At 68.4% G+C, this 57261-nt stretch carries 49 protein-coding genes; 22 read left to right on the forward strand and 27 right to left on the reverse strand.

Annotation, left to right across the window (positions count from 1 at the left end; genetic code table 11):
* From AC2YHA_RS16805 to AC2YHA_RS16840, 8 genes are all read right to left on the reverse strand, one after another.
* On the reverse strand, positions 1-219 hold a 219-nt coding region (locus AC2YHA_RS16805), incomplete at its 3' end, for a hypothetical protein (protein ID WP_487402539.1).
* Between the two features lie 165 nt (positions 220-384).
* Entirely contained in the window at positions 385-1827 is a 1443-nt protein-coding gene (locus AC2YHA_RS16810; RefSeq protein ID WP_487402540.1) for a caspase family protein, read from the reverse strand.
* A 76-nt stretch (positions 1828-1903) separates the two neighbouring features.
* A complete protein-coding gene (locus AC2YHA_RS16815) occupies positions 1904-2512 on the reverse strand; it encodes a DUF6988 family protein (RefSeq protein WP_487402541.1) in 609 nt (202 codons plus the stop codon).
* A 48-nt stretch (positions 2513-2560) separates the two neighbouring features.
* A complete protein-coding gene (locus AC2YHA_RS16820; RefSeq protein WP_487402542.1) occupies positions 2561-3175 on the reverse strand; it encodes a hypothetical protein in 615 nt (204 codons plus the stop codon).
* Complete coding sequence (locus AC2YHA_RS16825; protein ID WP_487402543.1) at positions 3172-5526, reverse strand: S8 family peptidase; 2355 nt, start codon at positions 5524-5526, stop codon at positions 3172-3174. The genes AC2YHA_RS16820 and AC2YHA_RS16825 overlap by 4 nt, the downstream gene beginning before the upstream one ends.
* 64 nt (positions 5527-5590) lie before the next feature.
* Positions 5591-6661 (reverse strand): AAA family ATPase, encoded by a 1071-nt coding sequence (locus AC2YHA_RS16830; RefSeq protein WP_487402544.1) that lies wholly within the window; start codon positions 6659-6661, stop codon positions 5591-5593.
* A 113-nt stretch (positions 6662-6774) separates the two neighbouring features.
* A complete protein-coding gene (locus tag AC2YHA_RS16835; RefSeq protein ID WP_487402545.1) occupies positions 6775-7014 on the reverse strand; it encodes a hypothetical protein in 240 nt (79 codons plus the stop codon).
* A gap of 137 nt (positions 7015-7151) precedes the next feature.
* On the reverse strand, positions 7152-8687 hold the full coding sequence (locus tag AC2YHA_RS16840; RefSeq protein ID WP_487402546.1) for a tyrosine-type recombinase/integrase: 1536 nt from the start codon (positions 8685-8687) through the stop codon (positions 7152-7154).
* A gap of 476 nt (positions 8688-9163) precedes the next feature.
* On the opposite strand from AC2YHA_RS16840, the gene AC2YHA_RS16845 reads away from it, so the two are divergent.
* Together AC2YHA_RS16845 and AC2YHA_RS16850 are read left to right on the forward strand one after the other, a co-directional pair.
* Positions 9164-9619: a DUF2147 domain-containing protein gene (locus AC2YHA_RS16845; protein ID WP_487402547.1), complete on the forward strand. Its 456-nt coding sequence runs from the start codon at positions 9164-9166 to the stop codon at positions 9617-9619.
* Positions 9616-10410, forward strand: a complete 795-nt coding sequence (locus AC2YHA_RS16850; protein WP_487402548.1) for a DUF72 domain-containing protein — start codon at positions 9616-9618, stop codon at positions 10408-10410. The genes AC2YHA_RS16845 and AC2YHA_RS16850 overlap by 4 nt, the downstream gene beginning before the upstream one ends.
* Here the strand turns inward: AC2YHA_RS16850 and AC2YHA_RS16855 are convergent, their stop codons facing one another.
* Genes AC2YHA_RS16855 through hemC form a run of 8 tightly spaced genes read right to left on the reverse strand, consistent with a single transcriptional unit; the run spans position 10411 to position 17283 of the window.
* Positions 10411-11571, reverse strand: coding sequence for an FAD-dependent oxidoreductase (locus AC2YHA_RS16855; RefSeq protein WP_487402549.1), 1161 nt, complete (start codon positions 11569-11571; stop codon positions 10411-10413).
* A 2-nt stretch (positions 11572-11573) separates the two neighbouring features.
* A complete protein-coding gene (locus AC2YHA_RS16860; protein WP_487402550.1) occupies positions 11574-12686 on the reverse strand; it encodes a CaiB/BaiF CoA transferase family protein in 1113 nt (370 codons plus the stop codon).
* Positions 12683-13141 carry a GreA/GreB family elongation factor gene (locus AC2YHA_RS16865; RefSeq protein WP_487402551.1) on the reverse strand — a complete coding sequence of 153 codons (459 nt, stop codon included), beginning with the start codon at positions 13139-13141 and terminating at the stop codon, positions 12683-12685. Before AC2YHA_RS16865 ends, AC2YHA_RS16860 begins: the two co-directional genes overlap by 4 nt.
* A complete protein-coding gene (locus tag AC2YHA_RS16870; RefSeq protein ID WP_487402552.1) occupies positions 13141-13662 on the reverse strand; it encodes a GNAT family N-acetyltransferase in 522 nt (173 codons plus the stop codon). Before AC2YHA_RS16870 ends, AC2YHA_RS16865 begins: the two co-directional genes overlap by 1 nt.
* Entirely contained in the window at positions 13659-14843 is a 1185-nt protein-coding gene (locus AC2YHA_RS16875; protein ID WP_487402553.1) for an acyl-CoA dehydrogenase, read from the reverse strand. Before AC2YHA_RS16875 ends, AC2YHA_RS16870 begins: the two co-directional genes overlap by 4 nt.
* A 13-nt stretch (positions 14844-14856) precedes the next feature.
* On the reverse strand, positions 14857-15738 hold the full coding sequence (locus AC2YHA_RS16880; protein ID WP_487402554.1) for a hypothetical protein: 882 nt from the start codon (positions 15736-15738) through the stop codon (positions 14857-14859).
* A gap of 31 nt (positions 15739-15769) precedes the next feature.
* Positions 15770-16402 carry a uroporphyrinogen-III synthase gene (locus AC2YHA_RS16885; protein ID WP_487402555.1) on the reverse strand — a complete coding sequence of 211 codons (633 nt, stop codon included), beginning with the start codon at positions 16400-16402 and terminating at the stop codon, positions 15770-15772.
* A complete protein-coding gene (gene hemC / locus AC2YHA_RS16890) occupies positions 16399-17283 on the reverse strand; it encodes a hydroxymethylbilane synthase (RefSeq protein ID WP_487402556.1) in 885 nt (294 codons plus the stop codon). Before hemC ends, AC2YHA_RS16885 begins: the two co-directional genes overlap by 4 nt.
* Positions 17284-17346: 63 nt before the next feature.
* On the opposite strand from hemC, the gene tsaD reads away from it, so the two are divergent.
* The 3 genes from tsaD to AC2YHA_RS16905 are packed head-to-tail and all read left to right on the forward strand — an operon-like array spanning position 17347 to position 19876.
* Positions 17347-18372, forward strand: coding sequence for a tRNA (adenosine(37)-N6)-threonylcarbamoyltransferase complex transferase subunit TsaD (gene tsaD, locus AC2YHA_RS16895; RefSeq protein ID WP_487402662.1), 1026 nt, complete (start codon positions 17347-17349; stop codon positions 18370-18372).
* Positions 18369-19343 carry an NAD(P)H-dependent glycerol-3-phosphate dehydrogenase gene (locus tag AC2YHA_RS16900; RefSeq protein WP_487402557.1) on the forward strand — a complete coding sequence of 325 codons (975 nt, stop codon included), beginning with the start codon at positions 18369-18371 and terminating at the stop codon, positions 19341-19343. The genes tsaD and AC2YHA_RS16900 overlap by 4 nt, the downstream gene beginning before the upstream one ends.
* Complete coding sequence (locus AC2YHA_RS16905; protein WP_487402663.1) at positions 19343-19876, forward strand: DUF1697 domain-containing protein; 534 nt, start codon at positions 19343-19345, stop codon at positions 19874-19876. Before AC2YHA_RS16900 ends, AC2YHA_RS16905 begins: the two co-directional genes overlap by 1 nt.
* Positions 19877-19910: 34 nt before the next feature.
* Here the strand turns inward: AC2YHA_RS16905 and AC2YHA_RS16910 are convergent, their stop codons facing one another.
* Both AC2YHA_RS16910 and AC2YHA_RS16915 read right to left on the reverse strand, forming a co-directional pair.
* Positions 19911-20321: a VOC family protein gene (locus AC2YHA_RS16910; RefSeq protein WP_233784843.1), complete on the reverse strand. Its 411-nt coding sequence runs from the start codon at positions 20319-20321 to the stop codon at positions 19911-19913.
* Positions 20322-20361: 40 nt separating this feature from the next.
* Complete coding sequence (locus tag AC2YHA_RS16915) at positions 20362-22512, reverse strand: AsmA family protein (RefSeq protein WP_487402558.1); 2151 nt, start codon at positions 22510-22512, stop codon at positions 20362-20364.
* 155 nt (positions 22513-22667) lie between these two features.
* On the opposite strand from AC2YHA_RS16915, the gene rpmI reads away from it, so the two are divergent.
* The 8 genes from rpmI (at position 22668) to AC2YHA_RS16955 (ending at position 30949) form a co-directional block, all read left to right on the forward strand.
* Positions 22668-22871: a 50S ribosomal protein L35 gene (rpmI, locus tag AC2YHA_RS16920; protein ID WP_097062249.1), complete on the forward strand. Its 204-nt coding sequence runs from the start codon at positions 22668-22670 to the stop codon at positions 22869-22871.
* 14 nt (positions 22872-22885) lie between these two features.
* Entirely contained in the window at positions 22886-23251 is a 366-nt protein-coding gene (gene rplT / locus AC2YHA_RS16925; protein ID WP_233784845.1) for a 50S ribosomal protein L20, read from the forward strand.
* A gap of 84 nt (positions 23252-23335) precedes the next feature.
* Positions 23336-23833, forward strand: a complete 498-nt coding sequence (locus AC2YHA_RS16930; RefSeq protein ID WP_487402559.1) for a GNAT family N-acetyltransferase — start codon at positions 23336-23338, stop codon at positions 23831-23833.
* Positions 23830-24906 (forward strand): phenylalanine--tRNA ligase subunit alpha, encoded by a 1077-nt coding sequence (pheS, locus tag AC2YHA_RS16935; RefSeq protein ID WP_233784847.1) that lies wholly within the window; start codon positions 23830-23832, stop codon positions 24904-24906. Before AC2YHA_RS16930 ends, pheS begins: the two co-directional genes overlap by 4 nt.
* Complete coding sequence (gene pheT / locus AC2YHA_RS16940; protein ID WP_487402560.1) at positions 24903-27254, forward strand: phenylalanine--tRNA ligase subunit beta; 2352 nt, start codon at positions 24903-24905, stop codon at positions 27252-27254. The genes pheS and pheT overlap by 4 nt, the downstream gene beginning before the upstream one ends.
* Complete coding sequence (locus tag AC2YHA_RS16945; protein ID WP_487402561.1) at positions 27247-28122, forward strand: aldose 1-epimerase family protein; 876 nt, start codon at positions 27247-27249, stop codon at positions 28120-28122. The genes pheT and AC2YHA_RS16945 overlap by 8 nt, the downstream gene beginning before the upstream one ends.
* A gap of 54 nt (positions 28123-28176) precedes the next feature.
* The gene (locus AC2YHA_RS16950; protein ID WP_487402562.1) at positions 28177-29379 is read left to right on the forward strand and encodes an MFS transporter; all 1203 of its coding nucleotides are present in this window, start codon (positions 28177-28179) and stop codon (positions 29377-29379) included.
* Between the two features lie 43 nt (positions 29380-29422).
* Positions 29423-30949, forward strand: coding sequence for a peptide chain release factor 3 (locus AC2YHA_RS16955; protein WP_487402563.1), 1527 nt, complete (start codon positions 29423-29425; stop codon positions 30947-30949).
* On the opposite strand, the gene AC2YHA_RS16960 is transcribed toward AC2YHA_RS16955, so the two are convergent.
* Positions 30946-32208 (reverse strand): spinster family MFS transporter, encoded by a 1263-nt coding sequence (locus AC2YHA_RS16960; RefSeq protein ID WP_233784852.1) that lies wholly within the window; start codon positions 32206-32208, stop codon positions 30946-30948. The two genes, AC2YHA_RS16955 and AC2YHA_RS16960, sit on opposite strands and share 4 nt — an antisense overlap.
* 92 nt (positions 32209-32300) lie before the next feature.
* Positions 32301-34658 carry a TonB-dependent receptor gene (locus tag AC2YHA_RS16965; RefSeq protein ID WP_487402564.1) on the reverse strand — a complete coding sequence of 786 codons (2358 nt, stop codon included), beginning with the start codon at positions 34656-34658 and terminating at the stop codon, positions 32301-32303.
* A gap of 123 nt (positions 34659-34781) precedes the next feature.
* Between AC2YHA_RS16965 and AC2YHA_RS16970 the strand changes: the two genes are divergently transcribed.
* Positions 34782-35417 (forward strand): TetR/AcrR family transcriptional regulator, encoded by a 636-nt coding sequence (locus tag AC2YHA_RS16970; RefSeq protein WP_406693761.1) that lies wholly within the window; start codon positions 34782-34784, stop codon positions 35415-35417.
* Positions 35418-35547: 130 nt separating this feature from the next.
* On the opposite strand, the gene AC2YHA_RS16975 is transcribed toward AC2YHA_RS16970, so the two are convergent.
* Both AC2YHA_RS16975 and AC2YHA_RS16980 read right to left on the reverse strand, forming a co-directional pair.
* Complete coding sequence (locus AC2YHA_RS16975; RefSeq protein ID WP_487402565.1) at positions 35548-36327, reverse strand: SDR family NAD(P)-dependent oxidoreductase; 780 nt, start codon at positions 36325-36327, stop codon at positions 35548-35550.
* 17 nt (positions 36328-36344) lie between these two features.
* Positions 36345-37541, reverse strand: a complete 1197-nt coding sequence (locus AC2YHA_RS16980; protein WP_487402566.1) for an MFS transporter — start codon at positions 37539-37541, stop codon at positions 36345-36347.
* Positions 37542-37717: 176 nt separating this feature from the next.
* Here AC2YHA_RS16980 and AC2YHA_RS16985 point away from each other — a divergent pair, with 176 nt between their 5' ends.
* On the forward strand, positions 37718-38614 hold the full coding sequence (locus tag AC2YHA_RS16985) for a LysR family transcriptional regulator (RefSeq protein ID WP_487402567.1): 897 nt from the start codon (positions 37718-37720) through the stop codon (positions 38612-38614).
* A gap of 108 nt (positions 38615-38722) precedes the next feature.
* Here AC2YHA_RS16985 and AC2YHA_RS16990 read toward each other — a convergent pair whose 3' ends face one another.
* Positions 38723-39247, reverse strand: a complete 525-nt coding sequence (locus tag AC2YHA_RS16990; RefSeq protein WP_487402568.1) for a YceD family protein — start codon at positions 39245-39247, stop codon at positions 38723-38725.
* Complete coding sequence (locus AC2YHA_RS16995; protein WP_487402569.1) at positions 39244-39750, reverse strand: ubiquinol-cytochrome C chaperone family protein; 507 nt, start codon at positions 39748-39750, stop codon at positions 39244-39246. The genes AC2YHA_RS16990 and AC2YHA_RS16995 overlap by 4 nt, the downstream gene beginning before the upstream one ends.
* Positions 39751-39858: 108 nt before the next feature.
* Between AC2YHA_RS16995 and AC2YHA_RS17000 the strand changes: the two genes are divergently transcribed.
* Complete coding sequence (locus AC2YHA_RS17000) at positions 39859-40326, forward strand: outer membrane protein assembly factor BamE (protein ID WP_233784859.1); 468 nt, start codon at positions 39859-39861, stop codon at positions 40324-40326.
* Positions 40327-40434: 108 nt separating this feature from the next.
* On the forward strand, positions 40435-40953 hold the full coding sequence (locus AC2YHA_RS17005; protein WP_487402570.1) for an RcnB family protein: 519 nt from the start codon (positions 40435-40437) through the stop codon (positions 40951-40953).
* A 279-nt stretch (positions 40954-41232) separates the two neighbouring features.
* Here the strand turns inward: AC2YHA_RS17005 and pbpC are convergent, their stop codons facing one another.
* Together pbpC and AC2YHA_RS17015 are read right to left on the reverse strand one after the other, a co-directional pair.
* Positions 41233-43323, reverse strand: coding sequence for a penicillin-binding protein 1C (gene pbpC, locus AC2YHA_RS17010; protein WP_487402664.1), 2091 nt, complete (start codon positions 43321-43323; stop codon positions 41233-41235).
* 118 nt (positions 43324-43441) lie between these two features.
* The gene (locus AC2YHA_RS17015) at positions 43442-49177 is read right to left on the reverse strand and encodes an alpha-2-macroglobulin family protein (RefSeq protein WP_487402571.1); all 5736 of its coding nucleotides are present in this window, start codon (positions 49175-49177) and stop codon (positions 43442-43444) included.
* Between the two features lie 83 nt (positions 49178-49260).
* On the opposite strand from AC2YHA_RS17015, the gene AC2YHA_RS17020 reads away from it, so the two are divergent.
* From AC2YHA_RS17020 to AC2YHA_RS17040, 5 genes are all read left to right on the forward strand, one after another.
* Positions 49261-50706, forward strand: coding sequence for a glycosyl transferase family protein (locus AC2YHA_RS17020; protein WP_487402572.1), 1446 nt, complete (start codon positions 49261-49263; stop codon positions 50704-50706).
* The gene (locus tag AC2YHA_RS17025; RefSeq protein ID WP_487402573.1) at positions 50703-51725 is read left to right on the forward strand and encodes a hypothetical protein; all 1023 of its coding nucleotides are present in this window, start codon (positions 50703-50705) and stop codon (positions 51723-51725) included. Before AC2YHA_RS17020 ends, AC2YHA_RS17025 begins: the two co-directional genes overlap by 4 nt.
* A gap of 308 nt (positions 51726-52033) precedes the next feature.
* Positions 52034-52948, forward strand: coding sequence for a sulfite exporter TauE/SafE family protein (locus AC2YHA_RS17030; protein WP_487402574.1), 915 nt, complete (start codon positions 52034-52036; stop codon positions 52946-52948).
* Positions 52945-53706 carry a TIGR02186 family protein gene (locus AC2YHA_RS17035; RefSeq protein ID WP_487402575.1) on the forward strand — a complete coding sequence of 254 codons (762 nt, stop codon included), beginning with the start codon at positions 52945-52947 and terminating at the stop codon, positions 53704-53706. The genes AC2YHA_RS17030 and AC2YHA_RS17035 overlap by 4 nt, the downstream gene beginning before the upstream one ends.
* Before the next feature lie 79 nt (positions 53707-53785).
* Positions 53786-55468, forward strand: a complete 1683-nt coding sequence (locus AC2YHA_RS17040; protein ID WP_233784867.1) for an ATP-binding protein — start codon at positions 53786-53788, stop codon at positions 55466-55468.
* A 108-nt stretch (positions 55469-55576) separates the two neighbouring features.
* Here the strand turns inward: AC2YHA_RS17040 and AC2YHA_RS17045 are convergent, their stop codons facing one another.
* Complete coding sequence (locus tag AC2YHA_RS17045; RefSeq protein ID WP_487402576.1) at positions 55577-57055, reverse strand: peptidoglycan DD-metalloendopeptidase family protein; 1479 nt, start codon at positions 57053-57055, stop codon at positions 55577-55579.
* Positions 57056-57261: the final 206 nt, after the last annotated feature.

Below are 57261 nucleotides of genomic sequence, written 5' to 3' on the forward strand. Positions count from 1 at the left end.
AAAGCGCGGCGGAATTCGCTGGGGGTCATGCTCGTGCGCTGCCGGAAGCGCGCCCTGCTTTGCCAGCTTACGCAACGCACTTTCCAGCGCCTGCTTACACTGCGCCGATCGATAGTGGCCGAAATGATGTTCCTTGAGGGCGCCTTTTCGGGCGACGAGCCGTGCCCTGCGGCCCGGACAGACGCAGTCACACGCCAGACCTGAAACGACTTCGCTCATATGGACAATCGTTCCGTCCGCCCATTCCCCGAATGCCAGTTGGATGTCCTCGCCGCGCGAAACACGGCGGGGCTGCAAGTCGGTAGAGTTGTAGTCATCATGTCGGCCAAAATGCCGGAACCGGGACCGGACCGGGATGGAAGGCCGTAGGCGCTCTGCCCGGGATCATTTTGCCACTGTCCAGTTGATCGGAATGTACAGATCGCCGGCTTCCGCCTCCCCGGGTGCATAACTGATCTTCAACAGGCGCTCCGGTACGACGAGTTGCGTCGTCAGCTTCTCTTTGAGGCGATCGGGGCCGATCTTTGTATACGCGATTTCACCATCGTCGCTGTCCCAGCTGTCTTCCTCGACTGTCAGGACATTCGTGCCGTCGATGTAGATTGCATCGACCGTGAAGCCCTTGCCCTTTTTCTTGGCGGAAACGCTGACCGCGAGATCATGCCCTTTCCCGGGCATGACGTAGAAATCCGCGCGTGCCGCGTTGAGAGCTTCTGCGATGAAGTCAAAACTATCCTTCAGCGCCGCATGACGCTGGAGTTCGAACAGCTCGTTGAACAGCCCCTTCTTGATGCTCGATCGCAGTTCGCCTTTGGAATCGAAGAATATCTCGAAGAGCATCCCGTCCAGCAGGGCCTTCCGTTTCTCCTTCTCAAAACCCGCCGTGGATTTCATGAAATCGTTTATGAATGTGCAGGCCGTACCGGCACTGCCGCATGCCGCCTGATATATGTTGCGGCCGATGACGAAGAGACTGTTCTTCGCCATACGATTGGCCGAAGCGGCATTCAGCTGTTCAAGAGCAGGATTCTGCCGATACCAATTATGGGTCTTCAGGCCGGCAATGATCTCATGGGACTTCTTGCTTTCGTCAAGGTCGAACAGGCGGTCTGCGAGTGCTGTATCATCATAGTCGTCGATCAGCCGGCCCAGGCTGAGGTTGAAGTAAAATTCGCCCGAAAGCGAGGTGTGTTCCCATGACGTCTGCTTGCCGGCGCTTGCTGCGGCGACCGTGTTGCGTACCCGCTTGAACATCGTCTCGATCGAGCAGTCGGGCGTGTCGATATGCTGCAGCAGGGCATCGGTGTAGGTTCCGTTGCGACCGGTGCCATCATAGGCAACTTCTCCGGGCGAGGTCGCAAAACCGATGATCGTGCCTTTGGGGGCATAGACGGAGGCAAGGCCGCGAGCGCCCATGCTGCGATGCCATCGCCGCTCCCACGGGTTGGTTCTACACGCGTCCAGAATGATGATCTTTGTCGAGGCGTTCGATTTTTCCATCACATCGACCACCTTGTCGAGCGACAGCGAGCTGTGCTTGGCGTCCGTCTCGCTGTCCATGTCGGTGTCGATGGCTAGCAGGTAATTGGACCCGTCGATCTGGATGCCGTGGCCGGCAAAAAAGAACAGGCCTATTTCATGGGTTTTCAGCAATTCGCGAAAAGCCTTGAGCTGCTTTTCCATCGCACTGACCTTGCAGTCAGTGGCGATAATCACTTCAAATCCATAGCCTTTGAGTTTTGCGCCGAGATCCGTGGCGTCATTGACTGGATTGGCCAGATCGTCAGGTTTGGGATAGGCGCTGTTTCCAAAGACCAGCGCTGCCATCGACCGCTTCACTATGATTTCCCCCACTTAGTCATGGCGATGGTCTTTCGCCGCCAGCAAACATATGGGGCGTCGATCAGTTTTTCATCCTGTCTGTTGCTTGATCGACCAGATCGGAACGCCCAGCCAATCCGGCAATCTGTCCAAAGGCGATTAACGCCATGGTGCGGCAGAACCGGATAACCTCCAGGAGTGACGCATCCTCAAAGGCGGGTTCGATATAGTCGCCCTGCATCCTGCGGGACACCTGATGGACTCCGCCGTGCGTATAGCCATTCATGGCGTTCCATGCGCTGTCCTTCACCGTCGAGAGGAATTCGCCGGCAAGCTCCGGTCGCTCCTCGATCGCCTTGATCAGGGCACCGAATCTCGGTGCGATAATGTCCTTTTCAACGAAGACTTCGATCTCCTCGTCCGAGGCGCAGTAATGGATCCAGGCGCCCCGCACGAAACACTCGAAGGCGCAGCGGACGAGGGCGAATGCACTTGCATAAATGCGCATAGAGATCAGCGAGATGATGCCTGAATGGTGCTCGATTGACAGATCGAAGAGCTGGCCAGGAATTCGATGCCTGTGATCGCCCTTTATCTCCAGGCCTTCGATGCTGGTGTGTATCCACGCCAGATCGTCCTGACCCATTGAAATGGCGGTCCGCACTTCTTCCGAAATCGTGCTTGCTTCCATGGTTGCATTCTCAGGTCGGCTGCGATTGGAGCTATTGCCGGGTGAATTTCACCGCATCCCCTCACGTGGGAGCGTCGGATCACCAGCATCAGACCGGCGCCAATAGTCCTTGCCTACGGCAATGCCGGCCGGCGTGAGAACGTAACGGTCGACATGGTCGGGGTGTATCGCAAGCAGACCAAGACGAATCAACGGCGCGACACTCCCGTCAGCTACCGATCGCTCGCTGCGCTTGGCACCGTGAACGATCGCCCACCGCTTGCGACCATCCCCAATGAATGTTTCAATCTCGTCCGGACTTCTGTCCCGGGCCGCCGCTTCTCCTCGTGCAGCCGACCAGCGCTGCGAAAAACAGATCGTCATGAAGCTCAGCATCTCGCGAGCCCGAGGAGGAATCTCCAACCAGTCGACCGGTCCATCTGGCGAACGGCGCAACGACATACGATCGTCCAGCAGTGCTTCCTGTCCGCAGACATAGGCCTTCACCATGGCACGCTCGATCTCGCCGATCGTATTCTGTGTGATGCCGCGTTTGCGTGCCTCGCGATCCCGGGCGATAATGTCTCGCGCGACCTCGCGAAACAGCGCACGCATTTTCGGTGTTGGTCGCTCGGCTTTGGCGGGTTTCCCTTTTTTGCTCATGGTGGGAATGACAAGCCTCACACCGGCTGACGCGGCGCGATACCGAGCCGCTGCGCGACTTGCGTATAGAGCCCCACGACCCCTGGCATGGCGATCGTGACCGCCAGGCCAAATGGCACGGCTTCATCTATCGGGGTGCCGGGATCCGGATCGCGCTGCACCACAAGGTCAATCGTCATATCCGGGCCGACAACCGGCGCTTTGTCGCCTTCCCAGCAGCGCATGAATATGGTGCCGCGATTGGTCTGGTTCCCATCAGGTTGAAGGCTGCGCGGAGAAACGCTCAACGTGCCGACCTCTGCAGGGTCGAGCAGCTTGAGACGAACTGATCGGTAGCTCTTGCGCCCCGGCTGCACAGGCGTGAACCAGGCCAGCGTTGCCGACAGACTATGCGGCCGAGCCTGACCGCTCATGACCGCCGGTACAGGCACGCGGACAGTGGCAACGCGGTCGCGGGACAGCACTCCTACCGCCCAGAAGGTTGCGCGGTCCTCAGCGCACGCCACCGCGTCCTCGGCGTCGACATAGCCAAATCCCAGGAAGCGCCGGATATTGTCCTTGATATGGCTGTGATGCCCCCCGACCGGCCCGATGATTGCCTTGATCCGTGCGGCAATATCATCGGGCCAGCGGGCGGGATGGACAAGCAGCGCCTTGAGCAGGACCGCCCGCTGAACGTGGGGCAGGCGGACAAAATCCGGATATGCCGCCTCCAGAGCGTCATGGATCCGATGACATGTACGCGATGCGAGCGCGGTCGCGCCGCTGGTCCCGCCCGAATAGGCTTCGGCGATCCCGATACCTCCGGTACGGGGTGCCGCCACCCTGAGACCGGCCGGGCGCGTCGAGGCGGCCGGTCTGACAAAGACATGGCCGTCGGTCCGCATCTGGCGGAGATGCTCGCGCCCTCCCGGCATCAAAATGTCGGGCTTGACCGATCGGGCAAATCCGGGGCCGAGCGCGCTCGACGGATTGGCGGCCCGAATGCCCGGAAAGGGGTCGATGATGGTGCGGGCAGCGCGACGGTCGGCGGCGGACACCCAATCGTCATTGGATGCCCCTACCGTCACCGCGTTGATCGCCTCCGACGGCGAAAACATGCGTCGGTCCGCCATGACATTGCCGATCGCGGTCAGCGTACCGTCGCAGCGAGCGGCGGCATCCGCGTCTTCGAAAGCCGTTCCGGTCGCAAAGGCTGGAACACCGAAGGTCTCCCTCACATTGCCGGCACTCACCAAGAACAGAATGCCATATCGGTACGCCAGTCGATCCAGCAGCCGCGCCCATGCCGATAGCGACGACTGAAAGGGGCGTCGCTCGTTGCCAAGCGAGAGATTGACGATCAGCACGCCAGGCGCCGTCGCATCCGCGCCTTCCCGCATCGCGCGAATGGCCAGATAGATGATGTCGATGACAAGCCGGCGTGCCGGGAAGCGGTCGCCCGCACCCATCACCGGAACAACGTGGATCCGGCGCGGCAGTGCCGGTGCCGGATTGTTCCGGTCGCCATGCACGAGGAGCGAGGCCATGGCAGTGCCATGGATGCGTTGGTCCACCGGCGCATGGGGTTCGAGATCGAATTGATCGTCCATGACCAGATGCGCGGCGAGCAGCGGATGTGCCGCCACCGGAACCCCGTCGAGCAGGGCCAGGATCGGTTCGCGCAGCTCTCCGACCGCCGCAGCGGCGCCGGCGTCGGTGACGTCCTCGATCTCGATCGTCGTTGCCAGACTTTGCGGGCGGATGTGCATGACCGGATCGAGACTGGCGATGCCGCCCTCCGCCCGATCGATGATCTCCCGGATCGCGCGTACCGGCAAATCCACGAGCAGGGCGTGATAGGCAATGTCCGGCAACCGGGCACGCGAGATGATCTGTCCGCCGCGTGCAATCACGGCCACGCGCACTTCATCTTCCCGTGCCTGGGCCTGAGCTTCGGAGACCCGATAGATCAGTTCGATCTCGAGCGGCACAAGCTCGTCCTCGCCGCGTCCCTCGATCTCCTCGGCGAGAAAGCTGGCGTCCAGTCTCTGGACCCTGTCCTGGGGTCCCCATGGCCGCAGATCACGAAGCAGTTCGAACACGCCACGCCACGGCGTCTCCCCGAATTGCAACTGATCGGCGTTCCAGCGCTTCCAAAGGGAGAGCAGTTCAGCGAGCGCGCGGGCGTCCGGGACAAGGAGATAGGCAATAGGCTCCTTATCGTCGTCACTGCCCAACTCCTCCTCGTCGATCAGTTCGAGGCCGGGCACGCGCTGAACGGCAGCGGCAAAATTGTTCACCGAGCCACGGACTTCGAAAACGAGCAGCCTTTCCGGCGCCAGCGCGGCCGGATCGGCGCGTAGCTCAAGGCCGCCCGGATCTCGCGCCAAAGCCCGCGCCAGGCGGTCGAATTTTGGCGCGAATGTAGCTTGCTGACGGTCCCGGGGGAAAGATTCAGGCGGCCGGGGGAATTTTTGCGGGCCGGCGGGCCGTTGTCTTGGCTGGTCTGGCTGCAGCCTCAGCAGGGGCTTGGTCGGATCGCTCGGCATCTACATTCCCGGGCCGAACACGCGACTTCCACAGCTCAAGCTCTCTCGCGAGCGCATCATCGATACTGATCTCCCCCAAACCCAATATCTGCCTGCGCCTCACATTCTGGCAAAGGTCGAGCGCTTCGGCATAGCTGACCGCGCCGAGGCGGGCCGCGAGCTTCTGTACCGTCATGCGTGGCGCGTCCGGCCAACCGCAAATGACGCGGTCCAGAAACACCTCGAGAAGTTTGCGATCGGGCTCCGGGAAGGCCAGCCGCATCTGGAAACGGCGCCATACTGCACGGTCCAGCAACTCGGCATGGTTCGTGGCCGCAATAACGATCACATAAGGCGGCAACTGATCGAGCTGCATGAGCAGGAACGAGACCACACGCTTGATCTCTCCGGTTTCATGCGTATCGCCGCGCTCCTTGCCGATAGCATCGAACTCGTCGAAGAACAGGACGCTCGGCTGGGTACGCACATAGTCGAACAGCTTGCGAAGCCGCGCGTTGGTCTCGCCGAGATAGCTGCCAATCAGGGCATCATAGCGTACGACGAAGAAGGGGAGGCCGAGCGCCTCCGCGATTGCTTCGGCGAAGGAAGTCTTGCCGTTTCCAGGTGGGCCGGAAAGCAGAATACGATGGCGCGGCTCATAAGCGTGGGCGCGAAGCACATCCGCACGCACATGCTCTTCGATGAGCTGGCGGCCATTCTCGCGCGCGGGCAAGGAAAGGAGCAGATCGTCGAAGCGGACCCGGGGTTCGACCTCGATGATCGTGTCCCGGCCTGGTCCTACCTGGGGCTGCGACGTGGTCAGTGGCGGCGGCGTGACCGGTACGGTGCCAAGGGCGCGCTCGATGCGATCTGCAACGATGTGGTGATTCTTTGCCCGTTCGTCCGCGACAATGGCCTCGGCTGCGGCGCGCAGCGTCTCACGGTCGCCAGCAACGCTGGCGCGAACAAGAGAGACGAGATGATCGGCGCGGGCCATTTTTCCTGCTTCAGTCCAGCAATCGGCAGCCCCAAATCGGCTACCGCAAGAATCTAGTCAAAATTTCCTGTGGTGTGAATCAATATAATCGCGATCTGAGGTCAGCACCCATCTCAACGCTCTTCGAGCGTCAGGATCAGAAGGTCGACGAGTCCCACGCCATGATCGGATGAAACATGATCCTTCCGGATCGTGTAGCCATCGCCTTCATGATCCCGCACGCGGCGGACCAGGGACTGGAACGCTTCAAGATCGGCAGCGCTACCGCTCGCCGGGCGCAGTGTCGCCACACTGGCGTCGCGCTCCGCGAGGTAGTGACCGCCATCCTCCAGCAATCCCGTGACGAAACTCATCAACCCGCCTCCTTGAGTCTCTCCGACCGAAAGTGACTTTGCCTCTTGGCTGACCCCATGTCATCATCGTCTGGCAAAGTTCCGCCCGGCCCACGCTCCAAGTCAGTGAAGCGCCCGTCAAAGAGCGGATATCAATCTCACGCGGCTTCTGACGGGCGAGCCGCCTGCTGAAGAACCGCCTGCCCAAGGGCTGTAATCCTCCACCAGGCCAGTTCATCTCCCATGTCCAGAGCCTTCTGGGCAAACCCATGGCGCGAAAGGCGCACAAGAATGCCGTTGTCCTTCGCGCTGAGACGCCCCGGCGTCTCCGGCCAGGCTCCGGCCAGATCCACCAGCATTTCCCACTCGTCGTCAGGTAGTAAGCCGTTCGCCGATCGTTCGGACTGAGCGCTCGGCGGCGCTTGCTGTGTTTCCTTACCCGTCAACGCCGAGGAAATCCTGTCGGACACGCGGTTGGCGGCCTTCACGGACGGGTCGCGGTCGACATGGGCGTAGATCATCGTCGAGCGAAGATTGGCGTGACCCAGGATCGCGCCTGTCAGGGCAAGTGCCTCGCCGTTTGAGGTCGCGATCGCGCCGACCGTATGGCGCAGCGTGTGCGGCGTGACGCCCGGCAGGTCGGCACGCCTGACGATCTTCTGCCAGATGGACTTGGTGCCCTGGAAGAAGCTGCCCCCCGTATCGGCCGGGAAGACATATTCGATGCCATCGGTACGTTCGATGCCTCGCAGCAGCGCGATAGCGGCAAGCGGCATGGGCCGCGTCGATCGACCGGTCTTGGTGTCGTCAAGCGTGATCAGGCCATTGTCGAAATCGACTTCGGCCCATTTGAGTTCGACGATCTCCTGTCGGCGACAGCCGGTGAGCGCCCACAGGCGGGCAATGTTGAGCGCCTTGGGATTGGCGCCTTCGGCCTCAAGCGCGTCGCAGGCAGCACCGAACCGGCGCAGTTCGTCCAGGCTCAGGAACCGGGTCCGGGCATTATCGGTCTTCTTGACCACCGCCTTTTCGCACGGATTGGTATCAATTATGCTGAAGCGCTTGGCAAAGCTCAGCACTGCCGAGAAATCCCGGAACACCTTGCGGGCGGCTCCACTCCCACCCTTCACGATGATGCGGGTGCGCGGACCGGTCTTCTCATTCTTCACGGTCTTGCCGTTCTCGACGTCCCGGAAGAAGCGCTCGATCTCGGCCGCGCCTATTTCCGTAACCCGTTTCCTGCCGAGCAGGGGGACGACATGATGGCGCAGGCGCGCCATCGTATACTTCTTGGTCAGCGGCTTCATGGGCTCGCCCTGGCGCTTCCCGCGCTGGATGTAGCAGCCTTCCTTCTCGTAGAGGTTGATCAGTTCCGCGACGGTTTGCTCCTGGCGTTTCCCATTGCGGTCGAGAGCCGGATCCCGCCCATTCGCCGCCGCGCCGAGAATTTCCTTTGCGCGCCGGCGGGCCTGTTCAACGGTCAGTGTGCCGACGCGCCCAATCGAATAGAAGCGCTGCGGCGCCCGCCGGCCACCACCCTCCGCCAGATACTTGGCTACGAACGTCTTTACGCCCCCGACGCCGATACGGACGCCGAAGCCTTTCAGTTCGCTATCCCATAAGGAGTAGCGCCGGTCCCGGGGTTGGGAGGCATCGATGACAGTCTTGGTAAGCTTGACCTCGGAAGCCTTCATCGCCTGCCTCTATCCGACCGTTCCGGGCTACAACCGGGCTACAACATTCAACGACAAAAGTGTCGCTTTCCTAGGAGTGTATAGCGTAATAGTCCGAGACAAACAATCATAAAATCAATACGTTAGTAGTAGATTGGCGTAGGTTGGAGAAGTCCAGAAAAGCGTATATGCAACTTTGCCAAGGTTGGGGTCGAGGGTTCGAATCCCTTCGCCCGCTCCAGTTTTCGCGTTTTGTGCGCGATTCCACCTCCGGAACGCGCTCGCCCGAACCCTCGAGTCCTTTGTTGGCGCTCCGCCCTGCCGGGTTGCGCGCGTGGTTCGAATCCTCCAGCAGCTGCCGCAATCTGCCCAACTCTGCGCCATCATACCGTCGCCAAGTCGCGTCACCGTTCAGGCGATGGCAAGCGCGCTTTTGCTTTACGTCCGCGCGAGTCGCGAGAGGCGCCGGTGACGGCGCGCCGCAGGAGTTTGGAACGATGACGAACATCAATCGCGCCCCTGGCGGGCTGCGGTCGGGGATGATCGCCGCCGTCGTATCGGCGGTGCTGCTGACCGCGGCACCCATCCCGGCTACCGCTCGCGTGGAGGAGGGCATCGGCACCCTCGCCGGCGAATGGCGCAACAAGAAGGACACCGTCCATATCCGCACCCATGCGTGCGGCGCGCTGGTGTGCGGCACGGTGAGCTGGGCGAGCGCCGAGGCCGAGGCGGACGCCCGCCGCGGCGGCACGCCGGAGCTCGTCGGCACGAAGATCTTCCGCGAATTTCGTCCTGAGGGCGATGGCAGCTATAAGGGGAAGGTGTTCGTGCCCGATATGAATCGCACCTTCGCCGGCCGCCTGACCGTGACGAGCGACGACAAGCTGCTTGGCAAGGGCTGCGTGCTGGGCGGCCTCATCTGCAAGACGTCGACCTGGGTGCGCGTCCGGTGACGGGCGCCGGCGCCATCCGCGTCGGCATCGGCGGCTGGACGTTCGAGCCGTGGCGCGGGACCTTCTATCCCGACAAATGGCCGCAGAAGCGCGAGCTGGAATATGCCAGCCGCCACGTCACCGCGATAGAGATCAACGGCACCTATTATTCGACCTTCAAGCCGGCGAGCTTCGCCGAATGGGCGAAAGTCGCGCCAGACGACTTCATGTTCGCGGTCAAGGCTTCGCGCTTCTGCACCAACCGCAAGGTGCTGGCGGAGGCGGGCGAATCGATCGCGCGCTTCTGCGGGCAGGGCATCGTCGAGCTCGGACCCAAGCTGGGGCCGATCCTATGGCAGTTCATGGCCACCAAGAAATTCGATCCGGACGATTTCGGCGCCTTCCTGAAGCTGCTGCCGGAGAAGCAGGACGGCGTGCCGCTCCGCCATGCCGTGCAGGTACGACACGAGAGCTTCGCGGTGCCGGCGTTCGTCGAGCTGTGCCGCAAGGCGGGCGTGGCGATCGTCTATGCCAAGTCGGACGATTATCCGGCGATCGCCGACGTGAGCGGCGACTTCGTCTATGTCCGGCTCGAGACGGCGGTGGAAGAGGAGCCGGCTGGCTATGCGCCCGCCGAGCTCGACCGCTGGGCGGAGGCGGCGAAGACCTGGGCGGCGGGCGGGCAGCCGGACGAGCTGTCCTATGTCGCCGATCCGCCGGCGAAGACGCCGCGCGACACCTTCATCTTCATGATCGCCGGTGCCAAGGTCCGCAATCCAGCGGCGGCAGAGGCGCTGATCGCGCGGCTTTGATCAGAGCCCGAGCGTCTTCAGCGGATCGCCGACCAGCCCGCTGACCATCGCTGCCTGCAGCCGCGTCGCCGGCCATCGCTTCGACAGCGGCCCCACCAGCCAGTCGCGCAGGAACGGGAGCAGCCGGCCGTCGGACTGATAGACCGGCGTGAACAGCGCGCTCATCGCCTGATAGAGCCGCACATGGCCGCGCCGCAGCCGGATCGCCTGCGCCGGATCGCCCGCGCGCAGGGCCAGCACCAGCGCATAGGCGTCGAGCAGCGCCATGTTGGCACCCTGGCCGAGCTGCGGGCTGGTCGAATGCCAGGCGTCGCCGATGTGGATCAGCCCGGGAGCCCAGGGCCGCGCCAGCGTGCGATGGGCATAGTGGGCGAAGGTGAGCTGTTCGGGCGTCCCGATCGCGTCGAGCAGCGGCTGCGTCGCCGGCCACAGCCTGGCGACCTCCGCCTTCCACAGCTCCAGCCCGTCGGCGCGCCACGCGCTCAGCCGGTCGCCCCGCAGCGACCAGAAGAAGGCGCATTGCGGCCCCGCGGCGCCGGGCGGCTTGCCGATCGGCAGCACCCCGGCCATCACGCTGGCCGCGCGATAGCGCTGCTGCAGGGCATTCGGGTCGAAATCGCCGCGCCACGGCACGCTCGCCCATAGCGCGCCATAGGGAAGCGTACGCGCCGACTCCCCCGCCAGCACGCTGCGCGCGCCAAGCGCATCGACGATCAGATCGAACGGCCCTGCATCGGACCCGTCGGCGAAACGCAGCCGGCCCTCACCGGCGGACTGGACCGTGCGGCCGGCCTCGAGCGTGATGCCCTCGGCGAGCACCAGCCGATAGAGGATGTGGAACAAAGTGGCGCGGTGGATGCCGATGCCATAGGCGGCCCGCCCCAGTGCGGCATAACGGACGTCGAGCACGGTGCGGCCGCTGCCGCCGGCCTCTCCTGCCAGCCGGTCGATCCGCGCGCCATGGGCGATCACCGCGGCTTCGGCCCCCATCGCGCGCAGCACGGCCTGGCCGGTGGGCTGGATCATCAGCCCCGATCCGAGCGGCCCCGGCTCCGCGAACCGCTCAAACAGGGTGACGCGATGGCCGTCGCGGCGGAGCAGCAGCGCCGCGGCGAGCCCGGCAACCCCACAGCCGGCGACCGCGACCTCCAGCCGCCGCATTGTCAGCGGTCGGCGCGCGGCGGGCTGGGGCGATCGGCGACCATGCGCTCGCCGTCGATCACGATCGGGCTGGCAACGCCGGGAAGCCCGCCCAGCACCACCTGCATCCCGCGCGCGACGACCTGCGGGTCGGCGAACACCTCGGCGACATTGTTGATCGGGCCGGCCGGGACCCCCTTCGCCTCCAGCGCGTCGGCGAGATCGCGCTTCCTCCAGTCGAGGATCGCGCGGGCGAGCGGCGGGATCAGCGCGTCGCGGTTGGCGACGCGGCCGGGATTGGTGGCGAAGCGATCGTCGCGGTGGAGGTCGAGTCCCAGCACCTCATTGAGCTTGGCGAACTGAGAATCATTGCCGACCGCGACGATCAGCTCGCCGTCGGCGCAGGCGAAGGCCTGGTAAGGGGCGAGATTGGCGTGGCCGTTGCCCATCCGGTGCGGCACCTTGCCCGACGCCATCCAGTTCAATGCCTGGTTGGCGAGCACCGCCACCTGCGTGTCGAGCAGCGCCATGTCGATTTGCGCGCCCTCGCCGGTGACGTCACGACGCCTGAGCGCCGCCAGGATCGCCACCGCCGCATAGACGCCGGTGAAGATGTCGGCATAGGCGATGCCGGCCTTCTGCGGCGCGCCGTCGGGCTCGCCGGTCAGCGACATGATTCCGCCCATGCCCTGGATGATGAAGTCGTAGCCGGCGCGATGGGCATAGGGACCGGTCTGGCCGAATCCGGTGATCGAGCAGGTGACGAGCCGCGGATTGATCGCCGCCAGGCTGGCGTGGTCGAGGCCGTATTTGACGAGGCCGCCGACCTTGTAGTTCTCGATCACCACGTCGGCATCGGCGACCAGCTCGCGCACGCGGGCCTGACCCTCGGGCGTGGCGATGTCGACGGCGATGCTGGCCTTGCCGCGGTTGGTCGAATGATAATAGGCGGCGTCGAGGTTGCGGCCCTCGGCGTCGTGCAGGAAGGGCGGGCCCCAGTGGCGGGTATCGTCGCCCGCGCCGGGGCGCTCGACCTTGATCACCTCGGCGCCGAGATCGGCGAGGAGCTGGCCACACCACGGGCCGGCGAGGATGCGCGCGAGCTCGACGAGCCTGATCCCGGCGAGCGGCTTCACGGCGCGACGCTCACCACTTCGATCGCTTCGGCGCGACCGCCGAAATCGACGCGGTCGCCGGCTTCGGCATCCATCACTGCGCGGGCGAGCGGGGCGGTGAAGGCGAGCAGCCCGGCGGCGGGATCGGCCTCGTCATGGCCGACGATGCAGAAGCGCTGCTCGGCGCCGTCGCGACGGATCACCACCTCGGAACCGATCCCGGCGACGCCCGGCTCGGGCGGCGGGGCGAGCTCGGCGGTGGCATGGCGCGTCGCCCAATAGCGCTGCTCGCGCTTCAGCCGCTTCAGCTCATCCGCGTCGGTCGCCGCGGCGACGGCGGCCGCCATCTCGGCATCCCTGGCCGCGAGCAGCTCCAGCCCGCGCGGGGTGACCAGATTGGGCCCGACCGGGATCGGCAGCTCGAACTCGGGTTCCTTATGCTCGTCGTCGCTCTCGCGACGGAAGGCGACACTCATTAGGCGGGCTTTCGAATCTCGTAGATGACATGCGGCTTCATCTCGCCGGCCATCGGCCGGTCGACGGTGCCGGGGCGGAGCACGCCGCCGATCTTCTCCATCGCCTTGCGCGATCGAATGTTGCCCTCGCCGACGGTGAATATCACCGTTCCGACGTAGCGGTGGATGTGATCGAGCATCAGCCGCTTGATCTCGCGGTTCCAGGTGCCGCCCCAAAACTCACGCGCGAGATAGGTCCAGCCGATCTCGATCTCGTCGGCTTGCCGGTTCCAGTTGTCGAAGCGGCTCGATCCGATCACCCGGCCGGTCGCCTTGTCGATGATCGTCAGCGCGCCGCCCGACGCGATGCCGCCGTCGAAATAGGCGCGGAACACCGGCTCCTGCCAGCGATCGTGCGCGGGATGTACTTCCCAGAGCAGCGGGTCGGAGGCGACGGCGTAGAGCGCGTCCCAGTCCTCCGGCACGCTCGGCCGCAGGCGGACGAGCTCGCCTTCGAGCACCGGCTGACGGTCCGGCGTCAAAACGCCGCGATCCCGGTGATCGCCCGGCCGAGGATCAGGCCATGGACGTCGTGCGTGCCCTCGTAGGTGTTGACTGTCTCGAGGTTGATCGCGTGACGGATGACGTGGAACTCGGCCGAGATGCCGTTGCCGCCGTGCATGTCGCGCGCAACCCGGGCGATGTCGAGCGCCTTGCCGCAGTTGTTGCGCTTGATCAGCGAGATCGCCTCAGGCGCGAGCGTGCCCTCGTCGAACATGCGGCCGGCACGCAGCGCCGCCTGCAGGCCGAGCGCGATCTCGGTCTCCATGTTGGCGAGCTTGAGCTGCACCAGCTGCGTCGCGGCGAGCGGGCGGCCGAATTGCTGGCGGTCGAGCGTATATTGCCGCGCCGCCTCCAGACAGAATTCCGCCGCGCCCATCGTGCCCCAGGCGATGCCGTAGCGCGCGCGGTTGAGGCAACCGAACGGGCCCTTCAATCCCTGCACCTCGGGCAGCAGCGCGTCCTCTCCGACCTCGACGCCGTCCATCACGATCTCGCCGGTGATCGAGGCGCGCAGCGACAGCTTGCCCTCGATCTTGGGCGTCGAGAGGCCGGGCAGACCGCGTTCGAGGACGAAGCCCTTGATCCCGCCGCCATGCGCGTCGCTCTTCGCCCAGACCACCATCACGTCGGCGATCGGAGAGTTGGTGATCCACATCTTGGTGCCGGTCAGGCGATAGCCGTTCGCGGTCTTCTCCGCGCGCGTCTTCATGCTGCCGGGGTCGGAGCCGGCGTCGGGCTCGGTCAGGCCGAAGCAGCCAACCAGCTCGCCGGTGGCGAGGCCGGGGAGGTATTTCCGCTTCTGCTCCTCGGTGCCGTAGGTGTTGATCGGGTGCATGACGAGGCTCGACTGCACGCTCATCGCCGAGCGATAGCCCGAATCGACCGCCTCCACCTCGCGCGCGACCAGGCCGTAGGCGACATAGCCGAGCCCGGCACCGCCATATTCGGGCGAGATGGTGGGGCCGAGGAGGCCCAATGAGCCCATCTCGCGCATGATCTCGCGGTCGAAGCTCTCGTCGAGGAAGGCCCTGGTCACGCGCGGCAGCAGCTGCTCGCGGGCATAGGCGCGGGCGGCATCGCGTACCATCCGCTCCTCGTCGGTGAGCTGCGCATCGAGCGCGAACGGATCCTGCCAGTCGAACCGGCCCATCTCGGCCATGGAACTCTCCTAATCAGATCGCCGGCGTCGTCGCGCCGGTTTCGGGCTCCGCCGCTGCCGGCGGAGGCGGGGGCGGCGGTGCCGCCTTGGCCGGGCCGAGCGCGACCAGCTCCAATGCGTTCAACGCCTCGCGCGCGCCGACGTAGCGGCGCGCCGCATCGGTCCAGCTCTTCGCCGCGGGGGCGCCGGGCATCCGCGAGACCTCGGCCAGCGCACCCTCGACCTGGCCCGCGTCGAGCATCCGGCGCGCGCGGGCGAGCCGGTCGGTCGCGCGCGGGCTCGGCGTCGTCTCGTGCCGCAGCACGACCAGGCTGGTGAGCTCGCGCCACAGCGCCCGGCCGACGCCGTCGTCGAGGCTGCCGCGGGTGAGCCGCGGCGCGATCGCGTCGAGCGCCTCGCGCAGGTCCTCCAGCGTCACCGGCGAGCGTCCGGCGGCGATCACCGTCGCCACCGACGATCCCGCGTCGGCGCCGAAGCGGGTGAGGAGCAGCGGCTCATAGCCCTCGAGCTTCTGCCCGCGATCGAGCCGGCGGCGCACGGCGTACAGGATCAGCAGCCGCTCGGCCCGGCTGGCGTTGCCGGCGGAGGTGCGCGATGCCGCGTCGGCGGCGGCCATGCGCGCCTCGATCGCGCGCAGCTGCATGTCGAGCGCCGCCTCGCGCGCGGCCAGCCCCTCGATCGTGATCGGCGCGACCGCGGCCGGGACGGAAGGCGCGGCGGCGGAAGGGTCGACGATGATCGGCTGCTGCGCGGGCCGGCGCCAGCGCTCGATCGCCGGACCGGCCCACATCACTGCGATCACGCCGAGCACGAAGGCGGCGATCAGCGCGATCGCGAGCGGCCAGCCGCTGCGGCGCCGCGGCAGAGCCGCGAGGGACGGGGTCTCGCCGGTCATGCCGGGCTTATCGGCACCGGCGGCACGCGCGTCAATCGGCCAGCGCGCGCGCCGCAGCGATCAGCGCCGCATCGGTGGGCGCGGCGGCAACGGCCACGGCGGCCCAGCCGGTCCCCGCGGCCGCCGCGGCCGTCCCGCTGATCGCGGCAAGCGCGATGCGAGCGCGATCGGGCGCGATCTCGGCCAGCCGGGCCGCGGCACGGGCCGAATGCGCCAGCGCGACGCTCCCGAGCAGCGGTGTCGGATCGACGGGAAGCGGATCGCTGGCATAGACGGTGACCGCCGCGAAGCCCGCATCCACGCGATCGCGCCCCGCCAGGTGCAGCAGACGCGCGCCTCCTGACCGTGCGACGATCGCCTCGACGCCCGCCGCGCCAACCTCCCGCACCTCGAAACCGGCCGATCGCGCAGCCGCCGCTGTCGCCTCCCCGACCGCATAGACAGGAAGCCCCCGCAGGCGGTCGAGCTCGCGCCCGCCGTGACGGATCGCGTTGGCGCTGGTGACGAGCAGCGCGTCATAGCCGGCCGGGTCGGGCGCCCGCCAGGCGACCGGCACGACGGCGAACAGCGGCAGGCGGATCGCGCGCAGCCCCTCCGCTTCGATCCTGGCTGCGGTGGCGGCATTCCCCGGTTCCGGCCGCAGCACCGCGAGCGGGCGCGTCATGCCCCGAACAACCGCGCGATCGCGGCCGGCGCGGCGGCAAGCAGCGCCGCCGCCAGCGCGTCGGGATCTTGCCCCGACAGCCGCACCGATTCGCTCCCGTCCTCGGCAAGCAGCTCGGCGTCGATCGCCACCCCGTCCGCTCCGATCCGCGCCAGCACCGCGACCGGCGAATGGCAATCGGCATGGAGCGCGGCGAGCACCGCGCGTTCGGCATGGACGCACTTCTCGGTGTCGCGATGCCCGATCGCCGCCAGCATCTCCAGCATCGCGCCGTCGCCCGCGCGTGCCTCGATCCCGACCGCGCCCTGGGCCGGCGCGGGCAGCATCGTCTCGAGCGGGATCGGCACACCAATGTCGTCGCGCCCCAACCGCGCGAGCCCGGCGGCGGCGAGCAGGGTCGCCTCCGCCTCGCCGGCCGCCAGCTTGGCGAGGCGCGTGTCGACATTGCCGCGGAACAGCACCGGCCGCAGGTCGCCGCGGATGCGCCGCACCTGCGCCGCGCGGCGCGGCGAGCTGGTGCCGATCCGCGCGCCCTCGGGCAGCGCTTCGAAGGACGCCGCCCCCACCAGCCGGTCGCGCACGTCGGCGCGCTCCAGCATCGCGGCGATGGCGATCTCATCCGGACGGATCGTCTCGACGTCCTTCATCGAATGCACCGCGCAGTCGATCTCGCCGGCCAGCAGCGCGCGGTCGAGCTCTTTGGTCCACAGCGCCTTGCCGCCGATCTCGGCGAGCGCGCGGTCCTGCACCTTGTCGCCGGTGGTGCGCACCGGCACGATGTCGACCGTGCAACCGTGCGCCGCGACCAGCGCGTCACGCACCTGTCCCGCCTGGACGAGCGCGAGCGGCGATCCGCGGGTGCCGAGGCGAATCCTGTTCATCGTTCCCGCTTGGACGAACCGCCGCCCTTCGACAAGCGCGGGCACGATCGCTACATGGCGGCGATGCTGATCCTGGGCCTCGAATCGAGCTGCGACGAGACTGCCGCGGCGCTCGTCACCGGCGACCGCCGCGTCCTGGCGCACAAGCTGGCGGGACAGGAGGCGGCGCATCGCCCCTATGGCGGCGTGGTGCCGGAGATCGCTGCACGCGCGCATGTCGAGGCGCTGGGACCGCTGGTCGAAGCCGCGCTGGCCGAGGGGGAGGTCACGCTCGCCGACGTCGACGCGATCGCCGCCACCGCCGGACCCGGCCTGATCGGCGGGGTGATGGTGGGGCTGGTCACCGGCAAGGCGCTGGCGCTGGCGAGCGGCAAGCCGCTGATCGCGGTCAACCATCTCGAAGGCCACGCGCTGTCGCCCCGGCTCGCGGATCCGAGCCTCGTCTTTCCCTATCTGCTGCTGCTGGTCTCCGGCGGGCATTGCCAGCTGCTGCTGGTGGAAGGCGCGGGCACCTACCGCCGGCTCGCGACGACGATCGACGACGCCGCCGGCGAGGCGTTCGACAAGACGGCGAAGCTGCTCGGGCTCGGCTTTCCCGGCGGGCCGGCGGTCGAGAAGGCCGCGCTGACCGGCGATCCGCGCGCGGTGCCGCTGCCGCGGCCGCTGGCCGGCTCGCGCGAGCCGCACTTCTCCTTCGCCGGGCTCAAGAGCGCGGTGGCACGCGTGGTCGGCCAGTATCGCGTCGAGGATATCGCCGCCTCCTTCCAGGCCGCGGTGGTCGACTGCCTGATCGACCGCACCCGCCGGGCGCTGGACGCGGTGCCCGAGATCACGGCGCTGGTCGTGGCAGGGGGCGTCGCCGCCAACACGAGCGTGCGCGTCGCGCTGGAAGCGCTGGCCGCCGACTACGGCGTCCGCTTCGTCGCGCCGCCGTTGTGGCTCTGTACCGACAATGCCGCGATGATCGCCTGGGCGGGCGCGGAGCGCTTCGCCGCCGGCATGGTCGATCCGCTCGACACACCGGCCCGCGCGCGCTGGCCGCTCGATCCGGACGCGGAGAAGGTACGGGGTGCGGGGGTGAAGGCATGAGGATCGGAGTCATCGGCGGCGGCGCCTGGGGGACCGCGCTCGCCCAGGTCGCGGCGCGCGGGGGCAGGCCCGTCACCTTGTGGGCGCGCGAGACGGAGGTGGTCGAGGCGATCAACGCCGAGCACCGCAACTCCCTCTTCCTGCCCGGCATCGATCTCGATCCCGCGATCGCCGCGACGGGCGATCTCACCGAGCTGGCTGGCCAGGACGCGCTGCTGGTGGTGGCGCCGGCGCAGCATATCCGCGCGGTGCTCGCCGAGGCGCATGTCGGCGCGACCCCGCTCGTGCTCTGCGCCAAGGGCATCGAGGCGGGCACCCGCCTGCTGGTCGGCGAGATCGCGCGCGAGATGCATCCCCATGCGCCGGTCGCGGTCCTTTCCGGCCCCACCTTCGCGCACGAGGTGGCGCGCGGACAGCCGACCGCCGTCACGCTAGCCTGCGAGGACGGCGAGCTGCTCGGCCGGCTCGCCGACCGCCTCGGCGGCCCGGCCTTCCGCCCCTATGCCTCGAACGACGTGATCGGCGCCGAGATCGGCGGCGCGGTCAAGAACGTCCTCGCGATCGCCTGCGGCGTGGTCGAAGGCGCGGACCTCGGCCTCAACGCGCGCGCGGCGCTGATCGCGCGCGGCTTTGCCGAGATGACGCGCTTCGGCGTGGCGCGCGGCGGCCGGGCGGAGACGCTCGCCGGTCTGTCCGGGCTCGGCGACCTGGTGCTGACCTGCACCTCGACCAATTCGCGCAATTTCACCCTCGGCGTCGGGCTCGGCCAGGGCAAGGCAGCCGCGGAGCTGCTCGCCGACCGCAGGACGGTGGCGGAAGGCGCCTTCACCGCGCCGGTGCTGCGCGAGGCGGCGGCCGAGGTCGGCGTCGACATGCCGATCGCGGCCGCGGTGTGCGCACTGCTCGAAGGCGCGCCGGTCGCGGAGGTGGCGGGGGCGCTGCTGTCGCGGCCGCTCAGGGAGGAAGCGTGATGCGCTGGGCGGCGCTGCTCAAGGGCATCAACGCCGGGCGCAAGCTGGCGATGGCCGATCTCAGGGCCTTCCTTGCCGATCAGGGCATGGATGACGTCAAGACGCTGCTCGCCTCCGGCAATGCCGTCTTCGATTCGGCGGAACGGGATGCCGCGAGGCTGGAGACGAAGCTCGCAGCTGCGGCGAAGGAAGCACTGGGCCTCGACACCGACTGGTTCCTGCGCAGCCATGCCGAGCTGATCGCGATCGCGGCCGCCAATCCCTTCCCCGATGCGGCCGCGACGCATCCCAATCATCTCCAGGTGTTTTTCCACCGCGATCCCGTCGATCCGGCGCTGATCGACGCGGTGGCCGCCATCTACGACGGGCCCGAGCGACTGCACGCGATCGGGCGCGAGCTCTACGTCGACTATCCCGACGACATCGGCCATTCCAAGCTGCCGCAGGCGATGGCCAGGGCGAAGTTCCCCAAGGCGACGACCGCGCGCAACTGGAACACGATTTTGAAGCTGATCGCGATGCTGGAGCAGTAGAGACGGCGAAACCGTTCCGCCTCCTCCACAGGAGCTATGTCAGCGGACCACCGATCGACCAGACGTGGCCGAACGGATCGGTGACCTGGCCGTAGCGCTGACCCCAGAACTGGTTGTCGAGCGGGAAGCGCACGCTGGCGCCAGCCGCGAGCGCCTTTTCCCAGGCGGCGTCGGCATCGGGCACGTCCAGGTGCAGCGTGACGCCGCTTGGCGGCGGTGCGGCGTTGCCGCCCATCATCTCGGGGAAATCGTCGTTCAGCAGCAGCGCGCCGCCGTTGATCCTGAGGTGCGCGTGCATCAGCCGCTCGCCCTTCTCCTCGGGATGGCGGCCGAGCTCCTCGGCGCCGAACGCGCGGACGTAGAAGTCGATAGCTTCCTTGGCGCGGCCATCGCGGATGGTGAGATGCGGCGTGACGCCGGTCAGCGGCGCTTGTGCTTCGGCCATGGAACCTCTCCCCGAGTCGGGCAGACGTAATTCTAGCCGATCAGAAGATGCCGAGAAACTTCTTGCGCTGCTTGCGGCGCTCTTGTGTCGTGCTCTTGCCGCTTTCCGACTTGGCGGTGGTGCCCTGGCCGACGTCGTCGCGCGGCTTGCCCTTGGTGGTGCGTTGCGCCTGCGCGCTGGCGCCGGCGAGCACCGGGCCGCAGTCGGCGGCCTTGGCGTCGCCGATGTCGACGAAGGCGATCACCGCCGCGAGTGGACTCGCGGCCAGACCCAGCCCGAGACCGGCTCCCGAGCGGGCGAGCAGCTCGGGCGTGATCGGATCGATCGACGGCCGGGCGAAATAGCCGCCGACCGCGACCGGCGACTGACCGGAGAACAGGCTGAATTTCTTGGCATCGGCGCGGACGGCCAGGTCGATACTCTCGTTCCTGAAGCTGAAGCCGCCGCGGCCGAGCACGACGTTCTTGCGCGTGTCGATCAGGATCGGATCGGCGGCGGCGACGCCGTTGCGGACGGTGAAGCCGATCAGGCCGCAGTTGATCTGCACGGGTTCCTTAAGCTTCTTCTCGAACATCTTCTGGACGAAGGTTCCGATGTCGAGCTCGCTGAGCTGGACGTTGCGCGTCCACAGCGTGCCCTTCGGCATGATGACGGCGATGCGGCCGTTGGCGGTGGCGAGGCTGTCGCGCACCGAATTGCCGGTGCCGGTCATCTTGATCCGCGCCTTGAGCGTGCCGGTAGTGCCCGATTCCTCGACGCCGAAGCCGGCGAGCAATGTGCCCATCGGCGTCGGCGACAGGCGGATGTCATAGTCGGTGAACACCGGCTGGCGCCGCGCGTCGATGATGATGTCGGAGCTGACGGTGCCGCGCGCCATCGCGAAGTTGAGCGGGCTGAGCTTCAGCAGCGAATTGTCGAGATCGAGCCCGAGCGTGATGTCGGAGACCGGGAAGCTCTTCGCGCGGACCGTCTTCACCCGATAGTCGACCTTGGCGTCGAAGTTGCGGAGCGCCTCGATCCTGAGCGGCGCGTCGGGCAGCAGGCGAGGGCGGCCCTGCACCGTCGTGACGGTGGCGGCGGCGCCGCGGGCGGCGACGGCGTTGGGGTTGTAGCCGATGAAGGGCGCGATATCGACGATGTCGAGCACGCGCGTCGCGAGGTCCGCGGTAAGCAGCAGCCGCGGCTCGCCGAGCCGGATCGTCATGCGGCCGGCGAGATCGCTGTCGCCGAACCGGCCCTTGAGCCCGGTGAAGCGCCACTCGTCATCGCGCTTGGTCACGGCCGAGGTCAGGCGATAGGTGCGCGTGTCGGGCACGGCGATGCCGGCGAGCGCGAAGATGTCGGCGAGATTCTGCCCGCGCACGTTCATGTGGAGGTTGGCGCCCTCGATCTCGGTCGCGCCGGGCAGGGTGCCGGTGACGTCAGCCTCGGTCCGCACGCCCGAGGCGTGGAGCTCCAGCCGGTTCTGCCCGCCGGTGATGGTGGCGTTGGGGGAGAGCAGCGCACCCGACAGCGTGAAGGGCGTGCCGCGCGCGGTGCCGTCGCCCGCGAAGCGGATCGCGCTGGCGAAGCGGGTATCGCGCGCCTCGACCGTGCGGAAGCCGATGTCGGCGGCGAGCCGCATCCGGGGATTGCGGTAGCGAAGCCGCGTGCCGGACAGCACCGCACGGCGGATCAGCGGCAGCTCGAGCGGCTCGCCCTTCTGCTCGCTGAAGGTCCAGGTGTTGCGACGGCCCGCCGCATCCCATTCGAGGTCGACATGGCCCTCGTCCAGCGCGAGGACGTTGATCCTTCGCTTGCCGAAGATCAGCGAGGGCGTGCTGATCCGCGCCTCGATCCGCCGGGCGTTGAAGAAATGCGGCGTACCGGCCCAGCCGGGATTGGCGATCGTCATCCGTTCGGCGACGAACTTGAGCGCGAAGGGATCGAAATAGAGCTGGAAATCGCCGCCGACCTTCACCTCGCGGTGGATCGCGCCGCCGACGATGCGCTCGAAGGGCGCGCGTAGGAAGCGGCCCTTGGTGGCGTAGAGGACAGCCCAGGCGAGCAGGGCGAGGCCGAGCAGCGTCGTGGCGACCGCGATCGCGCTGGCAAGCGGGGTGCCGAGCGTACGGACCGGCCGGGCCTGCGCTGAGGGCTCGGGAGGAGTTGCGGCATCGGCCACCGCGATCGGCGCATCCCGGTCTGCCATGGCGGTGGAAATCCTCAGGCGCCGGCAAGGGTTCCCTTGCCTTTCCCGGCGCTTGCCGTTATGCGCCCGCGCTTCCGCGATTTTATGGACGAATCGCCCGGCCGGTGTGGGCTGCCGAGGCGGTTCTTGAAGTCGCCGATACGAAGGAGACGAAAATGCCCAAGCTCAAGACCAAGAGCGGTGTGAAGAAGCGCTTCAAGTTCACCGCCACCGGCAAGGTCAAGCATGGTGTCGCCGGCAAGCGCCACCGCCTGATCAGCCACAACGCCAAGTACATCCGCCAGAACCGCGGCACCAGCGTGCTCGCCGACGCCGACGTGGCTCACGTCAAGGCGTGGGCGCCGTACGGTCTCAAGTAAGGGAGGTCTGAACCATGGCTCGAGTGAAGCGTGGCACGACCACCAAGGCCAAGCACAAGCGCATTCTGGATCAGGCGAAGGGCTATTACGGCCGTCGCAAGAACACGATCCGCATCGCCCGCCAGGCGGTGGAGAAGGCCGGCCAGTACGCCTATCGCGATCGCAAGGTGAAGAAGCGCTCGTTCCGCGCGCTGTGGATCCAGCGCATCAACGCGGGCGTGCGCGCCGAGGGGCTCAGCTATTCGCAGTTCATGCACGGGCTGAAGCTCGCCGGCATCGAGCTCGACCGCAAGGTGCTGGCCGACATCGCGATGCACGAGGGCGAGGCCTTTACCGCCATCGTCGCGCAGGCGAAGGCGGCGCTGCCCCAGGCCGCCTGAGCCGGGCACGCGCGCAAGGGACATGGGGCGTCGGTGGCAACACCGGCGCCCTTTGTTTTGCTCACCACCAACCGACGGACATACATGCTCACGCTGATCCCCGCCGATGAAGCCGTCTTCGCCTGGCTGCTGGGCGATGCACCCGCTCCAGCCGATGCGCCTCCCATCTGTGAAGGCGGGCTGGCCCCGCCCGAGGTCGTGGCGGTCGTGGCCAGGATGGCGGCCCGGGTCCGCCCGTCCTATGACACGCCCTCGGCGTGGATGATGGTCGCGGACGGCGAGGCGGTGGGCCTCATCAGCTACAAGGCGGCGCCGGACGCCGCCGGCTGTGTCGACATCGGCTACGGCACCGCGCCGGCGCGGGAGGGGCGCGGCCATGCCAGCGCGGCGGTGGCGGCGCTCGTCGACTTGTCGCGGGCAAATGGCATCGCCGGCTTGACCGCGGAGACGAGCATCGACAACCAGGCATCGCAGCGCGTGCTCGAGCGCAACGGATTCGTACGCACCGGCGAGCGCGACGATCCCGAGGACGGCGCGATGATCTGTTGGTCGCTGACGGTGGCGCAAGGGGAGACGAAATGAGTACCGACCTGGACCGGCTCCGCGCGGACCTGCTGGCGTCGATCGACGCCGCGAGCGGCCTCGACGCCCTCGATGCGGTGCGCGTGCATGCGCTCGGCAAGTCCGGCGCGGTGACCGGGCTGCTCAAGACGCTGGGCGGCATGACCCCCGAGCAGCGTCAGGTCGAAGGTCCGCGCATCCACGCCCTGCGCGAGGCGGTGACGGACGCGATTGCCGCGCGCAAGGACGTGCTGGAGCGCGCGGCGCTCGACGCGCGGCTGGCGAGCGAGACGCTCGACATGACGCTGCCGGTCGACCTGCCGGCGCCGGGCAGTGTCCATCCGGTGAGCCAGGTGATGGACGAGCTCGCCGAGATCTTCGCCGACTTGGGCTTCGCGGTCGCCACCGGCCCGGAGATCGAGGACGACTGGCATAATTTCACCGCGCTCAACATCCCGGAGACGCATCCGGCGCGGGCGATGCACGACACCTTCTACATCGCCGGCGAGCACGAGCGGCCGATGGTGCTGCGCACGCACACCTCGCCCGTGCAGATCCGCGCGATGACCAGCCAGAAGCCGCCGATCCGCATCATCGCGCCGGGGCGCACCTACCGCTCGGATTCGGACGCGACGCACACGCCGATGTTCCACCAGGTCGAGGGACTGGTGATCGACAAGGGCATCACGCTCGGCCACCTCAAATGGACGCTGGAGACCTTTCTCAAGGCCTATTTCGAGCGCGACGACATCGTGCTGCGCCTGAGGCCCAGCTACTTCCCCTTCACCGAGCCCTCGGCGGAGGTCGACGTCGGCTACACCGTCCAGAACGGCAAGCGCGTGATCGGCGGATCGGATGGCTGGATGGAGGTGCTGGGCAGCGGCATGGTCCATCCCAGGGTGATCGCCGCCTGCGGGCTCGATCCCGCCGAATGGCAGGGCTTCGCCTTCGGCTGCGGCATCGACCGGCTGGCGATGCTGAAATACGGCATGGATGACCTCCGCGCCTTCTTCGACGGCGATATCCGCTGGCTCAGGCATTACGGATTCTCGGCGCTGGACGTGCCCACGCTGTCGGCAGGAGTGGGGGCATGAAGTTCACGCTTGGCTGGCTCAAGGAGCATCTGGAGACGCCCGCCTCCGCCGATGAGGTGGCGGAGACGCTGACGCGCATCGGCCTGGAGGTCGAGGGCGTCGAGAACCCCGGCGCCAGGCTCGCGGCGTTCCGCGTAGCGCGCGTGCTGACGGCGGAGAAGCATCCGCAGGCGGACAAGCTGCAGGTGCTGACGGTCGATGCGGGAGAGGGCCCGCTGCAGGTCGTCTGCGGCGCCCCCAATGCACGCGCGGGGCTGGTCGGCGTGTTCGGGATGCCGGGCGCGGTGGTGCCGGCGAACGGCATGGTGCTGAAGGTCGCCGAGATCCGCGGCGTCACCTCCAACGGCATGATGTGCTCGACGCGCGAGCTGGAGCTCGGCGACGATCACGACGGCATTATCGAGCTGCCGGCGGACGCACCCGTCGGCACGCCCTTCCCCGACTATGCCGGCCTCACCGATCCGGTGTTCGACATCAGCGTCACCCCCAACCGCCAGGACTGCATGGGCGTGCGCGGCATCGCGCGCGATCTCGCGGCGGCGGGGCTGGGAGTGCTGAAGCCGCTCAAGGTGGAGCCGGTCGCGGGCGAAGGCCCGGGCCCGAACATCACCATCGAGGACCCCGCCGGCTGCCCCGCCTTCTACGGCCAGGACGTCTCCGGCGTCACCAACGGCGAGGCGCCCGAGTGGATGCGCCGCCGCCTGACCGCGATCGGGCAGCGGCCGATCTCGGCGCTGGTCGACATCACCAACTATGTGACGATCGATCTCGGCCGCCCCCTGCACGTCTACGACAAGGCGAAGCTCAGCGGCGACCTCCGCGCCCGCAAGGCCAAGCCGGGCGAGGAGGTGCTGGCGCTCAACGGCAGGACCTATGCGCTCGACGAGACGATGACGGTGATCGCGGATGCGGAGACGGTCCACGATATCGGCGGCATCATGGGCGGCGAGCATTCGGGCGTGTCCGAGACCACCACCGACGTCACCATCGAATGCGCCTATTTCGATCCGGAGGGCATCGCCCGCACCGGGCAGAAGCTCGCCCTCACCAGCGATGCGCGGCAGCGTTTCGAACGCGGGGTCGATCCGGCGTTCCTCGACGATGGCCTCGCCATCGCGACGCGCCTCGTGCTCGACATCTGCGGCGGCAAGGCGAGCGGCGTCACCCGCGCCGGCCGGCCGCCGGTCGAGCCGCGCACCGTCGCCTACGACCCGGCGCTCGCCGAAAGCCTCGGCGGTCTCGCGGTGGCGCCGGAGCGGCAGCGGGCGATCCTCGAAAGCCTCGGCTTCATCGTCGGCGACGGCTGGCAGGTGACGGTGCCGACCTGGCGCCGCGACATCGACGGCGCCGCCGACCTGGTCGAGGAGGTGATCCGCATCGAAGGCATCGACAAGGTCCCCTCGATCCCGCTGCCGCGCGTCCCCGGCGTCGCCCGCCCGACCGCCACGCCGGCGCAGAAGCTGGAACGCAAGCTGCGCCGCAGCGCCGCCGCGCGCGGACTCGCCGAGGCGGTGACGTGGAGCTTCATCTCGGAAGCCGAGGCCGCGCCGTTCGGCGAGGCGCCATGGATCGTCGCCAATCCGATCAGCGAGGACATGAAGGTGATGCGTCCGTCGCTGCTGCCGGGCCTGCTCGCCGCCGCCGAGCGCAACCTCAAGCGCGGCGCGACGTCGGTACGCCTGTTCGAGATCGGGCGGCGCTATCTCGCCGATGCCGAGCGGCCGACGCTGGGCGTGGTGCTGGCCGGCGAGCGCCGCCCGCGCGGCTGGGCAAGCGGTAAAGCACAGGGCTTCGACGCGTTCGACGCCAAGGCCGAGGCGCTGGCGCTGCTCGACGCTGCCGGCGCGCCGGTCGCCAACCTCCAGGTGATGGGCGAAGCAGGCGCGACCTGGCACCCCGGCCAGTCGGGCACGCTGCGGCTCGGGCCGAAGACGGTGCTCGCCGCGTTCGGGATGCTGCATCCGTCGACGCCCAAGGCGTTCGACCTCGACGGCGACGTCGCCGCGGTCGAGCTCTATCTCGACGCATTGCCGGCGAAGCGCGGGTCGGGGTTCATGCGCCCGGCCTATACGCCGCCGGCGCTCCAGGCGGTGACGCGCGACTTCGCCTTCCTGGTGCCCGAGAGCCTCGCGGCGGGCGATCTCGTCCGTGCCATCCGCGGCGCCGACAAGGAGCGGATCGTCGAAGCGCGGCTGTTCGACCGCTTCGTCAAGGACGGGCAGGTGAGCCTCGCCGTCGAGGTGACGCTGCAGCCGGTCGAGAAGAGCTTCACCGACGCCGATCTCAAGGCGACCGCCGACAAGGTGATCGCCGCGGCGGCCAAGCTGGGAGCAAGCCTGCGTGGCTGAGACCGTCTCCATCGCGACCGAGCTGTTCGAGGCGGAGATCGCCCTCGCCGGGGCCGAGCTCATCGGGCTTCGCCAGCATGGCGGCCAGGAGCTGATGCATTCCGGCGATCCGGCCTGGTGGTCCGGACGCGCGCCGCTGCTGTTCCCGAATGTCGGGGCGTTGAACAATGACGTCTACCGGCTGGACGGCCGCGAGTTCGCGATGCCGAAGCACGGCTTCGCGCGCCGCAGCCGCTTCGAGTTGGTCGAGAGCAGCGCCGACGCTGCCTACTTCCGCCTGACCGACAGTCCCGAGACGCGGGCGATCTATCCCTTCGCCTTCGCGCTCGACATGGCGTTCGTCGGCGAGGGCGCGACGCTGACGATGACCGCGACCGTCCACAACCGCGGCGAGGTCGACATGCCGGCGAGCTTCGGCTTCCATCCCGCCTTCCGCTGGCCGCTGCCCGGTGCGAGCGGGCGGGCGGGCCATCGGCTGGTCTTCGAGCGGCCGGAGCCGGCGCCGCTGTGCAAGCTCACGCCCGGCGGCCTGATGACTGCCGATGCGCGCCCGAGCCCGGTCGTCGGCGACACGCTGGAACTCAACGACGAGCTGTTCACTGCCGACGCGCTGATCTGGGATCATCCGGCGAGCCGTCGCCTGCGCTATGAGGGCGACGGCCCGGTCGCGCTCGACATCGGCTTCCCCGATGCCGAGTGGCTGGGCGTCTGGACCAAGCCCGCTGCTCCGTTCGTCTGCGTGGAGCCGTGGTGGGGCCATGCCGATCCGGCGGGCTATGAAGGCGAGATCTGGGACAAGCCCGGCATCATCCGCTTCGCCCCAGGCGAGAGCAGGGCGTTCGCCATGCAGGTGACGCTGACGCGCTGACGCTTGCGCGACGCGCAATTGACGCTGCAGTGCAGCATCCCCAGGTGAAAAGGGATGTCCGCGACACCTGGTATCACTCGCAAGCCGGCCCCGGTCGGCCTGGTCCATCTCGCGCTGGCGGTCGGCGGGTTCGCGATCGGCACGACCGAGTTCGCGACGATGAGCCTGCTGCCGTTCTTCGCGCAGGATCTCCGCATCGATCCGACCACTGCCGGCCATGTGATCAGCGCCTATGCGCTCGGCGTGGTCGTCGGCGCACTGGCGATCGCGGTGCTCGGCGCGAAGCTGCCGCGGCGGACCCTGCTGGTCGTGCTGATGACGCTGTTCGCGCTCGGCAACGCGCTGTCGGGGATCGCGGGGAGCTACCAGGCGATGCTGGTATTCCGCTTCCTCGCCGGGCTGCCGCACGGCGCCTATTTCGGCATCGCGTCGCTGGTCGCGGCGGGGCTGGTGCCGCAGGCCATGCGGACCCGGGCGGTTGCGCGCGTGCTGCTTGGGCTCACCGTCGCGACGATCGTCGGCGTGCCGCTCGCCAATTGGCTCGGACAGGCGGTGGGCTGGAGATGGGTGTTCGCGCTCGTCGCCGCGCTGGCGCTGCTGACCGCGCTGCTTGTCCTGCTGTTCGCGCCCGCCGACCGTGCCGATCCCGACGCCAGTCCGCTGCGCGAGCTGAGCGCGCTGGCGCGGCCGCAGGTGTGGCTGACGCTCGGCACCGGCGCGATCGGGTTCGGCGGGCTGTTCGCGGTCTACACCTATCTCGCCGACACGATGCTGGCGGTGACACGCGTGCCGGAAAGCGCCATTCCGATCGCGCTCGCCGCTTTCGGCTTCGGCATGACCGCCGGCAACCTGATCGCGCCGCGTTTCGCCGATCGCGCATTGATGCCGACCGCGGCGGCGATCCTGCTGTGGTCGGCGCTGGCGCTGGCAGTATGGCCGTTCGCTGCCGGCCAATTCTGGTCGGTTTGCCTCGGCACCTTCGCGATCGGCCTGGGCGGGGCGCTGGGCACCGTGCTGCAGACGCGGCTGATGGACGTCGCGGGCGATGCGCAGGGACTGGCGGCAGCGCTCAATCATTCGGCGTTCAACGTCGCCAACGCGCTCGGGCCGTGGCTCGGCGGGCTTGCGATCGCGGCGGGACTGGGCTGGACCTCGACCGGCTGGGTCGGCGCAGCACTGGCGCTGGGCGGCCTCGCCATGCTGGGCGTATCGGTGCTGGCGGAGCGCGGCGCCGCCAGACCAGTCGTCGCCTGCTGACGCGAATCTCGCATCGCGGCGCCAAAGCCGCTAGGGGGCCGCGATGACTTCTCCCCGCCGTACCTTCGCGATCATCTCCCACCCCGACGCCGGCAAGACCACCTTGACCGAGAAGCTGCTGCTGAAGGGCGGCGCGATCCACCTCGCCGGCGAGGTCAAGGCGCGCGGCCAGGCGCGGCGTGCGCGGTCGGACTGGATGAAGATCGAGCAGCAGCGCGGCATCTCGGTCACCTCGTCGGTGATGACGTTCGAGAAGGACGGCATCACCTTCAACCTGCTCGACACGCCGGGCCACGAGGATTTCAGCGAGGACACCTACCGCACGCTGACCGCGGTCGATTCGGCGGTGATGGTGATCGACGCCGCGCGCGGCATCGAGAGCCAGACGCGCAAGCTGTTCGAGGTGTGCCGGCTGCGCTCGGTGCCGATCATCACCTTCGTCAACAAGGTCGACCGCGAGGGCCGCGCGCCGTTCGAGCTGCTCGACGAGATCGCCGACGTGCTGGCATTGGACGTCGCGCCGATGACTTGGCCAGTGGGCATGGGCGGCACCTTCGAGGGCGTCTACGATCCCGTCGCCGACCGCATCGCCCGCCCCGAGGGCGACAGCCGCGAGTTCCTCGGCAAGGTCGAAGTGGCGCCGACCCTGCCCGAGGCGGTGCGCGAGGAGATCGAGCTGGCCCAGGCCGGCTATGCCACATTCGACGGCGACGCCTATCGCCACGGCGACCTGACTCCGGTCTATTTCGGCTCGGCGCTCAAGGAATTCGGCGTCGAGGAGCTGATCGCCGCGCTGGCCGAGCACGCCCCGCCGCCGCGCCCGCAGCCGGCCGAGCCGGCACCGGTCGCGCCCGATCGCGGCGACGTCACCGGCTTCGTGTTCAAGGTCCAGGCCAACATGGACCCGCAGCACCGCGACCGCATCGCCTTCATGCGGCTGTGCTCGGGCACCTTCAAGCGCGGCATGAAGCTAGTGCCGACCGGCCACGGCAAGCCGATCGCGATCCACTCGCCGATCCTGTTCTTCGCCCAGCAGCGGGAACTGGCCGACGAGGCCTTTCCGGGCGACATCATCGGCATCCCCAACCACGGCACGCTGCGCGTCGGCGACACGCTGAGCGAGAAGGCCGACGTGCGCTTCACCGGCCTTCCCAACTTCGCGCCGGAGATCCTGCGCCGCGTCGCGCTCAAGGACCCGACCAAGACCAAGCAGCTGCGCAAGGCGCTCGACGACCTGTCGGAGGAGGGAGTGATCCAGGTCTTCTATCCCGAGATCGGCTCCAACTGGATCATCGGCGTGGTGGGACAGCTCCAGCTCGACGTGCTGCTGTCGCGGCTGGAGGCCGAGTATAAAGTCGCGGCGGCGCTCGAGCCCTCGCCCTACGACACCGCGCGCTGGATTTCGGCGGAGAATCCGGCCGACCTCAAGGAGTTCGCGGACCTCAACAAGGGCGCGATGGCGAAGGACCGCGACGGCAATCCGGTCTTCCTCGCCAAATCGGCGTGGGAGGTAGGATATATCTCCGACCGTTATCCGAAGGTGCGGTTCGCGGGGACGCGGGAACGTTAGGCCGCTGCCGCCTCCTCCACCCAGTCCTTCTTGAGGAACCGTGCGGCGACGAACGCCAGCACCGCCGCGATCAGATAGAAGCCACTCACCGCCACCGCCGAGTAGCGTAGCGCCTCGTCGCCGAAGATCGGCTTCATCGCGTCGCTCATCGCGCCGATCACGAAGGCGCCGGCGCCGAGCCCGATCAGGTTGTTGATGAGCAGGAAGCTCGCCGAGGCGGTCGCGCGCATGTGCGGCGGCACCAGGTGCTGGACCGCGGTGACAATCGGCCCCAGCCACAGGATGTTGAGCGCGTTGGGGATCAGGAACAACAGCCACGCCAGCACCGGCGACGACGACCAGAAGCCGATCGCGAACATCGGCGCGGTGATCGCCCAGGCGACCGCCGGCAGCCGGGCATAGGCGCCGCGGTCGGCCTGCCCGAGCTTGTCGGCGAGCACGCCGCCGAGGAACACGCCGGTCGCGCCGCCGAGCAGCAGCAACGACCCGAAATAATAGGAGCGGGTGGCGAGATCGAAGTGGAAGCTACGCTCGAGGAACGACGGCACCCAGAAGGCGAGGCCATAGCCTGCCAGGCTCGACATCGCCGCGCCGAAGGCCATCAGCCAGAAGCTCGGCTTGGCGGCGATGATCGGGAACACCTGCCACACCGACGGCTGCGGCCCGGTCGCGGCGACACGCGGCGGCTCCTTCACCACCAGCCGGAAGATCGGTGCGATCAGCAGGCCGGCGACGCCGACCGTGTAGAAGGCAACCCGCCAGTTGACGTGCGCGGCGATATAGGCGCCGAGCAGCACGCCCGCGGCGAGCCCCACCGGAATGCCGAGCGAATAGATCGCCATCGCGCGCGCGCGCCGCTCCGGCGGAAAATAGGCGGAGATCATCGCATAGCTGGGCGCGACGCCGCCCGCCTCGCCGACGCCGACGCCCAGGCGATAGAGGAACATCTGGGTGAAACCGGTCGCCGTGCCGCACAGCGCGGTGAAGCCGCTCCATACCGCAAGGCTGATCGTGATCACCCAGCTCCGGCTGGTGCGGTCGGCGACCAGCGCCAGAGGGATCGCCAGCGTCGAATAGAGCAATGCAAAGGCAGTGCCGCCGAGCAGGCCGAGCTGGGTGTCGGTGAGGCCGAGGTCTTTCTTGATCAGCCCGACCAGGATGCCGAGGATCTGCCGGTCGAGGAAGTTGAAGATATAGACCAGCAGCAGCATGGCCAGCACCAGCCGTGCGTAGCCGGGGCTCGTCGTCCGGTCGGCCATTCCATACCCTCCCCTCAAATCTTTGATCGGCATAGGACGAGGGCCGGGCGTCCGTGTCAACGGAAACCCGGCCCTGCCCCCTGTTGACCCGCTCAGAACTTGATCGTGAAGCTGCCGAAGACCTGGCGCGGATTGCCGTAGAAGGCGGTGGCGATGCCATCCAGGCCCAGCGACGACTGGTAGTTGCCGGTCGGGCTGAGGATCGGCACGCCGGTCTCGGGATTGACGCGGATATATTGGTAGCCGCCGGTCTTGTATCGCTCATCGGTTAGGTTGCGGCCGTAGATGCCGATCGAATAGTTGCCCCAGGCATAGGTGATGCCGGCATCCCACAGCGTATAGCCCGGCTGGTCGAGGAACGGGCTCGCCGTCTCGAACTGATGGGTGAGGCTGCGGTAGGAGACGGTGGTGTTCGCGGTCACCAGCCCCGGCCCCACCGGCAGGTTGAGCGTCGCGGTGCCGGATGCGGTCCATTTGGGGGTGTTCTGGAAATAGCGGTAATCCGCGACGTCGGTACCGGTCGGGCCGATGAACTCCTTATACTTGGCGTCGATGTAGCCGAGCGTGCCGGCCAGGCTGAACGACGATCCCCCGCCCGCGAAGCCGCGCGCCAGCACGGCGTTGCCCTCGAACTCGATGCCCTTGATCGTCGCGCGCGCCGCATTGGTGGTGATGCCGCAGAAGCTGGGCGTGGTGCCGATGAAGCAGCCGACCGAGCCCGGCACCTGCACGTCGCTGTACTTGGAGTAGAAGCCGTCGAGCGCCCAGGTCAGCCGCCGGTCGAACGCTGCGCCTTTCCAGCCGATCTCGTAGCTCTTCACCGTCTCCGGATCGAAGGAGAGATAATCGTAGATTTCCTGATAGGTGGGGGCGGGCTGCGTCGGAGGCTTGGGGGCCGAAGTTCCCGATCCGCGCGGGTCGAAGCCGCCGCCCTTGAAGCCTTCCGAATAGGAGGCGTAGAGCATGTGATCCTCGGTCGGCTTGAAGCTGAGCGAAGCGCGTGGGGTGAAGCGCTTGAACCGGGCGCGCCCACGGAAATCGGTCGCGACGGCGAGAACCGTGGGCGAGCCGCCGAAGAACCTGCTCGGACCGTTCAGCAGGTTCGCCTTGTAGATGTGGCTCTGGCGCTCGTCCCAGGTGTAGCGGCCGCCGAGCGACAGGCTGATCTGCGGCGTGAAGTCATAGGTGAAATCGGCATAGACCGAGGAGGTCTCGGTCGCGACCTCGCCCGCGGTGAAGCCGTCGAGGCCCGGCAGGTTCGACACCGCGCCCGTGGTGAATAGCAGCACGTCGAACCGCGTCTCGGCCTTGGCGCCGAGATAGTAGAAGCCGACGATGCCGTTCAGCTTGTCGCTGGCGTAAAGCAACTGGAATTCCTGGCTGGTCTGCTCGTTGCGGTAGACCGCCGGCACGTCGACATCGGCCGCCGGGTTCGAGTCGAAGTCGATCGGCGTGTAGGACCTGTCCTTGCGCCACGCGCTGATGCTGCGCAGCGTCAGCGTGTCGGTGAGCTTGGCGGTGGCGGACAGCGAGAGGCCGCCCGCCTCGATATCCTGCTTCGGATTGGCGAGCCCGGCCATGGTGTCATAGACGTCGTCGAGCACCGGCAGGCCGGAGACGAGGCCGGGGATCAGCCGGTGGCCGTTGCGGGGCGACGACTTGTCCTTGGTATAGTCGCCGGTCAGGCGGATGAAGAGCCGCTCGTCGGGCGTCTCGAACTCGACCGTGCCGCGGCCGGCCCAGATATCCTTGTCGTAATTGTCGATGCCGAGGTTGCGGTTCCGGCCGAAACCGTCGCGGGTCAGCCGCGCGAACGATCCGCCGACTTTGAACATCGACCCGATCGGCGCCGACACGCTGACGATGCCGTCGAGCTGGTCGTAGCTGCCGTAGGTGCCCTTGATCTTCACCTCGAGATCGTCGGGCAGGCGCCGCGTCACGTACTTGACCGCGCCGCCGATGGTGTTGCGGCCATAGAGCGTGCCCTGCGGTCCGCGCAGCACCTCGATCCGCTCGACGTCGTAGATGTCGAGCACCGCCGCCTGCGGGCGGTTCAGATAGACGTCGTCGAGGTAGATGCCGACGCCCGATTCGAACCCCGGCACAGGATCCTGCTGGCCGACGCCGCGGATGAAGGCCGATAGCGTCGAATTGGTGCCGCGCGCCACCTTGAGCGTGGTGTTGGGGACGGTGTTCTGGAGGTCGGTGATGTCGATCGCGCCCGATTTGGCGAGCTTGTCGGCGGTGAAGGCGGTGACCGCGACCGGCACGTCGAGCAGCGATTCCTCGCGGCGGCGGGCGGTGACGACGATGTCCGCGTCGCTGGCGGGTTCGGCGGCCTGCTCGTCCGCGACCGAAGGCGCTTCCTGCGCCCATGCCGGTGCTGCGGCGAGCGCGGCGAGGCTCGTGCCGAACAGGACAAGCGTGCGGACGGACGGCGTGCGGATCATGCGAAACCTCTCCCTGGAGGCACCCCGTTCGTCGACGGGTTGTGCCGGTGCGCTTTCCGCTTTACTGAAAGTTGAACCAAGTTTCAACTTTGGAAATTCGGGCGAGGATGGGATGATGGGCCGGTGACAAGGGACAGCGTACCCGCGGCGGCACGGCCGATCGACGCGACCAGCGCGGACAAGGCGCCGCGCACCGAGCGCGGGCGGCGGACGCTGAACGCGATCCTCGACGCCGCCGCCGCCGAGTTCGGTGAGAAGGGCTTCCACGAGGCGTCGATCAGCGGGATCACGCGCCGCGCCGGCGTCGCGCTCGGCAGCTTCTACACCTATTTCGATTCGAAGGACGAAGTGTTCCGCGCACTGGTACGGCACATGTCGAACCAGGTGCGCGACCATGTCGCCCCCGGCATCCGCGCCGCCAAGGACGGTATCGCCGCCGAGCGTGCAGGCCTCGCCCAGTTCATCGCCTTCGTGCGCGAGCACAAGGAGATCTACCGCATCATCGACGAGGCCGAGTTCGTCGATCCGGAAAGCTTCCGGGCGCATTACGCGACTACCGCCGAGCGCATCCGCCAGCGGCTCGAGGCGGCGGTGGCGCGGGGCGAGCTCCGCCCCGGCGTGGGAGAGGTTCATGCCTGGGCGGTGATGGGGATGAACGTGTTCCTCGGCCTGCGCTACGGCGTGTGGGCGGAGGATGTGGCGCCCGACGAGCTTGCCGACACGGTGGCGGAGATGCTGGCGCGGGGGATCGGAGCCTAGCGGCCCCAGTTCCTCCATCGTCACCCCGGCGAAGGCCGGGGTCCACCAGGCAGCAGCGACCGCCGCTTGAGACTCTTGCTAATGCTTGCCGCACGGTGGACCCCGGCCTTTGCCGGGGTGACGGGGGAAATTATGCTATCGTCGGCAGGATCCCGCCTTCCACCCGGATCGCCGCGCCGTTGGTGGCGGCGGCAAGCGGGCTGGCGAGGAAGGCGACCGTCGCCGCGACCTCCTGCGGCTCGATCATGCGCCGGATCAGCGAGGTCGGCCGCTTCTTCTCCAGGAACTCGCGCTCGATCTCTTCGGCCGGCGCGTCGGGATTGCTCGCGCCGCTGCGCAGGAAATCGACGATCCCGGCCGAGCGCGTCGGGCCTGGCATCACGGTATTGACGGTCACGCCGGTGCCGCGCGTGGTCTCGGCAAGGCCGCGCGAGATGGTGAGCTGCGCCGTCTTGGTCATGCAATAGTGGATCATGTCCGGTGGCACCATCAGCGCGCCTTCGCTGGAAATGAAAATGATGCGGCCCCATTTCCCGGCCTTCATTGCCGGCAGGTAATGGCGCGAAAGGCGCACGCCGCTCATCACGTTCACCTCGAAGAGGCGGAACCAGTCGGCGTCGTCGATCTCGCCGAAGTCCCTGGGCTCGTAGATGCCGAGATTGTTGACCAGGATGTCGGCTGCCGGGACCGCGGCAATCAGCGCCGCCGCACCCTCGGCCGTGGCGGGATCGGCGAGCACGGCGCGGACGTTCCCGCCGATGTCGGCTGCGGCATCATCCAGCTTCTCCTGCGATCGGCCGCAGATGACGACGTTCGCGCCCTCGGCGGCGAGGCGCCGGGCGATCTCCAGCCCGATCCCTGCGGTCGAGCCGGTGACGAGCGCGGTCTTGCCGTGAAGTTCAAGGTCCATGGGTCGGTTCCTTCGGTTCAGAGGGAGGGTCGCGAGGCGCGGCTGGCGAGAACGAGCAGCAAACCGGCGCCGGCGATCAGCGCGCCGGCGATCGGCACTGCGGCATAGCCGAGCCCAAGCGCGATCGCTGCAGCGCCTGCGCCAGCCCCGAGCGCGTTGCCGAGATTGAACGCGCCGATGTTGACCGAGGACGCGAGCCCCGGCGCTTCCGCGGCGGCCTGCATCACCCGCATCTGAAGTGGCGGCACGACCGCAAAGGTAGCGGCGCCAAAGATGACGAGCGCTACGCCCGCGCCAGCCTCGCTCTTCGCGAGCAGCGGGAAGGCGAGCATGATCAGCACGATCACCGACAGGAACGCGATCAGGCTGCCGTCGAGCGACTTGTCGGCAAGCTTGCCGCCGGCGACGTTGCCGATGGTGAAGCCGACGCCGATCAGCACCAGCATCGCCGTGACGAATCCCGTGCTTGCGCCGGTGACATGCGCCAGCACCGGCGCGACATAGGTGTAGAGCGTGAACATCGCGCCGGCGCCGAGCACCGTGGTGAGGAGCGCCAGCAGCACCGCGGGCCGACCGAGCACCGTCAGCTCTCGCCGGATATCCGGCATGGCGCCGCGGTCGCCCCGCGGCAGCGCGAGCGCGACGGCGATCATCGTCAGCACGCCCAGCCCGGCGGTGCCGGCGAAGGCCGCGCGCCAGCCGATCTGCTGCCCGACCCAGGTCGCCGCGGGCACGCCGCCGACATTGGCGATGGTGAGCCCGAGGAACATGGTCGCGACCGCGCTCGCGCGCTTCTCCGCCGGCACCACGCTCGCGGCGACCAGCGAGCCGAGGCCGAAGAAGGCACCATGCGCCATGCTGGTCACCACCCGGGCGACCATCAGCGAGGCATAGCCGGGCGCGACCGCCGACAGCAGGTTGCCGACGGTGAACACCGCCATCAGCACGATCAGCGCGGTCTTGCGGGGGAGCCGGCCGAGGCCGAGCGTCATCAACGGCGCGCCGACCATCACGCCCAGCGCATAGGCACTGACCAGCATTCCTGTGGCGGGGATCGAGGCATGGACGCCCTCGGCGATCACCGGCAGCAGCCCCATCGGCGAGAATTCGGTGGTGCCGATACCGAAGGCGCCGATCGCGAGCGCGAGCAGCGGCCAGGCGGAATTCGTCTCGCGCTTTCGGGCGAAGGTGGCGGGATTGGCGCAGGCTTCCATCGTCAGCGATCCTGCCGGGCGGTGAAGCGGGGATGGTTGGCGGATGTCCGCATGATTGAACCCTTTTCCGTGATGGCGTGTTGCGGCGCGGAAGATGGGTTGCCCGGCGCGGCTTGATTATCCCCTCCCGAACCACTTCATTGATGAAGTAATTTCACAGATAGGACCGTCCGGACATGGATAACCGCGCCGGAGAGATGCAGGTGTTCGTACGCGTGGTCGAAGCGGGCAGCTTCTCCGAAGCGGCGAGGCTGCTCCGTATGACACCCTCGACGGTGAGCAAGTTGGTCGCGCGCATAGAGCGGCGATTGTGCGTGCGGCTGCTCGAACGCTCGACGCGGCACTTGTCGCTTACCGCCGAAGGGCATGTCTATTACGAGCGCAGCCTGGCGCTGCTCGCCGAGCTCGACGACATCGACCGCGGCGTGATGCAGGGCGCGGCTGCCACCGGCGGCACGGTGCGCGTCACCACCACCGTCACCTTCGGCGTGCACGCGCTGGAGCCGATCTTGCCGGAATTCTGGCGCGCCTATCCCAACATCGTCGTCGACCTGTCGCTCTCGGACGAGATCGTCGACCTTTATTTCGATCGCACCGACGTCGCCTTCCGCACCGGCAATCTCCAGGATTCGCGGATGACGGCGCGGCGCATCGGCGTCTCGCATCGCAAGATCGTCGGCGCACCGGCCTATTTCGAGCGCCACGGCGTCCCGGCCACGGTCGACGATCTCGCGCGGCACAACTGCCTCGGTTTCAATTTCCGCCGGCTGGCGCCGGTCTGGCCGATCAAAGAGAGCGGACGCATCGTCGACCGCAGCGTGCGAGGCTCGCTGCTCGCCAACAACGGCGAGACGCTGCACCGCATGGCGCTTGCCGGGGTCGGGCTAGCCCGGCTGGCAGATTATCACGTCCGCGACGACATCGCTGCCGGCCGGCTGGCCGAGGTGCTGTCCGGCGAGAGCGACGAGGAGCCGCTGCACGCGCTGTTCCTCGGCGGAATGCGGATGCCGCAGCGGGTGCGTGCCTTCCTCGACTTCACCGTGCCGCGGCTGCAGGCATTCGTGGCGGGATAGCTGGAACGGCTACCCTATTCCGTTCGTGCTGAGCTTGTCGAAGCACCGTTCTTCTCTCGCTTCGGAAAAAGGGCGGCCCTTCGGCAGGCTCAGGGCGAACGGAGCTGGTTATTTCTTGAGCTTGTCCTTGAGCGCCGCCAACCCGCCGAAAGGACCAGCCTCGCCCTCGCTCAATACTCCCGCTTCCTTCAGCGCCGCGGCGGCATTGGGGCCGCGCGGGAAGGGATCGAGCGACAGCAGCAGCGTCTCCGCCGCCGCTTCGCCGAGGTCGATCGCGCCGCCGGTGTAGAAGACGGTATCGCATTCGTCGGCGTCGAGCTCGACCTCGTCGGTGGGCGCGTCGGGCTCGGGCAGGAAGCGCAGCGCGAAATCCTCCTCCAGCGTCGTCGGTAGCGGCTCGTCGGTGACGACGCAGGCCTGCGTCACCGCCGCCGACAGATGTCCGCGCGCGACGATGCCGGTGGCATCGCGCCGCAGGGTGAAACGGGCTTCCAGCCGATCGATCGCAATGCAACCGAAGCGCTTCGCCAGCGCCGCGCGCTCGCCCTCGTCGGCGGTGACGGTGACGTTCGATTCGCCCGCGCCGATCGCATCCAGCCGGTGCGGCCGCGAGAGTTCGGGTGCGGCGGTCATGGCAGCCTCCCTTCGATCAGCGTCTCGGCCGGCGTCGCCGCCAGCGCGCGGTGAAGGGCGAGCAGGCCTTCGCGCACATGCGCCAGCGGTTCCGGCGCGGGCGGGTGGTCTCGGTAGAGATTGCGGATGAGCGCACGGTCGATCGAGCCCGCCGCCAGCCCCTCGCGATAGGCGCCGAGCCGGCCGCCCAACATGCTCATCATCCTGCCGACGTGCTTGCCGACCAGGACGTCTCCGATCCCGATCTCGCGCAGCTGCGGGTCCATGTCGTCGACGAACCGCTCGGCGAGTGCGACGCCGACGGCTTCGGTGCCCGGTTCCGCCTCCAGCCGCAGCAGCACCAGCGAGAGCAGCGCGGCGATCATGTCGAATCGGCCGTCGATCGTGTCGGCGACCTTGCCTTCAGCATACCAGTGCGGCTCACGCGCGCGGGCCACCACCGCCCGGTAGAGCGCGACCGCTTCCTCCTCCCTGCGGCCGAACAGCCGATCGATCCAACCCACCTTGTCAACGTCCTTGAAAAGCCGCGGCTTGTTCGCCGCATCGTCACCGCATATTGAGGCGGACGGCGTGGGATGCAAATCCGCGCCCGTATCGTCCGGAGAGTTTCCATGTTTCGTCCCGCCGCCGTCCTGCTCATCGCCGCTGCCGCGGGGCTTTCCGGCGGCTGCACGCCGCTGCGCGGCCATCAGGGCTATGTCGTCGATGCCGATCTGGTGAACTCGGTGCAGCCGGGGGTCGACAATCGCGAATCGGTGACGCGCGTGCTCGGCCGGCCGACCGTCGGCGGCCAGTTCAACGACCGCGACTGGTATTATGTGTCGCGCGACACCCGCAACCTCGCCTTCAACAATCCCAAGGCGATCCGCCAGGTGGCGATCCGCGTCAGCTTCGACCAGAACGGCACGGTGACCGCGATCAACCGCACCGGCATCGAGCAGGTCGCGGAGGTCACGCCCTACGGCAAGACGACGCCGACGTTGGGCCGCCATCGCGGCTTCTTCCAGGATCTGTTCGGCAACATCGGCACGGTCGGCGCGGGCGCCGGCGCGCCGGGCGGCGGGGACACCGGGCCCTGACCCTTTCAATTGGCTGACCGGCGCGTTCGCGCCCGGTTCAAGCGACATCTCCTATGCATCGGGACGAGATGCGGCGCGTGCCGCGTCCGTAAGGGAATAGGAGGATTTATGCGCAAGTTGATGATGACCGCGCTGATCGCCGCGGTGGCGATGCCGGTGATCGCCCCCGCCGCCGCCAGCGCGCAGTCGCAGGGCGAGATCCGCCGCGACCGTCGCGACCTCCGCGAGGAGCGGCGCGAGTTGCGCGACGCCTATCGCCGCGGCGATCACCGTGACATTCGCGAGGAGCGCCGCGACGTGCGCGAGGCGCGCCGTGAGCTTCGCGAGGATATCAACGACCGGAACCGCCGCTGGGGCCGCGACGATTGGCGCGGCTGGCGCGATCGCAACCGGGGCCTCTACGCGCGGGGCAATTGGCGGGCGCCGTTCCGCTACTACAGCTTCCGTCCGGGCGTGCGTATCGCGCCGACCTATTGGGGTTCGCGCTATTGGATCAACGATCCCTGGCGTTACCGCCTGCCGCCGGCCGGCCGCTATCAGCGCTGGGTGCGTCACTACAATGACGTGATCCTGGTCGACACGCGCCGCGGCTATGTCGTCGACGTGATCCGCGGCTTCTACTGGTAAGAGCCTATTCGGAAATGTGCCCAGCGGCACATTTCGGCGGCACCGGCCCGCTCCCCCACCCGGCCACCCATCAGGGTACGCTCGTGGGTGGCCGGGTGGGGGAGCGGGCCGGTGCCGCATTCCCGAATAGGCTCTAAGCCGCTCCGGGTTCGGCCGCGTCGCAGATAAGCGCCGACGCGGCCGGGCGCCGGGAGGGACGCCTGGTCCCCGAAAGGGAAGGGACCTGCGCCACGCAACGCGCGAACCGCCGATTGGTTCGCTGGCGATATGATTTGTATTTCAGCGGATGGTGAAGCGGACCTGATCGACCGTCCGCCCGCCGAGATCCACCAGCCGCAGCAGATGCGATCCCGGCGGCGCCAGCAGCAGCGGCTGCGCGTCGGCGGCGCCGATGTCGTGCCGGTCGAGCAGCAGCCGGTGCCCGATCACTTCCCCCGACACCGACACCGCGAGCCGCTGGCGTGACGGCGGGATATCGGGGTCGAGCGCATAGACGCTGCCCGACACCGGCGTGGTGATGCGCGGCCGCCGCGCGGCGGCGGGGGCCTCCGCCAGCTCGGCCTGGCCGGTGCCGGCGAGGAAATATTCGCGGCGCGGCTGCTCGATGGCGCCGGCGAAGCGCACCGCTCGCTCCTCCACTCCCTTCGGCATCGGCGGTGGCCCACCGCCATCGCCGAGCGCCAGCATCACGTCGCGCCACACCGGCGCCGCCCCGCTGGTGCCGGAGACGGCGCGCATCGGATCGCCCTCGAGATTCCCCACCCAGACGCCGACGGCGTAGCGGCGCGAGAAGCCGATGCACCAATTGTCGCGCATCGCCTTGGAGGTGCCGGTCTTGGCCGCCGCCCAGAACGGCAGCCGCAGCGCCGAATCGAGCCCGAAGGTGGCGGCGCGCGCCGCCGGATCGGCCAGGATGTCGGCGACCAGCCAGGCGGCCGCGGGCGTGGTGATCGCGCGCGGCGCCTCGCGCGGGGCGTCCGTGGTCAGCCTCAGCGGCGACCAGCGCCCGCTGTTGGCGAGGCTGCGATAGGCGTCGACCTGCTGGCCGAGCGTCACCTCCGCCGATCCGAGCGCCAGGCTGAAGCCGTAATAATCGCCGTCCTCGGTGAGGCCGCGATAGCCGGTATCCCACAGCCGGTCGCGGAACGCCTCGACGCCCGTCAGCAGCAAGGTGCGCACCGCCGGCACGTTCAGCGACCCCGCGAGCGCGGTCCGCGCCGACACCGGTCCCTTGAACCCGCGATCGTAGTTCTGCGGCACGTAGAGGCCCGAGGCGGTGTCGAGCTGCACCGGCGAATCGTCGAGGATCGACGCGGGGGTGAGATAGCCCTTCTCGAAGCCCATCGCGTAGAGGAACGGCTTCAGCGTCGATCCCGCCTGGCGATAGGCGTTGGCGCCGTCGACCTGGGGCGCGGTCGAGGCGCCACCGATCCCGCCGACATAGGCGAGCACGTCGCCGCTGGCGTTGTCGATCACGATCACCGCCCCGTCCCGCGCACGGCTGCCGCCGAGTCCCTGAAGCTGGCGGCGGAGCGCGACGATCGCGATCTGCTGGATGCGCGCGTCGAGCGTGCTGGTGACCTTCATCCCCGGCCTGGTCAGCAACCGGGTCGCGAGATGAGGGGCGAGGCCCGGATCGAGCGCAAGGCTGCGCGCCGGCCCCAGCATCGATGCGGCCATGCCCTCGAAGCGGCTGCAATCCCGCTCCTGCCCGAGCCGGCACGCGCGCCCGGCGATCCGAGGCGCCGTCGCCGCCGGATTGGGCAGCAGCGCCGTCAGCAGTAGCGCGTCGTCGCGGGTGAGCGCGTCGGGCGTCTTGCCGAACAGCCCGAGCGCGGCGGCGCCGATCCCCTGCGCCTCGCCGCGGAAGCCGGCGAGATTGAGATAGGCTTCGAGGATCTGGTCCTTGCTCCAGCGCGATTCGAGCGCCCGGGCCGCGCGCATCTGCCGCAGCTTGTCGAGCAGCCCGCGCGCACCCGGTGCGGCAAGGTCGGGAGAGAGATAGGCGGCGAGTTGCATCGACAGGGTCGAGGCGCCGCGCACGCGCTTGCCCTGCATCCGGTCGCGCAGTGTCCCCGCCAGGCTCCACCAGTCGACGCCGTTATGGCCGTAGAAGCGATGGTCCTCGGCCGCGACCAAGGTCGCCTTCATCGGCTCGGCGATCTCGTCGATCGGCGTCCAGGCGAGCCGCCGCCGCTCGAAATCGACGCGGATGCTGTCGACCAGCCGGCCATTGCGGTCGTAGAGCCAGGCCTCGGACGGCTTCCAGGCCGCGCGGACCTGAGCGTAGCTCGGCAAAGGCGGCGGGCGCGTGATCCAGTCGACCCCTGCGACCGATGCCGCAAGGGCGAGAATAGCGGCAAGGGCGATCCACTTGTTCCGTTCGCGCTGAGCTTGTCGAAGCGCCGCCCTTCCTTTTTCGAGAAGAGAAGAACAGGGCTTCGACAAGCTCAGCGCGAACGGGAATTGGGGCACGTCCACCACGACATCACCGCTGCGCCACGACCATCGGCTGGTTCGGCCATTGCGCGCGGATCGCGGGCGAGTACATCGCCTCGACCCGCGTCGGCGGCACCTGCAGCCGACCGACGCCGTTCAGCCGCATGACGTAGGAGACCTTGAACGTCCCGCGCGGCACCCAGGCGAAATAGGCGCGCCACGCGTCCTTGCCGCGCTCGATGTAGCTCGGGCTCACCCCTTCGCCGGCGCCGGCGAGGTCGCCCAGCATCGACGACTGGTTGGCCGCGCCGCCGACCACCGTCGCGCCGGCGGGCACCGGATCGCTCACCACCACCCAGTTGCGCTCGGCGGAGGCGTCGACGGTGATCGTCACCTTGATCACGTCGCCGCGGGTGAGCTGGCCCTTTGTCCGTGCCTGCACCACCTCGACCGCCTTGGTCATCTTGTAGCCGGCATTGAGCGGCTGGCGGAGCGGCACCGCCGCTTTGACCGTCACGAACGCCCACGGTCCGCTGCCGCCCGACTGGGCGAGGCGCAGCGGCGCCTGCGCCGCCGGCAAGGCCAGGCTGAAGCGGCGCTGGTCGGGTGCGAGCGGCCAGCTCCGGCTGATGCTCGAGCTGCCGAGCGAGGCGGTGGTAACCCCCGCGATCGCCTCGGCCGGGTACATCGCCATGAAGCGCTGCGCGAGCACCGTGCCCCAGGCGTTGGCGGTGGTGTTGTCCCAATGGCCGCGCTGCTGGCGCTGGGCGACGCCGACCATCATCTTCGCCGCGTCATCCTGCCAGCCCGGCCGGCCGAGCACCGCGAGCAGCGCCTTGATCGCGCTCTCGTCGCCCGAGGACATCAGCCACCACGGCGCATTGTCCTTGTCGGAAAGATCGAGCCGCGTGCCCTCGTAGACCAGGCGCGTGCGCAGCACGTCCTCCGCCTGGCTGCGCAGCGCAGCGCCGTTGGCGAGCCCCGGCACCTTGCCCAATGCGACGATATAGTCGGCAAGGCTGGCGGTCGGCATCTCGTTCGGGGCGAGCCCGATCTGGCCGAGCATGTCGGGCGTCGCCGCCCCGGCGCGGGCCAATGCAGCGAAGGCGTTGAGGCGCTGGAGCCGGACGTCGCCATAGTCCTCATGCCTCAGCCGCCCGTCGAGCACCGCCTTCAGCGCCTCGATCATCCGGCCGCGCGGGGCCTCGGGCACCGGCAGCCCGGCCTCGGAGGTCAGCGCCAGCACATAGGCGGTGAGCGCCTCCGATCCCGGCAGCGTCTCCGACGGCCAATAGCGCAGCAGGCCGTCGCCATCGAGGTAGGTCGGCATCTCGCCCGCGAGCGCCGTCCACATGCCGCCGTCGCCAAGCGCCACCGCGCGCGACAGCCGTTGCTCGAAGCAGCTGTAGGGATAAGCCGCCATATAGTCGCGCACCCCAGCGAGCGGCGGCGCGAGCGTGTCGGTCAGGCTGACCTCGACGCTGCCGAGCCCCGGCAGCGCCCCGGCAGGCGGTCCGACCACCAGCGAGGTCGCCTCGCCGACGCGAGTGAGTGAGGAGGCCCACACCTCCACGGGCACCGCGGGCGCCACCTCCTGCGCGACGGTGATCGCATCGCTGGCCTTGCCGTCGGCGGACCTGGCGATGACCTTCCAGCTGAGATTGCCCGGCATTCCTGGCGCAGTCAGGTTCCATGCGATCGGCACCGCGCCGCCGGCGGGAATCGTCACCTCGATCGGACGTCCGCGCGCGATCGTCGGCGTCACTTCGACGGTGGCCGAGACCTTCATTGGCTTGTCCGACGCATTCCTCAGCATGAAGCCTGCCGCATACCAGTCGCCGGTGCGCACCAGCGGCGGGAGCCCGGCGAAGATCTGGAGGTCCTGCGACGTGCGCACGCTCGTCTCGCCGGTGCCGAACAGCTGCGGCCCGGAGGTCGCGACCGCCACCAGCTTGAACGAGGACAGGGCGTCGCTGAGCGGCACCGCGACGCGCGCATGGCCGTTGCCGTCGAGCGCGAGCCGCCCGCGCCACAGCAGCACCGGCTGGAAATTCTCGCGGTTGAGGCCGGACAGGTCGCCGCCGCCGCCACCGCCGGGCTCGGCGGTCTTGCGGCCATAGTGGCGCTTGCCGACCACCTGCATCTGCGCGGTCGAGGTCAGCACGGAGATCGGCCGCTCGCCCATCATCGCGGTCAGCAGGTCCCAGCTGTCGTTGGGCGCGAGCTGCAGCAGCGCCTCGTCGACCGCGACGAAGGCGACGTCGGCGGAGGCGGCGGGCTTGCCGTCGGGACCTCGCACCGCGACGTCGACCTCAGCCGTGTCGCGCACCGCATAGCGGCCCTTGTCGGCCTTCACCTCGACGCCGAGACGATGCGCCTCCCATCCCACCTTCACCTTGGCGATGCCGAGGCGATAGGCCGGCTTGGCAAGGTCGACCGTCGCAGTCGGCCGCGCGCCCTCGCGGCTGAACCAGGGCAGGCCCCAGTCGCGCGCGAGGTTGGACAGCCACAGCCACCAGCCGCCGACGCGGCCGCGCACCGCCATCACCGAGACGAACACGTCCGGCGCATAGGTGCCGGGCATCGGCACCTCGACCACCGGATCGGTGCCGGACAGCTGGGTGACGAAGCTCGACAGCACGCCCTCGCGCTCGACCGTCACCAGCGCGGTCGCGTTGCGGAACGGCATCCGCACCTGGAACTTGGCGGTCTCGCCGGCCTTGTACTCGGCCTGCTCGGGGATCACGTCCATGCGGTCGCCGTTGTCGCCGCCGAACCACCAGTCGTCGTCACCGACCAGCCATACCGACCGCACCGCGCGCGCGACGTTGCCGTTGGCGTCGGTGGTGGTGGCCACCGCATAGACCTCGCCCGACACGCCCGGATCGAGCTGGCATTCGGCGAGGCCGAGCTTGTCGGTCGTGGTCGAGCATGATCCCGACAGCTTGGTGGTCTTCGCCTGGTTGTCATAGGCGTAGAAGCCGCCGATCAGCCGCCGCCGCGCGGTCAGGATCTCGCGGCTGTAGAGCGCCACCTGCACCCGCTGCCCCGCGATCGGATTGCCGTCGGTGTCGAGCGCGACCAGCTTGAGGCGCAGGTCGTCCTGCTTCATCAGCCAGCCGTCGGTCCTGACGCCGAGCTGCACCGCCGAGGCATAGATCGGGATGCGGCGCGAGGCGGTCAGCGTCTCGCCGTTGGCGTCCTGATAATCCATCTCGACCAGCATGTCGGTGCCCGCGTCGAGCGCGGGCACGTCGACCGTCGCCTTGCCGGTACCGTCGCCGCCGAGCGTCACCGGCAGCGATTGCGTCGGCGGCAGCTCGGCCGCCTCGTCGGCATCCTCGCCGTCGCCATTGAGCGGCTGCACACCTTCCTTCACCGCCGCGCCGCCGAAGGTGTAGGCGTCATAATTGGCGGGTGTGGCGGAGCGCCGGAAATAGCCGATGCGCAGGTCGACCGGCAGGTTGGAGGCGCCGCCGCCGGACAGATAGCCGGCGTAGAGATCGAGCGGCATCGTCTTTGGCCTGACCTGCGCCTCCTTGGGCCCGGTCACCGTCGCCTTCATCGTGGGCAGCTTGTATTCGTCGACCTTGAACGACTGGCCGCTCGAGATGGTGCGGTCGCCGACCACCATCTGCACGTCGTAGTCGCCCATCGGCGCGCCCTGCGGCGCGGTCCATTCATTCTCGCCGGTGCCGTTGGCGTCGATCGACAGCGGCAGCTCGAACTGGGTGTCGGAGCCGCGATGCGACAGCTTGAGCGTGCCGGTGAACGGCTCGCCCATGCGGAAGCCGGCACCGTTCGGCACGCGGACGATGTGCTTCATGTGCACCGTCTCGCCCTGGCGCACGAGCGCGCGGTCGAACACCGTGTGCACCACCTCGTTCCGCTCGCTCCAGCCATAGGGCAGGTCGAAGTCGTAGGGCCGGATGCCCTCGCCCCAGCTGGTGAGGTCGAAGGCGAAGTCCCCGGCCTTGCGTGCGGAGATCATCAGCGGATGGTTGGTGCTGTTGTTCTCGCAGCTGCCGTAGGTCTCGGGGTCGGGCAAGCCCTTGGTGACCAAAAAGCGACCCTCGGCGTCGGTGGTGCCGCGCGCCAGGATCGTGCCGGTGCAGCTGTCGGAGATGCGCACGTCGGCGCCCGCCACCGGCTTGCCGCTGCTGAGCTCGGTCACCCAGGCGAGCGAGCCCCCGCGGCCCCATTTGAAATGCACGCTCATGTTGGTGACGAGTGCGCCCGCGGTCACGTAGCGCGGCGCATCGCGGCCGAGCAGCGCACGGCCGAGCGCGGGGCTGGCGAGCTCGACCACGTAGAAGCCGGGCTGCTTGAGCGGGATGCCGACGACCTCGAACTCCTTGCCTTTGCCCGGCAGGCCGACGTTGAGCGCGGCGCCGCGTCCGGCCGGGATCAGCGGCTTGGAGGCGGTGTTGTTGATCGTGACGGTCTCATCGCCGCGCTTCACCTCCTCGAAGTCGGATTCCTCATGCTCGTCGAGCCGGCGCAGCCAGGCGGCGACGTCGGCGTCGGACGAATCGACCTTGAGCGTCTGCCCGGCGACGCTGGCGATCTGGCCGCCGAGCGACGGCTCGACCGCGCGCACCGTCACCGGCAGCACGCCGCCTTCCTCGGCCTCGAGCACGCCGAACACGGCGGCGAACTTGACCAGCGGCGGCGCCGCGTCGAATCGCACATCCAGCGGGAATCGCTCGGCGTTGGAGAGCGGACGGCCGCTCTCGTCCTTCACATCGGCGGGCAGCGTCAGCTTGGCGGTCGTCGCCGCCGGCAGCGGTGCGGAGAAGCTGACCTGGCTCACCACCGCCTTGGTCTGGTCGTCCTTGTCGATCTTCGGCGTCAGCGTCTTGCCGTCGGGCAGCGCGATGCGGATCGCCTCGGCCTGGGCCCTGGGGATCGGCGCCGAGAAGCGGACATAGGCGTCCTTGACCGGGTTGCAGCCCGCCTGCGGATTGACCCGGCTGCATTCGAAGCGCGCGGTGAACGGCTTGCGCACGGTGAAGTCGAAACGCTGGTCGGCTCCCGCAGTGCGGCCGGCGGCGCTGACGCCCGCGCCCCACACCAGCGCCATGTCGCGCCCGGGCGGCAGCGGGCGGCGGCACTTGACCGCGATCACGCTCGCCAGCGCCTCGTCCCGCGCCTTGGCCTCGGCCGGCAGCGCGCTCGGCAGGTTAGCGCTGGAGAGGAAGCTCGAAACCTGCCAGCGATCGGTGCCGAGCTCGGACAGCAGCTTGCCCGGCAGCGCCGCGTCGAGCACGTCGACCGGGATCTTCTCGCCGAGCCCGTCGACCGCGCAATAGGCATTGGCGCCCACCGAGGCGCGGTCGGGCGCCATCGCGGCGGCGACCAGGAACACCTGGTCCTCCTCGATCTCGCCGTCGTAGTTGCCCGGCAGCACCGCCCGCGCGATCGGTCCGCCCGAATCGACCTTGAACGTCGAATTGCCGGTGACCTCATAGCCGGAGACGCTCTTGAGCCCCGCGACCAGGTTGAACTCGCACGTGGTGCCGCCGGGCAGCGGGCTCGCGAACTCGTAAACCCAGGTCGACTGGTCCACCCAGCGCCCCTCGCCCGCGCAGGCGCTGGCCGCCGGCGCCTTCGCACGCGGGTCGCCGAGCGGCACCATCGCCGCCGAGAAGCGCAAGGTGAACCGCTCGATCGCGCCGTCGCCGATGCCCGGCGTGGCCAGGATCACGCGCGGATTGGCGTCGCCCTGGGCGGTGAGCGGTGCAAGCGCGGCGGCAAGAATCGCGAGGCGAACGGCGAGCTTCACGGCGGATTCCCCTTTTTGTTGCCAACCTGAAACGGCGGCCGCGCCAAGTCCAGCGTCTCGATAATCGTATCCGATTCCACCGCTTGTCGGCCCCGGTTGCGCGGCTATGTTCGCTTCAGGGGGAAAAGGGGCTGGACGGGGGCATCGTCACCGGACTGATCGATGTTGCTGCGCGCGAAACGATCATATTCGCGGCGGCCGGCTTCCTTGTGGGCGGCGTCGACGATCTGATCGTCGACGCCGTCTATTTCGCGCGGCTGGGGTGGCGGCGGGCGACCGGGCGGCGCGATCCGCTGCTTGCCGAGCTGCCGCCGCCCAGCCGCCCGATCGCGGTGTTCGTGCCGTCGTGGGATGAGGCCGCGGTGATCGGCCGGATGCTCCGCACGGCGGTCGAGCGCTGGCCGCACCCGGGGCTGCGCATCTACGCCGGCGCCTACCCCAACGATTGGGAGACGATCGAGGCGATCGCGGCGGTCGCGCTCGACGATCCGCGCGTCCGACTCGTCGTCGGCACGCGCGCGGGGCCGACGACCAAGGCCGACTGCCTCAACAGCCTATGGACCGCGATGCTGAACGACGAAGCAGCCGGGCTGGAGCCGGCGGTCGCGGTGGTGCTCCACGATTCGGAGGACGTCGTCCACGCCGGCGAGCTTGCGGTCTATGATCATCTGATCGGCGATTATGACGCGGTGCAGGTCCCGGTACTGCCGCTGGTCGATCGCGACTCCCGCCTCGTCGCCGGCACCTACATCGACGAGTTCGTCGAGTCCCATGCCAAGCAGCTCGTCGTGCGCCAGGCGGTCGGCGCCGGGCTTCCTTTCGCGGGAGTCGGCTGTGCGATGTCGCGCGAGATGCTCGGCCGCGTCGCCGAGGCGCGCGGCGGCAAGCCGTTCGATGCCGCCAGCCTGACCGAGGATTATGAGCTGGGGCTGACGATCTCGGCGCTCGGCGGGCGCGTCGCAGCGCCGCGCGTCCGACAACATGCCGGCGGCCTGCCGGTGGCGGTTCACGCCTATTTCCCCGGCACGGTCGAAGCCGCGGTGCGCCAGCGCGCGCGCTGGATGTTCGGTATCGCCTTCGCGGGATGGGATCGGCTGGGCTGGGCGGGATCCCGCGGGATCGGCGATTATTGGATGCGGATGCGCGATCGCCGCCAGCCGCTGGGCGTGCTGGTGCTCGCCGCCGCCTATGCCGCGCTGTTTCTCTGGGGTGTCAGCGTGGTTCGTGTCCTTGTCGGCGGGACGCCGCTGCCGGTGCCGCACCCCTGGGTCCAGGCGGTGCTGGCGCTCAACCTGGGCCTGCTCGTCTGGCGTATCGCGGTGCGTGCCGGATTCATCGCGGCGAGCTATGGCTGGGCGGAGGCGGCGCTGTCGATGCCGCGGCTCATCGTCGGTAATGTGATTGCGTTGATGGCGGCGCGACGGGCATTGTTCCGCTATGTCGGAACCTTGCGCGGTGCACGACCGCACTGGGACAAGACGGCGCACCGCTTTCCCACCGAAGCCGAGCTCATGGCACCTGAGGCATGAGCGGCCGCCCGCTTCGTTTCCTTGGTCTGGTGACGGGCGGCTGGGTGGTGGCAAGGGTGTTGATCCTTTGGCACGAAACCGGATCGCTGCCGGAGGCGATTCGCCGCGTGGCGCCTCTGCCGGTGCTCGCCGCACATCCGCCGACGGTCACGACCGCCCCGGCCTCGGCTCGAATGCCGTCGCGAGCGATCGTGCCCGGAATCCACCGTATCGCTCATGCCGGTCGGACACCGCTCGCTCCCAACGGCGGAATGCCCTCCAATCCGCGACGCGTGCAGCTCGCTCTGCTGGCGATGAGCCAGTTCGGACCTGTGCACGAGATCGACCAGGAATCGGAAACGCAGCCTCAGCTCCGGCGCGACTTGCCCGCCCTTGCCGCCCTTGCCGCGCGGGGCGAAGGCCGCTGGTCGGCGAGCAGCTGGCTGATCGTGCGCGGCGGGACCGGCCTCGGCGCCAGCGCCGACGCACCGCAGCTCGGCGGTTCGCAGGGAGGGCTGCGCGTCGACTATGCGCTCGGCCACGGCTTCGCCGCGACCGGCCGGCTCGCCGCGCCCGCGGCGGGGGCAGGGCGCGAGCTGGCGCTCGGGATCGCCTGGCGTCCGGGCCGCCTCCCGGTCCGCCTCGTTGCCGAACGGCGCATCGCGCTCGACGAAGGGCAGGGCGGTCCGGCACTGGGGATCAGCGGCGGCGTCTATACGGCGCTTCCCGCCGGCTTCCGGCTCGAGGGCTATGCACAGGGCGGCGCGATCTTCCGCGACGGCGCCGAACATTATGTCGACGGCATCGCCCGCGCCGCGCATCCGGTCGCGCGCCTGGGCAGGATCGATCTCGACCTCGGCGCCGGCGCCTGGGGCGGCGCGCAGCGCGGCGTCGCCCGGCTCGATCTGGGGCCCAGCCTCGGTCTCGGCATCCCACTCGCCGACCGCACCGTCCGCCTCTCGCTCGACTGGCGCCAGCGCGTCGCCGGCGAGGCGCGGCCCGGCTCCGGCCTGGCCTTGTCGGTCGGCGCCGACTTCTAGGGTGTGTACTCGATACCGGCAACGGTCTGGATCGATTTCGTGGGCTCGCTGGCAAGGAGTGCGGCGCAGACGCGTAGCTGAAGCTACGCGCAAGCAAGCGACGTAGCCAGCGAGCCCCCGAATGCGACCGCGCAGCGGCGGGCGGATTTTGACGCATGACGTCGTCGCTCGTCAGTCACGATGCTTCGGCATCGCTCCTTCCTCGCTCCTAGCCCTGCGCCAAATCCGCTCCGTCCAGACCATTGCCGGTATCGAGTACACACCCTAGCCCTTGGCACGGCCGGTAAAAGGGCTATCGGCTAGCATTCGTGGACATCTACCTGCCGATCGCCAACCTGTCGGTGAACGCGCTCGTGATCATCCTGCTGGGCGGCGGGGTGGGCTTGCTGTCGGGCATGTTCGGCGTCGGCGGCGGGTTCCTGACGACGCCGCTGCTCATCTTCTACGGCATTCCGCCCACCGTCGCCGCGGCGTCGGCGGCGAGCCAGGTCACCGGGGCGAGCGTGTCGGGCGTGTTCGCGCATTTCCGGCGCAATGGCGTCGACGTGCACATGGGGTTGGTGCTGACCTTCGGCGGCATCCTCGGCTCGATCGCCGGCGCGGGGCTGTTCCGGCTGCTCCAGGCGAGTGGGCAGATCGATACGGTGATCGCGGTCATCTATGTCGTCATGCTCGGATCGATCGGCGGGCTGATGCTGCGCGAATCGCTGGTCAGCATCGGCGCGATGCGCAGCGGCACCGCGCCCAAGGCCCGCAAGCGCCGCCACCATCCTCTGGTGGCCGCGCTGCCGCTCAGGTGGCGCTTCTACCGCTCCGGCCTCTACATCTCGCCGCTCGCGCCGCTGCTGCTCGGCCTCGGCACCGGCATGCTGACCGTGCTGCTCGGCGTCGGCGGCGGCTTCATCCTGGTACCCGCGATGCTCTATCTGCTCGGCATGACCACGCAGGTCGTGGTCGGCACCAGTCTGTTCCAGATCCTGTTCGTCACCGCCGCGGCGACGATGACGCACGCGCTCACCACCAAGGCGGTCGATATCGTGCTCGCCGCGCTGCTCCTCCTCGGCTCGGTGGTCGGCGCGCAGCTCGGCGCGCGGTTCGCGGCGAAGATGAAGCCCGAATATCTCCGCCTGGCGCTGGCGGTGATGGTGCTGCTGGTGGCGGTGCGGATGCTGCTCGGCATCACCTGGCGCCCGGACGAAATCTACACGGTGGAGCTGTCGTGAAGGCGCTCGCGGCCCTGCTGCTCGCGCCGCTCCTCCTCGGCGCCGCCAAGCCGGTGCTGGTGCCCGACGTCTCGCAGCGCGACATCGAGATCGCCTATTCCTTCACCGGCGCCGAGCTGCTGCTGTTCGGCGCGATCCTCTATCCCAAGGGCCAGGAGCCCGGGCCGGGCACGCCGCCGGCTGACGTGGTGGTGGTGGTCAAGGGCCCGTCCCAATCGATCCTGGTGCGCGAGAAGGAGAAGGTCGCCGGCATCTGGGTCAACGCCGACCGCATGCGCTACCGCTCGGCGCCGAGCTTCTACGCGATCGCGTCGTCCCGGCCGATCGACCGGATCGTCGACGGGCGCACCCGCGCGATCTACGAGCTCGGTCTCGACAGCCTCCAGCTGTCTCCCGCCTCGGGCGCCGTTCCGGCCGAGCAGGCGCGGTTCGACGGAGGACTTGTCGACCTGAGGCGCCGCGGCGGCCTCTATTACGAGGACCCGAAGGCGGTCGAGATCACCGACGGCGTGCTCTATCGCGCGCGCGTCACCATCCCGGCGCGCGTGCCGGTGGGGCGCTTCACCGCCGAGACCTTCCTGATCCAGGACGGCCGAGTGCTCGCCGCGGCGGTGCGCGACATCGACATCCGCAAATCCGGCTTCGAGCGCTTCGTCGCCCGCGCCGCCGAGAAATCCTCTTTCGCCTACGGGTTGGTGGCGGTGGTGCTCTCGGTAGCCTTCGGCTGGGGCGCCGGCGCGATCGCCCGCCGCGTCTGAGCGCATTTCCGGACAAACCCGAGCCAACGCAATCTTTACGCTTTCAAGGTGATACCCTGCGCGATCAGGGGGGCCGTGGATGGCGGAACGGTTGGAAAGGCACGGCTTCGAGGCCACCTCGCTCGCGGGGGCGGGTCATGGCGGTGCGTCGGCATCGGCGGGTGCGGGCACCGAGATCGGCGCCGTGTTCGAGATCGCCGGATCGAGCAGCCAGGTGCTGTTCGACCTGACGACGATCGATTCGCTCGCCGATCACGACGACGCTGCCATCGCCAGTGCCGGACAGGTCGGCAGCCAGATCAAGATGCAGGTCGGCGCCAGCTGGCTGGTCGCCAACATCCGCGCGCTGCGCCTGTCCGACAAGCATGAGAACCGCGTCGTCGCACAGGTCGATTTCCTCGGCGAGGGCGACCAGGAGAAATTGACCGGCAAGCTCTACCGCTTCCGCCGCGGCGTGACGCGCTATCCGACGCCGGGCACGGCGGTGTTCCCGGTCTCGACCGCCGACCTCAAGCAGATCTATGCCGCCGACGACCGCGCGCATGTCGAGATCGGCACCGTCTACCCGACCAAGGACATTCGCGCTGCGCTCTATGTCGACGCGATGCTCGGCAAGCATTTCGCGCTGCTGGGTTCGACCGGCACCGGCAAGTCGACCGCGGCCGCGCTGATCCTCCACCGCATCTGCCAACTCGCGCCCGAGGGTCACGTCGTGATGATCGACCCGCACGGCGAATATTCGGCGGCATTCAGGACGACGGGCGCGATCTACGACGTCTCCAACCTGCAGATGCCGTACTGGCTGATGAACTTCGAGGAGCATTGCGAGGTGTTCGTCACCACCTCGGGCTCCGACCGGCAGATCGATTCCGATATCCTCGCCAAATGCCTGCTCGCGGCCAAGGGCAAGAACCGGCTGGCGGCCGAGATCGGCAAGCTCACCGTCGATTCGCCGATCCCCTATCTCCTGTCGGACCTGCTCAACCTCATCCAGCTCGAGATGGGCAAGCTCGATCGTGCCGGCGACACCGCGCCCTATCTGCGCCTCAAGGCCAAGATCGAGGAGATCAAGTCGGATCCGCGCTATTCCTTCATGTTCTCGGGCATGCTGGTCGCCGATTCGATGGCCACGTTCCTATCGCGCGTGTTCCGCCTGCCCAGCGACGGCAGGCCGATCTCGATCATCGACGTGTCGGGGGTGCCGAGCGAGATCACCTCGGTGGTGGTGGCGGTGCTGTCCCGCATGGTGTTCGACTTCGCGATCTGGTCTCGCGGCGAGGCGCAGCGGCCGATCCTGCTCGTCTGCGAGGAGGCGCACCGCTACGTCCCCAACGAGCGCAACGCCGACGGCTCGTCGGTCGGCCGCATCCTCAGCCGCATCGCCAAGGAAGGCCGCAAGTACGGGGTGTCGCTGGGCCTCATCACCCAGCGGCCGTCGGACCTCGCCGAGGGGGTGCTGTCGCAATGCGGCACGATCATCGCGATGCGCCTCAACAACGACCGCGACCAGGCCCATGTCCGCGCGGCGATGCCGGAAGGCGCGCGCGGCTTCCTCGATTCGATTCCCGCGCTCAGGAACCGCGAATGCATCGTCTGCGGTGAAGGCGTCGCGACGCCGATCCGCGTGCTGTTCGACACGCTGGACGAAGACAAGCGTCCGGCTTCCGGCGACCCGCTCTTCTCCGAACTGTGGCGCGAGACCGGCGGTGAGGAAGGGCTGATCGAGCGCACGATCAAGCGCTGGCGCGCGCAGGGGCGCTGAGCCGCATCGTCCGCCCGTGTGCTCCTGCGAAGGCAGGAGCCGTGGCCAAAGCTCCTGCTTTCGCAGGAGCACAGGGTTTCCAGCGACAGTCGAGAATGACCGGCGGCCTCAGTTGCCGCCCGAGCTCACCGACATCAGTTTGTTGAACTTGCTCTTGAACTCGGCGAGGTCGCGCCCGCTCAGCTTCTGAACCGATTCGAACGTCACCTTGCCCGGATTGATCGGCACGCCGTTCTTCGTCAGCTCGTAATGGAGGTGCGGGCCGGTCGAGAGCCCGGTCGAGCCGACATAGCCGATCACCTGCCCCGGGCTCACCCGCTGGCCGGCGCGCACCGCGATTCTGCTCATATGGCCATAGCCGGTCGCCATGCCGCCCGCATGGGATAGCTTGACGAAATTGCCGTAGCCGCCCGCCCGGCCCGCCATCTGCACCACGCCGGCCATCGCCGCGCGGATCGGCGCGCCATAGGGCGCGGCGATATCGAGCCCCTTGTGCATCCGCATATAGCCGAGCAGCGGGTGCCGGCGCATCCCGAAGCCGGAGCTCAGCCGCCCCTGCACCGGCATCCCCGCGCCGCCGCGGGTGGTCGCCCCGATGCCGCGCGGATCGAACCACTGGCTCTTGCCGTCCTCTTCCCAGCGCATGAGCTGGAGCTTCTTCGACGCGCCGGTGAGCCCGGCATAGAGCAGCTTGCCGAGCTGAACCTCGCCGGTCGCGGCCTTGGCCTGCTCGACGATGATGTCGAACTGGTCGTCGGCGCCGACGCGGCTGATCGGCATGCGCGAGGCAATCGAGCGGATGAACGCCTCCACCGCCTTGGCCGGCACGCCGGCCGCGCGCGCCGAACGATAGAGGCTGGTACCGGCGCGCCCCTGGATGCGCAGCGGCGTATGGTCGATCGCGATCGGCATGGCGGCGAGCTGGAGAGCGCCGTCGTTGCGCGCGACCTCCATATTGAGGTCGAACTTGGCGCGGAACGCCAGCTTCTCGAGCGGGCGCGGCGCGTCCTTGTCCGGACGGCGGCCGAGCGTCAGCTCGAACTGGGTGCCGGGACGCAGCTCGCCCAGGCTCATTCGCGCAGCGACCATGTCCGCCACCGCATTCGCCTCCGGCGCGCCGACGCCGGCGCGGCGCAGCACCGCCGCGAAGTCCTCGCCGCTGCCGAGCGTCGCGGTCGCCTCGATGATCGGGCGTTCGGGCGTGTCGGTGAGCGGCTTGACCAGCGCGGTCGCGCCCAGCCGCCGCCCGCTGTTGGCGCCGAGCGCGAGCGGGGTGATCGCGAGACTGCGGGTCTCGTCATAGTCGCTGCCGGTCATCGCCGGCGGCGCGGTCACCGCGAGCGGTCGGCTGAAACCCGGCGACAGGGCGACGGTGCCGGCGATCAGCGCCGCGCAGGTCGCCGCGCCGCGCCACCAGGTGCGCGAGCCGATGTCGGCACCGAGGTCCGGCACCAGCTCGACATGGGCGAACCGCTCGCCCAGCCGTTCGAGGAAGCTCGGGAGGGGCGTCACCGGGGATGCGCGACCGAACGACAGCGCCGTCGCGCCGCCTGCGCCCTCAAGCCCATGATCGTTGCGCAAGTACATGCGCACCCCACCCCAAAATCTGCGGCCTGCCGACCCCAGGCCCGGGTGTGAGGGTTGTGGCGTGGAGTCCCTAAAGTCAAATTAACCCCGTCGCGGCCGGGGCGATGCTGCGACGAATCGTGCCTGATGCTGGACGAACCGGGAATGCCCGACTCGCCGCGATCGAGCCAAGCATCGGACTCAATTACAGAATTTCCCGGAAGACA

It is taken from the genome of Sphingomonas sp. SRI_018, from assembly GCF_057586275.1.

Bases quoted from the DNA above. Each gene is read 5' to 3' on its own strand.
- AC2YHA_RS16810 (WP_487402540.1), bottom strand. From the start codon at position 1,827: ATGGCAGCGCTGGTCTTTGGAAACAGCGCCTATCCCAAACCTGACGAT.
- AC2YHA_RS16815 (WP_487402541.1), bottom strand. From the start codon at position 2,512: ATGGAAGCAAGCACGATTTCGGAAGAAGTGCGGACCGCCATTTCAATG.
- AC2YHA_RS16830 (WP_487402544.1), bottom strand. From the start codon at position 6,661: ATGGCCCGCGCCGATCATCTCGTCTCTCTTGTTCGCGCCAGCGTTGCT.
- AC2YHA_RS16835 (WP_487402545.1), bottom strand. From the start codon at position 7,014: ATGAGTTTCGTCACGGGATTGCTGGAGGATGGCGGTCACTACCTCGCG.
- AC2YHA_RS16840 (WP_487402546.1), bottom strand. From the start codon at position 8,687: ATGAAGGCTTCCGAGGTCAAGCTTACCAAGACTGTCATCGATGCCTCC.
- AC2YHA_RS16845 (WP_487402547.1), top strand. From the start codon at position 9,164: ATGACGAACATCAATCGCGCCCCTGGCGGGCTGCGGTCGGGGATGATC.
- AC2YHA_RS16855 (WP_487402549.1), bottom strand. From the start codon at position 11,571: ATGCGGCGGCTGGAGGTCGCGGTCGCCGGCTGTGGGGTTGCCGGGCTC.
- AC2YHA_RS16865 (WP_487402551.1), bottom strand. From the start codon at position 13,141: ATGAGTGTCGCCTTCCGTCGCGAGAGCGACGACGAGCATAAGGAACCC.
- AC2YHA_RS16875 (WP_487402553.1), bottom strand. From the start codon at position 14,843: ATGGCCGAGATGGGCCGGTTCGACTGGCAGGATCCGTTCGCGCTCGAT.
- AC2YHA_RS16880 (WP_487402554.1), bottom strand. From the start codon at position 15,738: ATGACCGGCGAGACCCCGTCCCTCGCGGCTCTGCCGCGGCGCCGCAGC.
- AC2YHA_RS16885 (WP_487402555.1), bottom strand. From the start codon at position 16,402: ATGACGCGCCCGCTCGCGGTGCTGCGGCCGGAACCGGGGAATGCCGCC.
- hemC (WP_487402556.1), bottom strand. From the start codon at position 17,283: ATGAACAGGATTCGCCTCGGCACCCGCGGATCGCCGCTCGCGCTCGTC.
- tsaD (WP_487402662.1), top strand. From the start codon at position 17,347: ATGCTGATCCTGGGCCTCGAATCGAGCTGCGACGAGACTGCCGCGGCG.
- AC2YHA_RS16900 (WP_487402557.1), top strand. From the start codon at position 18,369: ATGAGGATCGGAGTCATCGGCGGCGGCGCCTGGGGGACCGCGCTCGCC.
- AC2YHA_RS16905 (WP_487402663.1), top strand. From the start codon at position 19,343: ATGCGCTGGGCGGCGCTGCTCAAGGGCATCAACGCCGGGCGCAAGCTG.
- AC2YHA_RS16910 (WP_233784843.1), bottom strand. From the start codon at position 20,321: ATGGCCGAAGCACAAGCGCCGCTGACCGGCGTCACGCCGCATCTCACC.
- AC2YHA_RS16915 (WP_487402558.1), bottom strand. From the start codon at position 22,512: ATGGCAGACCGGGATGCGCCGATCGCGGTGGCCGATGCCGCAACTCCT.
- rpmI (WP_097062249.1), top strand. From the start codon at position 22,668: ATGCCCAAGCTCAAGACCAAGAGCGGTGTGAAGAAGCGCTTCAAGTTC.
- rplT (WP_233784845.1), top strand. From the start codon at position 22,886: ATGGCTCGAGTGAAGCGTGGCACGACCACCAAGGCCAAGCACAAGCGC.
- AC2YHA_RS16930 (WP_487402559.1), top strand. From the start codon at position 23,336: ATGCTCACGCTGATCCCCGCCGATGAAGCCGTCTTCGCCTGGCTGCTG.
- pheS (WP_233784847.1), top strand. From the start codon at position 23,830: ATGAGTACCGACCTGGACCGGCTCCGCGCGGACCTGCTGGCGTCGATC.
- pheT (WP_487402560.1), top strand. From the start codon at position 24,903: ATGAAGTTCACGCTTGGCTGGCTCAAGGAGCATCTGGAGACGCCCGCC.
- AC2YHA_RS16950 (WP_487402562.1), top strand. From the start codon at position 28,177: ATGTCCGCGACACCTGGTATCACTCGCAAGCCGGCCCCGGTCGGCCTG.
- AC2YHA_RS16955 (WP_487402563.1), top strand. From the start codon at position 29,423: ATGACTTCTCCCCGCCGTACCTTCGCGATCATCTCCCACCCCGACGCC.
- AC2YHA_RS16960 (WP_233784852.1), bottom strand. From the start codon at position 32,208: ATGGCCGACCGGACGACGAGCCCCGGCTACGCACGGCTGGTGCTGGCC.
- AC2YHA_RS16965 (WP_487402564.1), bottom strand. From the start codon at position 34,658: ATGATCCGCACGCCGTCCGTCCGCACGCTTGTCCTGTTCGGCACGAGC.
- AC2YHA_RS16975 (WP_487402565.1), bottom strand. From the start codon at position 36,327: ATGGACCTTGAACTTCACGGCAAGACCGCGCTCGTCACCGGCTCGACC.
- AC2YHA_RS16980 (WP_487402566.1), bottom strand. From the start codon at position 37,541: ATGGAAGCCTGCGCCAATCCCGCCACCTTCGCCCGAAAGCGCGAGACG.
- AC2YHA_RS16985 (WP_487402567.1), top strand. From the start codon at position 37,718: ATGGATAACCGCGCCGGAGAGATGCAGGTGTTCGTACGCGTGGTCGAA.
- AC2YHA_RS16990 (WP_487402568.1), bottom strand. From the start codon at position 39,247: ATGACCGCCGCACCCGAACTCTCGCGGCCGCACCGGCTGGATGCGATC.
- AC2YHA_RS17000 (WP_233784859.1), top strand. From the start codon at position 39,859: ATGTTTCGTCCCGCCGCCGTCCTGCTCATCGCCGCTGCCGCGGGGCTT.
- AC2YHA_RS17005 (WP_487402570.1), top strand. From the start codon at position 40,435: ATGCGCAAGTTGATGATGACCGCGCTGATCGCCGCGGTGGCGATGCCG.
- AC2YHA_RS17025 (WP_487402573.1), top strand. From the start codon at position 50,703: ATGAGCGGCCGCCCGCTTCGTTTCCTTGGTCTGGTGACGGGCGGCTGG.
- AC2YHA_RS17040 (WP_233784867.1), top strand. From the start codon at position 53,786: ATGGCGGAACGGTTGGAAAGGCACGGCTTCGAGGCCACCTCGCTCGCG.
- AC2YHA_RS17045 (WP_487402576.1), bottom strand. From the start codon at position 57,055: ATGTACTTGCGCAACGATCATGGGCTTGAGGGCGCAGGCGGCGCGACG.